The 57,671-nt window shown below is 54.5% G+C and carries 51 protein-coding genes and 1 other annotated feature (2 of these 52 running past the window's edge); of the genes, 20 read left to right on the forward strand and 31 right to left on the reverse strand.

Annotation, left to right across the window (positions count from 1 at the left end; genetic code table 11):
- Together NYE74_RS25765 and NYE74_RS25770 are read right to left on the reverse strand one after the other, a co-directional pair.
- Window positions 1–264, reverse strand: partial view of an SDR family oxidoreductase gene (locus NYE74_RS25765; protein WP_036624377.1) — the beginning only. The gene continues 603 nt to the left of window position 1, outside the view; only the first 264 of its 867 coding nucleotides appear in the window; the start codon lies at window positions 262–264; the stop codon falls past the left edge of the window.
- Between the two features lie 103 nt (window positions 265–367).
- On the reverse strand, window positions 368–1,258 hold the full coding sequence (locus NYE74_RS25770) for a glycosyltransferase family 2 protein (protein WP_036624380.1): 891 nt from the start codon (window positions 1,256–1,258) through the stop codon (window positions 368–370).
- A 164-nt stretch (window positions 1,259–1,422) separates the two neighbouring features.
- Between NYE74_RS25770 and NYE74_RS25775 the strand changes: the two genes are divergently transcribed.
- Window positions 1,423–1,776 (forward strand): helix-turn-helix domain-containing protein, encoded by a 354-nt coding sequence (locus NYE74_RS25775; protein ID WP_124331633.1) that lies wholly within the window; start codon window positions 1,423–1,425, stop codon window positions 1,774–1,776.
- Between the two features lie 60 nt (window positions 1,777–1,836).
- On the opposite strand, the gene NYE74_RS25780 is transcribed toward NYE74_RS25775, so the two are convergent.
- Complete coding sequence (locus NYE74_RS25780) at window positions 1,837–2,262, reverse strand: hypothetical protein (RefSeq protein WP_036624383.1); 426 nt, start codon at window positions 2,260–2,262, stop codon at window positions 1,837–1,839.
- Window positions 2,263–2,607: 345 nt separating this feature from the next.
- Here NYE74_RS25780 and yedE point away from each other — a divergent pair, with 345 nt between their 5' ends.
- The 3 genes from yedE (at window position 2,608) to NYE74_RS25795 (ending at window position 5,328) form a co-directional block, all read left to right on the forward strand.
- A complete protein-coding gene (gene yedE / locus NYE74_RS25785) occupies window positions 2,608–3,822 on the forward strand; it encodes a selenium metabolism membrane protein YedE/FdhT (protein ID WP_124331743.1) in 1,215 nt (404 codons plus the stop codon).
- A 68-nt stretch (window positions 3,823–3,890) separates the two neighbouring features.
- On the forward strand, window positions 3,891–4,130 hold the full coding sequence (gene yedF, locus NYE74_RS25790; RefSeq protein ID WP_036624387.1) for a sulfurtransferase-like selenium metabolism protein YedF: 240 nt from the start codon (window positions 3,891–3,893) through the stop codon (window positions 4,128–4,130).
- A 283-nt stretch (window positions 4,131–4,413) separates the two neighbouring features.
- Window positions 4,414–5,328, forward strand: a complete 915-nt coding sequence (locus NYE74_RS25795) for a transposase (protein WP_051985596.1) — start codon at window positions 4,414–4,416, stop codon at window positions 5,326–5,328.
- Window positions 5,329–5,972: 644 nt separating this feature from the next.
- Here the strand turns inward: NYE74_RS25795 and mdh are convergent.
- The 3 genes from mdh to citZ form a co-directional block, all read right to left on the reverse strand.
- Window positions 5,973–6,914, reverse strand: a complete 942-nt coding sequence (mdh, locus tag NYE74_RS25800) for a malate dehydrogenase (protein WP_036624388.1) — start codon at window positions 6,912–6,914, stop codon at window positions 5,973–5,975.
- Window positions 6,915–6,926: 12 nt separating this feature from the next.
- Window positions 6,927–8,222: an NADP-dependent isocitrate dehydrogenase gene (gene icd / locus NYE74_RS25805; RefSeq protein WP_036624390.1), complete on the reverse strand. Its 1,296-nt coding sequence runs from the start codon at window positions 8,220–8,222 to the stop codon at window positions 6,927–6,929.
- An 86-nt stretch (window positions 8,223–8,308) separates the two neighbouring features.
- A complete protein-coding gene (citZ, locus tag NYE74_RS25810; protein WP_036624392.1) occupies window positions 8,309–9,421 on the reverse strand; it encodes a citrate synthase in 1,113 nt (370 codons plus the stop codon).
- A 350-nt stretch (window positions 9,422–9,771) separates the two neighbouring features.
- Here citZ and ytvI point away from each other — a divergent pair, with 350 nt between their 5' ends.
- Window positions 9,772–10,890, forward strand: coding sequence for a sporulation integral membrane protein YtvI (ytvI, locus tag NYE74_RS25815; protein WP_036624394.1), 1,119 nt, complete (start codon window positions 9,772–9,774; stop codon window positions 10,888–10,890).
- Window positions 10,891–10,898: 8 nt separating this feature from the next.
- Here the strand turns inward: ytvI and argS are convergent, their stop codons facing one another.
- From argS to NYE74_RS25865, 10 genes are all read right to left on the reverse strand, one after another.
- Window positions 10,899–12,743: an arginine--tRNA ligase gene (gene argS / locus NYE74_RS25820; protein ID WP_036624395.1), complete on the reverse strand. Its 1,845-nt coding sequence runs from the start codon at window positions 12,741–12,743 to the stop codon at window positions 10,899–10,901.
- 56 nt (window positions 12,744–12,799) lie between these two features.
- Window positions 12,800–13,024: a binding site (T-box leader), on the reverse strand.
- Window positions 13,025–13,066: 42 nt separating this feature from the next.
- A complete protein-coding gene (locus NYE74_RS25825) occupies window positions 13,067–13,459 on the reverse strand; it encodes an FxsA family protein (RefSeq protein ID WP_036624396.1) in 393 nt (130 codons plus the stop codon).
- Window positions 13,460–13,840: 381 nt separating this feature from the next.
- Window positions 13,841–14,260 (reverse strand): acyl-CoA thioesterase, encoded by a 420-nt coding sequence (locus tag NYE74_RS25830; protein ID WP_036624397.1) that lies wholly within the window; start codon window positions 14,258–14,260, stop codon window positions 13,841–13,843.
- A gap of 115 nt (window positions 14,261–14,375) precedes the next feature.
- Window positions 14,376–15,797, reverse strand: coding sequence for a pyruvate kinase (gene pyk / locus NYE74_RS25835; protein WP_036624399.1), 1,422 nt, complete (start codon window positions 15,795–15,797; stop codon window positions 14,376–14,378).
- Between the two features lie 192 nt (window positions 15,798–15,989).
- On the reverse strand, window positions 15,990–17,192 hold the full coding sequence (locus NYE74_RS25840) for an acetyl-CoA carboxylase carboxyltransferase subunit alpha (protein WP_371861071.1): 1,203 nt from the start codon (window positions 17,190–17,192) through the stop codon (window positions 15,990–15,992).
- The gene (gene accD, locus NYE74_RS25845; RefSeq protein ID WP_036624400.1) at window positions 17,193–18,086 is read right to left on the reverse strand and encodes an acetyl-CoA carboxylase, carboxyltransferase subunit beta; all 894 of its coding nucleotides are present in this window, start codon (window positions 18,084–18,086) and stop codon (window positions 17,193–17,195) included.
- Window positions 18,087–18,180: 94 nt separating this feature from the next.
- Complete coding sequence (locus tag NYE74_RS25850; RefSeq protein ID WP_036624401.1) at window positions 18,181–18,369, reverse strand: hypothetical protein; 189 nt, start codon at window positions 18,367–18,369, stop codon at window positions 18,181–18,183.
- A 342-nt stretch (window positions 18,370–18,711) separates the two neighbouring features.
- Window positions 18,712–19,200, reverse strand: a complete 489-nt coding sequence (locus tag NYE74_RS25855) for a phosphatidylglycerophosphatase A family protein (RefSeq protein WP_155621077.1) — start codon at window positions 19,198–19,200, stop codon at window positions 18,712–18,714.
- Between the two features lie 213 nt (window positions 19,201–19,413).
- Entirely contained in the window at window positions 19,414–19,542 is a 129-nt protein-coding gene (locus NYE74_RS25860; protein ID WP_278740270.1) for a hypothetical protein, read from the reverse strand.
- A 1,089-nt stretch (window positions 19,543–20,631) separates the two neighbouring features.
- The gene (locus NYE74_RS25865; RefSeq protein ID WP_341005275.1) at window positions 20,632–24,603 is read right to left on the reverse strand and encodes a DNA polymerase III subunit alpha; all 3,972 of its coding nucleotides are present in this window, start codon (window positions 24,601–24,603) and stop codon (window positions 20,632–20,634) included.
- 113 nt (window positions 24,604–24,716) lie between these two features.
- Between NYE74_RS25865 and NYE74_RS25870 the strand changes: the two genes are divergently transcribed.
- From NYE74_RS25870 to NYE74_RS25880, 3 genes are all read left to right on the forward strand, one after another.
- Entirely contained in the window at window positions 24,717–25,046 is a 330-nt protein-coding gene (locus NYE74_RS25870) for a YtrH family sporulation protein (protein WP_036624406.1), read from the forward strand.
- Window positions 25,043–25,540 (forward strand): hypothetical protein, encoded by a 498-nt coding sequence (locus tag NYE74_RS25875; RefSeq protein WP_051985597.1) that lies wholly within the window; start codon window positions 25,043–25,045, stop codon window positions 25,538–25,540. The genes NYE74_RS25870 and NYE74_RS25875 overlap by 4 nt, the downstream gene beginning before the upstream one ends.
- Before the next feature lie 984 nt (window positions 25,541–26,524).
- Window positions 26,525–26,824, forward strand: a complete 300-nt coding sequence (locus NYE74_RS25880; protein ID WP_036628498.1) for a YtpI family protein — start codon at window positions 26,525–26,527, stop codon at window positions 26,822–26,824.
- Window positions 26,825–27,052: 228 nt separating this feature from the next.
- On the opposite strand, the gene NYE74_RS25885 is transcribed toward NYE74_RS25880, so the two are convergent.
- Complete coding sequence (locus tag NYE74_RS25885) at window positions 27,053–28,387, reverse strand: DRTGG domain-containing protein (RefSeq protein ID WP_036624407.1); 1,335 nt, start codon at window positions 28,385–28,387, stop codon at window positions 27,053–27,055.
- A gap of 52 nt (window positions 28,388–28,439) precedes the next feature.
- The gene (locus NYE74_RS25890) at window positions 28,440–29,162 is read right to left on the reverse strand and encodes a YwiC-like family protein (protein ID WP_036624410.1); all 723 of its coding nucleotides are present in this window, start codon (window positions 29,160–29,162) and stop codon (window positions 28,440–28,442) included.
- A 246-nt stretch (window positions 29,163–29,408) separates the two neighbouring features.
- On the opposite strand from NYE74_RS25890, the gene NYE74_RS25895 reads away from it, so the two are divergent.
- Window positions 29,409–29,642 carry a DUF2249 domain-containing protein gene (locus NYE74_RS25895; protein WP_036624411.1) on the forward strand — a complete coding sequence of 78 codons (234 nt, stop codon included), beginning with the start codon at window positions 29,409–29,411 and terminating at the stop codon, window positions 29,640–29,642.
- A gap of 20 nt (window positions 29,643–29,662) precedes the next feature.
- Entirely contained in the window at window positions 29,663–29,899 is a 237-nt protein-coding gene (locus tag NYE74_RS25900) for a DUF2249 domain-containing protein (RefSeq protein WP_036624413.1), read from the forward strand.
- Window positions 29,900–30,445: 546 nt separating this feature from the next.
- Here NYE74_RS25900 and NYE74_RS25905 read toward each other — a convergent pair.
- Together NYE74_RS25905 and hemG are read right to left on the reverse strand one after the other, a co-directional pair.
- A complete protein-coding gene (locus NYE74_RS25905) occupies window positions 30,446–31,534 on the reverse strand; it encodes a TIGR04053 family radical SAM/SPASM domain-containing protein (protein ID WP_036624414.1) in 1,089 nt (362 codons plus the stop codon).
- A 5-nt stretch (window positions 31,535–31,539) separates the two neighbouring features.
- Window positions 31,540–32,973: a protoporphyrinogen oxidase gene (hemG, locus tag NYE74_RS25910; protein ID WP_124331636.1), complete on the reverse strand. Its 1,434-nt coding sequence runs from the start codon at window positions 32,971–32,973 to the stop codon at window positions 31,540–31,542.
- A gap of 175 nt (window positions 32,974–33,148) precedes the next feature.
- Between hemG and ilvB the strand changes: the two genes are divergently transcribed.
- The gene (ilvB, locus tag NYE74_RS25915; protein WP_036624418.1) at window positions 33,149–34,858 is read left to right on the forward strand and encodes a biosynthetic-type acetolactate synthase large subunit; all 1,710 of its coding nucleotides are present in this window, start codon (window positions 33,149–33,151) and stop codon (window positions 34,856–34,858) included.
- A 595-nt stretch (window positions 34,859–35,453) separates the two neighbouring features.
- On the opposite strand, the gene NYE74_RS25920 is transcribed toward ilvB, so the two are convergent.
- From NYE74_RS25920 to NYE74_RS25930, 3 genes are all read right to left on the reverse strand, one after another.
- Window positions 35,454–35,747: a hypothetical protein gene (locus NYE74_RS25920; RefSeq protein WP_036624422.1), complete on the reverse strand. Its 294-nt coding sequence runs from the start codon at window positions 35,745–35,747 to the stop codon at window positions 35,454–35,456.
- A gap of 111 nt (window positions 35,748–35,858) precedes the next feature.
- The gene (locus NYE74_RS25925) at window positions 35,859–36,203 is read right to left on the reverse strand and encodes a YlbF family regulator (RefSeq protein ID WP_036624424.1); all 345 of its coding nucleotides are present in this window, start codon (window positions 36,201–36,203) and stop codon (window positions 35,859–35,861) included.
- A 603-nt stretch (window positions 36,204–36,806) separates the two neighbouring features.
- Entirely contained in the window at window positions 36,807–37,970 is a 1,164-nt protein-coding gene (locus tag NYE74_RS25930) for a DUF445 family protein (RefSeq protein ID WP_036624425.1), read from the reverse strand.
- 256 nt (window positions 37,971–38,226) lie between these two features.
- Between NYE74_RS25930 and NYE74_RS25935 the strand changes: the two genes are divergently transcribed.
- The 6 genes from NYE74_RS25935 to NYE74_RS25960 are packed head-to-tail and all read left to right on the forward strand — an operon-like array spanning window position 38,227 to window position 44,876.
- Window positions 38,227–39,597, forward strand: coding sequence for a YheC/YheD family endospore coat-associated protein (locus NYE74_RS25935; RefSeq protein ID WP_155620442.1), 1,371 nt, complete (start codon window positions 38,227–38,229; stop codon window positions 39,595–39,597).
- A 14-nt stretch (window positions 39,598–39,611) separates the two neighbouring features.
- Window positions 39,612–40,724, forward strand: a complete 1,113-nt coding sequence (locus NYE74_RS25940) for a YheC/YheD family endospore coat-associated protein (protein WP_036624429.1) — start codon at window positions 39,612–39,614, stop codon at window positions 40,722–40,724.
- A 23-nt stretch (window positions 40,725–40,747) separates the two neighbouring features.
- Window positions 40,748–42,124: a YheC/YheD family endospore coat-associated protein gene (locus NYE74_RS25945; RefSeq protein WP_036624430.1), complete on the forward strand. Its 1,377-nt coding sequence runs from the start codon at window positions 40,748–40,750 to the stop codon at window positions 42,122–42,124.
- On the forward strand, window positions 42,121–43,242 hold the full coding sequence (locus tag NYE74_RS25950) for a YheC/YheD family endospore coat-associated protein (protein ID WP_036624431.1): 1,122 nt from the start codon (window positions 42,121–42,123) through the stop codon (window positions 43,240–43,242). Before NYE74_RS25945 ends, NYE74_RS25950 begins: the two co-directional genes overlap by 4 nt.
- A gap of 18 nt (window positions 43,243–43,260) precedes the next feature.
- Window positions 43,261–43,791, forward strand: coding sequence for a GNAT family N-acetyltransferase (locus NYE74_RS25955; RefSeq protein WP_051985598.1), 531 nt, complete (start codon window positions 43,261–43,263; stop codon window positions 43,789–43,791).
- Window positions 43,773–44,876, forward strand: coding sequence for a YheC/YheD family endospore coat-associated protein (locus tag NYE74_RS25960; RefSeq protein ID WP_036624433.1), 1,104 nt, complete (start codon window positions 43,773–43,775; stop codon window positions 44,874–44,876). The genes NYE74_RS25955 and NYE74_RS25960 overlap by 19 nt, the downstream gene beginning before the upstream one ends.
- 54 nt (window positions 44,877–44,930) lie before the next feature.
- On the opposite strand, the gene NYE74_RS25965 is transcribed toward NYE74_RS25960, so the two are convergent.
- From NYE74_RS25965 to NYE74_RS25990, 6 genes are all read right to left on the reverse strand, one after another.
- Complete coding sequence (locus NYE74_RS25965) at window positions 44,931–47,726, reverse strand: endo-beta-N-acetylglucosaminidase (protein WP_230877135.1); 2,796 nt, start codon at window positions 47,724–47,726, stop codon at window positions 44,931–44,933.
- A 173-nt stretch (window positions 47,727–47,899) separates the two neighbouring features.
- Complete coding sequence (locus tag NYE74_RS25970; protein WP_036624434.1) at window positions 47,900–48,598, reverse strand: HAD family hydrolase; 699 nt, start codon at window positions 48,596–48,598, stop codon at window positions 47,900–47,902.
- Between the two features lie 149 nt (window positions 48,599–48,747).
- Window positions 48,748–49,803 carry a stalk domain-containing protein gene (locus tag NYE74_RS25975; RefSeq protein WP_036624435.1) on the reverse strand — a complete coding sequence of 352 codons (1,056 nt, stop codon included), beginning with the start codon at window positions 49,801–49,803 and terminating at the stop codon, window positions 48,748–48,750.
- Between the two features lie 483 nt (window positions 49,804–50,286).
- Window positions 50,287–50,832: a phosphodiesterase gene (gene yfcE / locus NYE74_RS25980; RefSeq protein WP_036624437.1), complete on the reverse strand. Its 546-nt coding sequence runs from the start codon at window positions 50,830–50,832 to the stop codon at window positions 50,287–50,289.
- 3 nt (window positions 50,833–50,835) lie between these two features.
- Window positions 50,836–51,651, reverse strand: a complete 816-nt coding sequence (thiD, locus tag NYE74_RS25985; protein ID WP_036624439.1) for a bifunctional hydroxymethylpyrimidine kinase/phosphomethylpyrimidine kinase — start codon at window positions 51,649–51,651, stop codon at window positions 50,836–50,838.
- Between the two features lie 531 nt (window positions 51,652–52,182).
- On the reverse strand, window positions 52,183–52,956 hold the full coding sequence (locus NYE74_RS25990; RefSeq protein WP_036624440.1) for a patatin-like phospholipase family protein: 774 nt from the start codon (window positions 52,954–52,956) through the stop codon (window positions 52,183–52,185).
- A gap of 530 nt (window positions 52,957–53,486) precedes the next feature.
- Between NYE74_RS25990 and sleB the strand changes: the two genes are divergently transcribed.
- The 3 genes from sleB to ant(6) all read left to right on the forward strand — a co-directional run bounded on the left by sleB (window position 53,487) and on the right by ant(6) (window position 55,840).
- On the forward strand, window positions 53,487–54,101 hold the full coding sequence (sleB, locus tag NYE74_RS25995) for a spore cortex-lytic enzyme (protein WP_051985896.1): 615 nt from the start codon (window positions 53,487–53,489) through the stop codon (window positions 54,099–54,101).
- A gap of 172 nt (window positions 54,102–54,273) precedes the next feature.
- Window positions 54,274–54,855: a class I SAM-dependent methyltransferase gene (locus NYE74_RS26000; protein ID WP_036624443.1), complete on the forward strand. Its 582-nt coding sequence runs from the start codon at window positions 54,274–54,276 to the stop codon at window positions 54,853–54,855.
- Between the two features lie 121 nt (window positions 54,856–54,976).
- Entirely contained in the window at window positions 54,977–55,840 is an 864-nt protein-coding gene (ant(6), locus tag NYE74_RS26005; protein ID WP_036624446.1) for an aminoglycoside 6-adenylyltransferase, read from the forward strand.
- 167 nt (window positions 55,841–56,007) lie between these two features.
- Here the strand turns inward: ant(6) and NYE74_RS26010 are convergent, their stop codons facing one another.
- Both NYE74_RS26010 and NYE74_RS26015 read right to left on the reverse strand, forming a co-directional pair.
- Window positions 56,008–57,516, reverse strand: a complete 1,509-nt coding sequence (locus NYE74_RS26010) for a hypothetical protein (RefSeq protein ID WP_341005277.1) — start codon at window positions 57,514–57,516, stop codon at window positions 56,008–56,010.
- A protein-coding gene (locus tag NYE74_RS26015; protein WP_326045387.1) for an RNA polymerase sigma factor crosses the window boundary here: on the reverse strand, window positions 57,497–57,671 show its 3' portion. 404 nt of this gene lie beyond the right edge of the window; the window shows 175 of its 579 coding nt (coding positions 405–579); its start codon lies off the right edge, out of view; its stop codon occupies window positions 57,497–57,499. The genes NYE74_RS26010 and NYE74_RS26015 overlap by 20 nt, the downstream gene beginning before the upstream one ends.

The raw sequence follows: 57,671 nt of genomic DNA on the forward strand, positions 1-57,671 counted from the left end.
GATCTCTTTTTTCGTCGCCTCCGCATCGCCGTGCTCGTTCAAATAGACGATCGCCACGCCGGCTCCCTCTTTGGCGTAAGCCACCGCAACCGCCCGTCCGATGCCGCTGTCGCCGCCGGTGATCAGCGCCACCTTGCCTTTCAGCTTGCCGGCCGCTTTGTACGTTCCTTCATATACCGGGCGGGGATACATGTCCGCTTCGACGCCGGGCTGCTGATTTTGATGCTGGGGAGGCATCGTTTGCTTGCTCTGTCCAAGGTCCATCCTGGCACTCTCCTTTGCCGTGTTGTCGACTATTCCTCATAGAGGTTGTTCGCGCACTTATAGGATAGACCCGTACCGGCGAGCTTATGCCCTTCCCCCTTTGTTAAAACACAATGCCAAAGCGTTTGAGAAACCACGTTTCGTCGTGCTGCCGGCGAAGCGCATACTTCCGCCTTCTTTCCTCCGTCAACTCCCGCAACTCCCGCAGCTCCCGCTCGTCCCCGCCTTCGCGGCCAAAAACCTCTTCTACCAACTGCCGGCAAAACGAGATTTGGGGTTCCGAGAAATGCAAACAGGCCAGCATCATCAGATCCCGTCCCCAGCGTTCCCCGCTATGATCGTAAGGAAAATTTTGCCGAAAAACCTGAACGAGGGACACCTCCGGAACATAACGGCAGGTCCCTCCCAGCAGCCACATTCTAAACGAAAATTCCGCGGTTTCCAGCTCTTTGCCGGCAAATCCGTCCTCCATCCCGCCTATCTCCTGAAACCGGTCCTTCCGGATGGCGAAACATTCCCAGGACAACCACGGCAAGTCCATCTTATCTTCCGCAACGGCCGGATAACTTCGGATGGATTTAAGCCATCCCGAAACGATTTCCGTCTTGGGCGACACGGAACGCTCATGCATAACAAAGGAAGGCGAACAGCAATCGGCTTCTCCCTTAAAGAGCGGGTCAAGCAGCGCCTCCATCCACCCGTCATCGTAATACAGATGTGCCCCGCAAAAGATCAGGTAATCTCCGGCGGCATGCGCGGCGCCGAGATTTCGAGCCGACACCCCGGCCATGCCCTTCAGGCGTTTGAACGGTTTCTCAAAGCGGTAACCCAGCAAAAAATCGCAACATCCATCCACCGAGCCTTCATCGACGATGATTACTTCATATGGAAGCGAGGTGCGCGACACCTTAAGCGACTCCATCGTCGTGTAGAGATCGACTCCGTTGTTTTTTACGGTAATAATAATCGATACGGTCTTTGATTCGCTAGACATCATATAAGCTCCTTAAAAATGGGTATTATTTATAAATTATTGTAAATCAGTAAAGACTATGATTCCATAATAACCCAATTCATACTTTCAGTAAACCCAAACAAAACACTTAGTTTATTATCTTTCCCTTTAGTTCTCACTATGGTAAATACAGGAGGGGTTTTATGGACTACGAGGCATTAGGGAAAAGGCTGCGCCAGGAACGGCATAAAATGCACTTGACCCAGGAGAAACTCGCCGAAAAAATCGAGGTTTCGGACGCATACATAGGACAGATTGAACGAGGCGAACGCAGTTTATCTTTGGAAACGCTCGTGAAGCTTGCTAACCAATTGGGAGTTACCGTCGATTATTTGCTCCATGATTCGCTGGAAATCAGCGATGACCATTTTATGGATCAAATTCAGCAAATCATGGCTGGCCGCACCTCAAAAGAGAAACAGCTCGCGCTGGATATCATGAAGCTGATGTTCACCCATCTGGATGAATTGCAGAAGGAAACGAAAGATCCTTCATAAGACCGCTATTTAGCAAACAAAGACCTGCCGGGTAGTTCCGGCAGGTCTTTGTTTGCGGATTTAGATAATGGTGCTGAACACCATAAAAAACGAAATGACGAGCACGGCTACGGCCAACACCGCGCTTAATGTGCGCAGTTTGCCTTCTTCGGCCGTAATCGGTTTGTTCTGGCGAATACCCTCAAGCGCGAGACGCAGCGGCTTGCCCATAATCCCGCTAAGCGCGCCGATGGCCAGGAACAATAAGACGATGACGATCATCCAAGGCACCGAATAGTCGCCCTGACCGATCAAATACCCGCCCGTCAAAAGCTGAAGAATCAGGCCAAATTGCGCAAATCGGTTCAACGTTCTTACGGCCGATACGGTGCCTTCCTGCCCGGCGAGCGACAATTTGCCCAGCGTACCCAGCACAAACGGCAAAACCAAATAAAAGCCGAGCGCCAAAGCCCCGATAATATGTAGGAATAACATGACCTGATACATTAACACAACCGCCTTTCAACGTCAATTACATTTATTATAAACTATTATAAAAATAAATGGAACGGCTGTTGGGAAGGGCTTAAATTTAGTAGAGAAGGGTCAAGGCAGTCGCTTCACCGTCTAGCTGATTTTGCCTTTTTCCTGCGTAACCGAGCCTTTGCCCCAGGATGACGAACCACGGATAAGCCGCCAGCCTTCTAGTCTAACGCCGACTCTTAAGGTTACCCCTTTCTGCCCCCAAATTTTCCCTTTCATCCCGCGGCGAGTATGATAAAATGATCTGTGGCCCTTGGGCATGCCCTTGGCAGGCAGCGGCTCAACTTAATTATGACAAGCAAGGGAGTAATGATTGTGAAGTTTTTGCAGGATTCGCGGCTAACCTCGTATTGGAATCCTTACGCGGCGATCGGGCTGGCCGGTCTGCTTAGCGCCGTATATTTTGGGATTACCGGGACAGTGTGGGCTGTGACGGGCGAATTCACCCGCCTTGGAGGACATGTTCTTCAGCTGTTCGGCGCGGATCTCTCGGATTGGGCTTATTTTCAGCTCGTTCCGATGAAAGGAACAACCTTCAGCCGGACGGACGGGTGGATCGTCTGGGGAATGTTTATCGGCGCGCTCATCATGATTTTGCTCAGCAACAATTTTAAAATTCGCGTCCCCAGGCAGAAGCGCCGCTATGTACAGGGCTTTATCGGCGGGATCATCGCAGGTTTCGGCGCCCGCCTGGCGTTAGGCTGCAATTTGGCCGCCTTCTTCACCGGCGTTCCGCAGTTCTCCTTTCACTCCTGGATCTTTATGATCGCTACGGCGCTTGGCACTTACGGAGGCGTGAAAATCGTCAATTGGGCCTGGTGGAAAGGCAGGCCCATGCTGACCAAAGGCAACGCCGCTTCCCCGGCCGCAGTCTCCCGCACGGTACAGCCACTGATCGGTATCGTGCTGGCGCTCGGCTACGCGGGACTCATCGTTTATTTCTTCATCACCGGCCGGACTATGCTCGGCGTGGCCGCTGCTTTCGGCGCTGCTTTCGGGATCTTGATCGAGCGGGGGCAAATCTGCTTCACCTCGGCGTTTCGCGATCTGTGGATCAGCGGCCGCGCGACGATGACCAAAGCCATTATCATCGGGATGGCGATCAGCACAGTCGCTACACTGATCATTTTGCTGGTCTGCGGAATGGACCCGATCACCAAAATTTCCGCTCCAAGCACATTCGTCGGCGGCGTGCTGTTCGGCATCGGCATCGTCTTGGCCGGCGGCTGCGAAACGGGGATGATGTACCGGCTGATGGAAGGCCAGATCGTATTTCTTCCCGTCTTCGCCGGCAACATCATCGGCGCCACGGCTCTGGCCTACGCCTGGGATCACCTTGGCGTCTACAATGCGCTGGTGAAGAACGGAGCGAAAATCAATCTGCTCGAAGCGATGGGACCGGGACCGGCGTTGCTCGCAACGCTCGCCGTGCTGGCCGCCGGATACCTGATTGCGGCTTATTGGAACAAGCATTACCGCTTCGGCAGCGGACTCAGGAACCGGCTTCGCCGTCCAAACCTTTAGGGCGACGCGCCGTTTACCTTGTCGTCTATTTTAGTCGTCTATACAACCCAATAAAGGAGGCAATAAGCATGTCGGTTGAATTAACTGTTGATTACACGCTGGATGTCAGAGGGGAATCATGCCCCTACCCGGTGATATATACGCTGGAGACGCTGCGGGAAATGACCAAGGGGCAGCTGCTGCTCGTGATCGCGGATTGCCCGGCCGCCTTCCGCAACGTGCCGGAAGAGGTCGTCAAGCATGGCTATGCTTTGGAGCAGGAACCTGTCCTGGAAGGCCGGGAAATGCGGTTTTACATTCGGGCATGAGCAAAATCGGCCGGTTGCCGTTAGGCAGCCGGCTTTTTTATCGCGTCTTGGTGCTCCTGCCTGCTGCCTGCCTTTGCACGATTATCCCTTTTGTTCATGGAGCAGGGAGCAGGGGGGGCTAGAGCAAGGGTTCCAAAAAAAGTGAGAAGAAAAGATCAAAAAAGATAGGAAAAAAATGAGGCGGTTCAGGTGAGATTTTCGGCTTGATAAGGGAACGAATGTTTGGTATAATGAAATAAATGGAACTTGTGTTCGTATATTCTTGATTCGGGGGCGAGCAAACATGGAGATCAATGCGGGAACGGAACTTCAACCATTCAGCAGCCGTTTTAACAGCGAGCAGGACTGCATGGAGGCGCTAATCGCGATGAAGTGGCCAAACGGCTTCGTCTGCCCGCGCTGCGCTCACACCCGGTGCAGCCGTCTGACTTCCCGGCATATCCCTTTGTTCGAGTGCGGAAATTGCAAGCATCAAACATCGCCTTTGGTCGGCACGATTTTTGAAGGAACGCATCTGCCCCTGGTGAAGTGGTTCCAGGCCCTGGAGTTGTTCTTGCTCCCTGACGGCATCTCGGCGCTGCGGCTCCGCCAGGTGATCCGGGTCACCTACAAGACCGCCTGGTCAATGCTGCACAAAATACGCCATGCCGTAGGGGAGTTCGATGCCCGGGAACTGCTCTCCGGAGACGTGAAGGTGAATAGCGATCAGTACGGGCGTAATCCGTCCCGGTGTCAGCTTTCGCATCCGTACGCCTCGGCGGTCGTAGCGGGCTGCACGGTCACGGAGTCGGGCGAGCTGGAACAGGTCAAAATCCGCCTGGTGCCGTATAAGCGGGGAAGCGAAGAAAGGGCAAGCCGTCACAATCTAATCGCGTTTATTGGCGGGCATGTGGATGTCCGTACATCGGCGGTGCAGTCGTTCCCTCAAGCCTTTCGGCTGTATGCTCCCTTGCGGAGAGTGGTGAGAGAGGCGTGGGAATCGCTGAAGAGTACGTATGGAGCCTTAGGACTAAAGCATCTGCAGGCGTATCTGAACGAGTACACCGGACGCCGCCGGCTGCGCCTGCAAGAAGAAAGGCCCGGAGCGGAAGAAACGATGCGGCAGAAGTTACTGCGCATGTGTGTGGCGATTCCGGCGATCCCTTACCGCCGGCTGATCGCGCGCCAACCGAACCAGCCCCTTGCGGCTGCGGCCTGATCGAGACGCTATAACGGTGGGGGTTACTTGATGCGGATCAACTTAATGGGTAGGGGTTAGCATGAACTGTGCGGGCATTGCTGCAGATGGAAGGGTTCAGGCAACAGCAAAATTACGATCTTTTCGTTTTCTTGGCGTCTTGCCTTGATCTCCTGTCTTGGTCTCTTGTCCGGTCTGTTTCACCTCCCCTAAACCTGATTCCTTCTCCTAAGCCCGTCTAAATTATCTCGAACCTATCTGCTCCTCTACCAAGTATTTTCTTCTCCCGAGTTTGTCTGTTTCTCTGCTACCTGATCAACTCTCTGCTACCTGATCAAAGGGGATAATCGTGCAAAGTCTCCGGACAGCGAGTGTTGATCTGCCGCCCACCCCACTTCCCTATCCTCAAGCTTTCAACGCCCTTCCGTGGTTCTTGCCACGATCGGTTTTCGACTTGACTGGCAAGGCAAGCAAGGATTATAAGGTTGAGCCAGACACCTCTTCTGTCCGCCCCTCTTAATTCTTTGAACACCTTCAATTCAGGGACTCAAGCTGATTTTTGCTCTGCGAGAAAGTTGAGTTATAAATCCTTAATCTTAAAAAAACCGCCCAGTTTTAAATGGGCGGGTTTTAAGGGCAGAAATAAACAGTGGATTATCCAACGATCAACCTTTCACGACCGCAATTATGCTTCTGACGGAGGCGGCGGATTGGTCGAGCGCGGCTTTTTCCTCGGCTGTCAAGGCAAGCTCGAACACCTTTTCGATGCCGCCCCCGCCAAGAACGACCGGCACGCCCATGAACAAATTGTCGTAGCCGTATTCGCCTTCAAGCAAGGCGATCACCGGCAATATCCGCTTCTTGTCCTTGAGAATCGCTTCGGTCATCCGCACCAGCGACGCCGCAGGTGCATAATAAGCGCTGCCGTTGCCAAGCAGGCTGACGATTTCGCCGCCACCGGCGCGCGTCCGCTGTACGATCGCTTCGATGCGGTCCGGCGGGAGCAGTGTGTCGATAGGAATCCCGCCGACGCTGGAATAGCGCACGAGCGGGACCATGTCGTCGCCATGGCCGCCAAGCACAAAACCGCGCACATCTTCCACGGAAACGTTCAGCTCTGCGGCGATAAACGTGCAGTACCGGGCCGTATCGAGGACACCGGACTGGCCGATGACGCGGTTTTTCGGAAAACCGAGCGTTTGGTAAGCCACGTAAGTCATCGCGTCCACCGGGTTGCTGAGGATAATGACCGTGGCATCCGGGCAGTAATTCTTCACGTTTTCGCATACAGAGCGGACGATGGTCGCGTTCGTGTTGACGAGATCGTCCCGGCTCATCCCGGGTTTACGGGCGATCCCCGCCGTAATGATAACGATGTCGGAGCCGGCCGCATCCTTGTAGGAGGAAGTGCCGACGATCCGGCTGTCGACCCCTTGAACCGGGCCGGCCTCGAGCATATCAAGCGCTTTGCCCTTCGTTGGGCTTTCCAACTGCGGAATGTCAACCAGCACAACGTCCCCAAGTTCCTTTTGCGCGAGCATAAACGCCGTGGTTGCGCCGGTAAAACCGGCGCCGACAACGGTTATCTTTTTGCGTTGGATAGCCATGCGGGGGCCTCCCTACATGTTTTTGATCACTTCATCGGCAAACTCGGAGCATTTCACCTCTTTGGCGCCATCCATCAGGCGGGCGAAGTCATAGGTTACCGTCTTATTGTTAATCGAAGTTTCCAGTCCTTTGTAAATGAGGTCAGCCGCTTCCTGCCATCCGAGATGCTCAAGCATCATGACGCCGGACAAAATGACGGAGCCCGGGTTCACGACGTCCAGATCGGCGTATTTCGGCGCCGTGCCGTGCGTCGCTTCAAAGATCGCATGCCCGGTAACGTAGTTGATGTTCGCCCCCGGCGCGATCCCGATGCCGCCCACTTGCGCAGCCAAAGCGTCGGACAAGTAATCGCCGTTCAGGTTCAGCGTGGCGATGACGTCAAAGTCGGTCGGGCGCGTCAGCACCTGCTGCAGCGCGATGTCGGCAATGGCGTCCTTCACGATGATTTTGCCGGCTTCCTGGGCGGCCTTTTGCGCTTGATTCGCCGCTTCCGTACCCGACTGCTCCTTAATCCGGTCATATTCGGCCCAGGTGAACACTTTGTCGCCGAATTCCGCTTCAGCCACTTCGTAACCCCAGTTTTTGAACGCGCCTTCGGTGAATTTCATGATATTGCCTTTATGCACCAGCGTAACGCTCTTGCGGCCATGCTTGATCGCATATTCCACGGCGGCGCGGACAAGGCGCTTCGAGCCTTCCTCGGAAACCGGCTTGATGCCGATGCCGGACGTTTCCGGGAAGCGAATTTTTTTCACGCCCATTTCGTTTTGCAGGAACGCAAGCACTTTCTTGACTTCCTCGGAGCCTTCCTTGTATTCGATTCCCGCATAAATATCTTCCGTGTTCTCCCGGAAAATCACCATATCCACCAGCTCCGGATGCTTCACCGGGGAAGGCACCCCTTCAAAATAGCGGACAGGGCGCAAGCAGACGTACAGGTCCAGCTCCTGGCGGAGCGCCACGTTCAGCGAGCGGATGCCGCCGCCGATCGGCGTCGTCAGCGGTCCCTTGATGGCCACAATATACTCGCGGATCGCGGTCAGCGTGTCAGCCGGCAGCCACTCTCCGTAGGCATTGAAGGCCTTTTCCCCGGCAAAAACCTCGTACCAGGCGATTTTCTTGTCGCCGCCGTAAGCTTTCTCCACGGCGGCGTCCAATACGCGTTTGGATGCTTTCCAGATATCGCGGCCGGTGCCGTCGCCCTCGATAAACGGAACGATCGGGTGGTTCGGCACCTGCAGCTTCCCGTCTTGAATCGTAATTTTTTCACCTTCGGTAGGGAGATCAAACTTTTCCAGCTTCAACATGTTTTCGGTTTCCTCCTCGTTGATCGTTTCAACTATTCACGGTCTCCATTTTATCATAAATCGCCATGGAGCTCCCGCACTGCTGCTTATCTTAGTTCAATCGGTACGTAAGTCTGGTTCGTGGCCCCTACATATTCCGCGCGCGGACGGATCAGCCGGTTGTCCTCAAGCTGCTCCAAAATATGCGCAGTCCAGCCGGAGAGGCGGCTGATCGCAAAAATCGGCGTAAACAAATCGCCCGGAATGCCCAGCATCGTATAGACGGAAGCGGAATAGAAGTCTACGTTGGGCTTCAACCCTTTTTGCCCCGTTACGAGCTGATCCACCTTGACGGAAATGTCGTACAGCGTCGAGTCGCCTTTGAGCGCGCTGAGCTGACGGGACATTTTCTGCAGATGTTTGGCCCGCGGGTCCCCGTTTTTGTAAACGCGGTGTCCGAAGCCCATAATCTTCTCCCGGTTCGCCAGCTTCCGCTGAATATAAGCTTCCGCCTGATCCAGCGTGCCGATTTCGTTCAGCATTTTCATCACCGCTTCGTTGGCCCCGCCGTGGAGCGGCCCCTTCAACGTTCCGATCGCGGACGTCACCCCGGAGTAGATGTCCGACAGCGTTGCGATCGTTACGCGCGCGGAGAACGTGGAAGCATTGAGCTCGTGGTCCGCATGCAGCACCAGCGCCTGGTCCAGCGCCCGGACAGCGATCGGGTCGGGCTCTTCGCCGGTCAGCATGTATAAGAAATTGTGGGCGATGGAGACGCCCTTCAGCGGAGCCAGCGCTTCCTTGCCTTGGCGGATGCGGGCAAACGCGGCAACCAATGTCGGAATTTGAGCTTGCAGCTTGATCGCTTTTTTCAAATTGCTTTCGCGTGTGTTGTCGTTGGCGTTCTCATCGTACAAAGCAAGAGCCGATACGGCAGTACGAAGCACTGCCATCGTGTTGGCATCCTGCGGGTACAACTTCATCTGCGCGAGAACCGCCTCCGGAACCGCGGCATAGTCGCTCAGCTGCCGCTGCAGCCGTTCCAGCTCGGACTTATTGGGCAGTTTGCCATTCCACAGCAAGTAAGCCGTTTCTTCAAAACTAGCGCGTTCGGCCAGATCATCGATATTAATGCCGCGATAGCAGAGCACGCCGTCATGAATGGAGCTGATCGAGGAAGTTGCCGCAACAATGCCTTCCAGGCCTTTCGTAGCTGTCATGATACATCTCTCCTTTGTTAACATTTTGTGAGCAACAAGCTGTGAAAACATTTTCAAATTAAAATTTTAAATTTTTATGAACTGACGCGAAAACGACCCTGAAAAAAGGAATCACGCTATAAATCCTTACTAATCCATCATACTGGATTTCTCGGAGCATGGGAACCCGCTACGGCGCAGCCCGTCAGATCAAAAATTTCTTTCACGATCATAAAGAATTTTTGTAAACGATTTCAGTTTTGCAATAAAAAATGTCACATTAATTGAAAAAAGTAGGCTCGTCATACTCCCTGCTGACCGATAATATCATAGAACTAGGACATGTATTCACGAAAAAGGAGAAATGCCGTTTGGATAGCGTAGTCGTCAAACGCGTATTGCGCGGAAGCTGGATTTGTGTCGTCGTTGTCGGTTCCCTCGCCGCGGTTTACTGGCTGATCCCGCTCCTGTACCCGTTTCTGATCGCCTGGCTGATCTCCTATGCGATGAATCCGTTTGTCCTCTGGCTTCAGCAAAATATGAAGCTGCCAAGGTGGCTGGCGGTTACGGTCTCGCTGCTCGTCTATTTCGGCAGCGCCGCCATCATCCTGTCCGCGGCGTTGACGCGGCTCGTCAAGGAGCTGATCCATCTGGCCGAGTCCTTCGACGTCCGCATCGAGGAGTGGAGGCGCCTGTTTATCTCCTGGACGCAAAGCGACAGTATCCAGTCGATTCTTAATGAAATCAACCGTTTTATCGCCGACAATCCCGGCTATGAAAATACGATCCACAAAAACATCGACAACACCGCGGAAAAGATAGGTTCCGCCGTTTCGCACCTCGTCAACAATTTTTTAAACATTGTGGTAGGTTTGATATCTTCGCTGCCGAACCTCGGCGTCATTCTCGCCGTCATACTGCTCGCGACTTTTTTTATCAGCAGCCATTGGGAGCGGGACATGCGCTTTCTGGCGCGCAGCATTCCCGCCCCGTTCCGGAGAACCGCCGGCGACATCTGGAAAGATCTGCAAAAGGCTTTATCCGGCTACTTGCGCGCCCAGTTTATCATGATCTCCATTACCGCCTTCATCGTGCTGATCGGGCTGCTGATTTTGGGGGTGGAATCGGCGTTCACTTACGCTCTGCTGATCGGGCTCGTCGACCTGCTGCCTTATTTGGGCGTAGGAACGATCATGATCCCCTGGCTCATCTATGCCTTTGCGACCGGCGACATGACGCTCGGCATAGGCCTGTCGGTCCTGTACGGCATCATCCTGGTCGCCAGGCAGCTCATCGAACCGAAAGTGCTGGCCAGCAGCGTCGGCCTTGACCCCTTGCCCACCTTGATCGCCATGTTTGCCGGTCTGAAGCTGTTTGGCGTGCTGGGCCTGATCGTCGGGCCCGTGACCCTGGTCGTCCTCGGCGCGGCCTTCCGCGCCGGGGTGGTGCGGGACTTGCGCAATTACATCCTGCACGGAAGGTTGAGGTGAAAAATTCCCTACATTCGCTCGGGCGCCTGCAGGCCCAGGAGACGCAGCCCGTTGTACAGCGTGATTTGCACGCATTTTACCAAAGCGGCCCGGGCTTCCCGCAGCTCGCGATCATCGACAAGCACCGCACATTCACGATAAAAACGGTTGAACGCCTGGGCCAAATCGAGCAAATAACGGCTGACGATGGAAGGCTCCATTTTGTCCGCGGCCAGCTGGATCCGTTCCGGAAACTGCGATAACCGCTTTACCACCTCGTACTCCGCCGGATGCTTCAACAGCTCGGTTTTTGCGCAGCCGCAGCCGTCTCGCCCATCGCCGCGTGTATCCTGTTGTTCCATTTTACGCAGCAGGCTGCACGCTCTGACATGCGCATATTGCAGATACGGCCCTGTTTCCCCTTCAAAGCTTAGCGCTTCTTCCCAGGAGAAATGGATGTCTTTGATCCGGCTGCCGCTTAAATCGTGAAAAATGACCGCCCCGACGCCCACCTGCCTTGCCACTTCGTCCTTTTGCTCCAGATGGGGATTTTTTAGCCCGATAATCTCCCGCGCCTTCATCACCGCCTGTTCCAGCAGTTCCTCCAGTTTAACCACATTCCCCTTGCGTGTGGACAGGCCGACTCCTCCCAAATCCACCCGTCCGAACGGAACATGCACCAAATCCGCCGCCCAGGGGTACCCCATCAGCTCCACCACCTTAAACCACTGTTTAAAATGCAAGCTTTGCGAGTAATCCGTCACATAAACCGCCTTATGAAAATCGTAGGCCTGTTTGCGGTAGAGCGCGGCCGCCACGTCGCGCGTATGATACAGCGTGCTGCCGTCCTGCTTGAGCATCAAAGCCGGGGACATAGCGAAGGCGTCCAGCTTCACCAGCCAAGCACCCCCGTCCTCTTCCAGCAGCTGCTTGTCCCGCAGCTCCCTGATCACCGAAGCGGTTTTGTCATTGTAAAAGCTTTCGCCCGTCACATAGTCAAAACGCACGTCAAGCAGCCGGTACACTTTTTCGAACTCGGTCATGCTCAAAACAACGAACTTCCGCCACAGCCGCAAAGCTTCTTCGTCGCCCTGCTCCATCTTCGCGAACCAGGCGCGCGCTTCATCCGCCAATTCCGGCCGCTGCTCCGCCTCATCATGAAACTGAACATACAGGCGAAGCAGTTCGTCGATCGCCCCCGACGCCAGCCGTTCTTCATCCCCCCATAAACGGTAGGCGACGATCAGCTTCCCGAATTGCGTCCCCCAGTCTCCCAGATGATTGACCCCGATCACGCGGTATCCAAGACAGGAGAAGATCCGGTACAGCGCGCTTCCGATCACCGTCGAACGCAAATGCCCGATATGAAAAGGCTTGGCGATGTTGGGGGAGGAATAATCGATGACGATCACGCGGCCTTGGCCGATATTTTGTTCCCCGTATTTTTCGCCGGCGGCGTCTATTTCACCGATCACTTCCCGGGCAAAAATCCCTTTGTTCCAATGGAAGTTCAAATAGCCCGAACTTGCCTCAAGGCGCGAGATCGCGGAAACGTCAGCGTGCGTGTGAAGGAGATTCGGCGCATCCGGAGCGGCCGGTTGTTTATCCGGCTGCTTCTCCAGCTGTTTTTTCGGCTGTTCCCCTGACTGTTCCCTCGACTGTTCCCCCAGCCTGCACTCCAGTTTCTGCTTCAGTTCCAGCGCGATTTCCTGCGGCGGCTTGCGAAGCTGCTTGCTCAGCTTGAAACAAGGCAAAGACAGATCCCCCATCTCCTCCTCGGGCGGATATTCCAGCATCGCCTCGATCTCTTCGGCGGCGATTCCGGCAAGGCTCTGCGCCACTAGACAGGCCGTCATTTTTCTCCATTTTTCCATAAACGAAACCCGCTCCCTTATCCAAAATTCAGCAAACAAAAAAGGCCCCCGTCTCAAAAAGAGACGAGAGACCTTTGGTTCCCGCGGTGCCACTCTAAGTGCTAACCATAATTAGCCACTCTATACGTATAACGGCCTGTTGCCGGATTTGCCTACACTTGTTCCAGGTTCGGCAAACCATTTCCCGGGTCCGCTTCATTCACGCCATTCGTACCGGCTTCCACCCTTCCGGCTCGCTGTGACTATCCGGCATGAACTACTATCCCGTTCATCAATGTTAACGATGTAATTTTAAATATATATACTGGAAAAAGCACAAAAAGTCAACGCCGGAAATAGGTGATCGTGCCATCCTTCATTTTTTTATGGATCCATTTCATCAGCGGGAAACGGTACAACGGCCGGGTTAGCGGAAACACCATCGTAAACCCGATGATATCCGTCACAAATCCGGGGATCAATAGCAGGATGCCGCCGGCAAAAACGCAAATGCCGTCCAGCACCATCCGCCCGGGAATCTGCCCGCCGGTCATTTGGGCTCTGGCATCCGCCAGCACCTTGCGCCCTTCAAACTGCATCATCAACCCGCCGATCACCGAAGTGGCCAAGGTCAAAAAGATCGTCTTCCCGACCCCCAATCTTTCGCCGACAAACAAATATCCCCAAAATTCCACAAGCGGGACGATGATGACTAAAGCAGCAATCCATTTACGCATATATATAAAACTCCTTTAAGAGGTAGTTCAAAAAGTCATCTTTTGAAGATTTAAGAATGAATAGTCACCGAAGCGTTTCTTCCTTAAATCGCAAGAAAAACTTCATCTTAGGGCGGTCTGTCTTCTTTGATTGTTCATCGATAGAGTTTTTCTTATCACGAAGCAAATCACGAAGCGGATCGGGCGTCGAATCTTGAATTCAGCCGGACCTTCCGTTGCTCACGTACCCAAAACGTACGCTCCGCTACTCATTCCCTAGCTTCATCCAACCTTCTCGGTGCTGAAAAGCCGACTTTTTGAACTCGCACTTTATCCTCGCAGCATAATAAAATATTGATCGTATATATGTATTTTACCGCTACAAAGGAGGAGAATCAAAAATCATGGTTTGCTCGCTTCCTCAAAGGCCGCAAACCACTCGGGAAATACCTTTTTAAACTGGACCGGCTTGAAATCCTCGCGCCGTACAACGTAGTGGGAGGACGAACCCTCTACGCAAAGCACGCCTTCGCCGTTAAACACATGGTACCCGTAAACGGTCTTCACGCCGCCGTTTTCGATGATCCATGTCTTAAGCAGCACCTTGTCGCCATAGCGGATGCCCTTTTTATACTCCACCTTCATTTCATGAACCGGAGAAATATATCCCGCCCGCTCCATATCGATATATTTAAAGCCTAGGTCCTCGCACAGCTTCGAACGTCCCGCCTCAAACCAACCGAGGTAGTGGGCGTGATAAATAATCCCCATCATATCGAATTCAAAATATTTTGGCTCTATCGCCAGTTCGCTGACATACACGTGATCCCCCGCTCCTTTCTCACGCTGCAAAAAAAGCAATGGTTCCCGTTTTACAGGGTTCCCCATTGCCTTTTTTTAAATCGTTCGCACGATCGCTGCTATATACTAAATGGAACTACTTGCGGATTTGGCCGATTTTGATCAAGTTGGTAGAACCGGAGCGTCCAAGCGGAACCCCTGCGGTAATGACAACAAGATCTCCTTCCTTCACCACTCCGGAATCCAGGCCGCCCTTCATCGCCTTGTCGAACATTTCGTCCGTGGACGAAGCAACCTGGCCCTTCACCGGCGTAACGCCCCAGTTCAAAGCCAAGCGGCGCAGCGTCTGGTCTTCGGTCGTCACCGCGATGATCGGCGCTTTCGGACGATATTTGGACACCATCCGCGCCGTATAACCCGTTTCCGTGGAAGTGATAATCGCTTTGGCGTTCAGTTCCAGCGCGGAGTTGGCCACCGCCTGGCTGATCGCTTCCGTAACGGTCGTTTGTTGGGCGTTGCTTTGTTTGATGAAAATTTCACGGTATTCGAGGCCGGATTCGGCTTTTTCCGCAATGCGGGCCATCGTCAGCACCGATTCCACCGGATATTTCCCGGCAGCCGTTTCCCCGGACAACATGATTGCGTCCGTACCGTCGAAAATCGCGTTCGCCACGTCGCTCGCTTCGGCGCGGGTCGGTCTCGGATTACGCTGCATCGAGTCGAGCATTTGCGTGGCGGTAATAACCGGTTTGCCGACGCGGTTGCATTTCTCGATCATCTTTTTTTGCACCAGCGGCACGTCTTCGGCAGGGATTTCCACGCCAAGGTCGCCGCGGGCTACCATCAAACCGTCGGACACTTCCAGGATTTCGTCCAGGTTGTCGACGCCCTGCTGGTTTTCGATTTTGGAGATGATTTGAATATGGGTTGCGTTATGTTTCTCAAGCAATTGACGGATTTCAAGCACGTCGCTCGCTTTACGAACGAAGGAAGCGGCAATAAAATCGATGCCTTGCTCGATCCCAAACTTGATATCGTTAGCGTCTTTCTCGGTGATGCCTGGCAGGGAAATGTTAACGCCGGGAACATTAACGCCTTTCTTGCTCTTGATGGTGCCGCCGTTGACGATACGGCATTTGATTTCCGTACCTTGGATGTCAACTACCGTCAGTCCGATCAAACCGTCGTCGATCAAAATGGTCGAACCTACTTCCACGTCACCCGGAAGCTCTTTGTACGTAATCGAGATGCGATTTTTGTCCCCGAGAATTTCTTCCGTAGTAAGGGTGATGAATTCGTCTTGCACGAGTTCGATCGGTTCTTCCTTCAATTTGCCGGTGCGGATTTCCGGACCTTTGGTGTCCAACAGTATGGCGATTGATTTCCCCAGCTCCGCGCTCGCTTGGCGGATCGTCTTGATCCGGCCTCCATGCTCATCAAAATCTCCATGGGAGAAGTTCAGGCGAGCGACGTTCATTCCGGCCATGATCAACTTTTTGATGTTCTCTAACGATTCACTGGAAGGACCGATGGTACATACGATTTTTGTTTTGCGCATTTGGGTTTCCTCCGTTTTAATAGTTCTCTCTATATAGTCTTTTCCAACAACTAAATTTACTACAATTTTGTCGATTTGTATAGGAAGTTTATCATATTGTCACGAACATTCTATTGTTTTACACTGCGAAAACAATCTATAATAGCCGAAAAATCCGAGGCCAAAGCCCCGATTTTTCGGCTACCGATCGTTTTACTCCTGCTTGTGGACCAATTCCGAGGACGCGTTTTCTTCAGTACCGCCCTCGTTGCTGGTTTCTTTCCCTGCCGCTTCCACTTCGGCAGCCGCTTTCCCGGCGGCGGCTTCCCTTTCGCGGGCCTCTCCGCCGGCACGCCCGGCAGCGCCCGAATCAGCCGGAGACGTCTTTTCCTGGCTAGAGCCCTCCGCCGGCACGGCGGAACCCGCCGGAGATCCCGTGTATACACGCGCTTTCGCCTTTCCGGCCACCGTAAACTTGCCGATTTTCCGGAATTTCCGGTACCGGTCCTCAAGCAGCTCGTCCGCATGCATGATCGACAATTCCTCCAAATGGCGGACGACCGCTTCTTTAATGGCGCTTGCGGTAGCTTCGTAATCGCGATGGGCCCCGCCCCGCGGCTCCGGAATGATCTCTTCGATCACTTCCATTTCCAGCAGGTCCTGGGCGGTAATCTTCATCGCTTCCGCCGCCTGGTCCGCCTTGGAAGCGTCCTTCCACAGGATCGAAGCCGCCCCGTTCGGCGAAATGACGGAGTAAATGGCGTTCTCCAGCATCAGCACGCGGTTGCCGACGCCCAGCGCCAGCGCTCCGCCGCTGCCGCCTTCGCCAAGGACCACGCAAATAACGGGCACCCGAAGCATCGCCATTTCCCGCAGGTTGCGGGCGATCGCCTCGGATTGTCCCCGTTCCTCCGCCGTAATGCCCGGATAGGCCCCTTTCGTATCGATAAACGTAACGATCGGCCGCCGGAACTTGTCCGCCTGCTGCATCAGCCGGAGCGCTTTGCGGAAGCCCTCCGGATGCGCGCTTCCGAAGAAGCGGGCGATGTTGTCCTTCGTATCTTTCCCGCGCTGCTGGCCAAGCACCGTCACGGGAACCCCGTTCAGCTTGGCCAATCCGCCGACGACAGCCAAATCGTCCCCAAACACCCGGTCCCCGTGCAGCTCAATGAAGTCTTCAAAGATCAGGCCGATCATATCCAGGGAAGTCGGACGCTGGTGATGCCGGGCCAGATGCATTTTTTGCGACGGCGTAATCTGGCTGTAAATCTCTTCTTCCAATTGCCGGTACCGTTCTTCCAAACGAGCAATCTCCTCGGCAAAATCGATGCCTTTTTCTTTACCGAACTGCTCCAATTCCTGAATTTTCTCGCGCAGCTTCACAAGCGGCGTTTCGAAAGGCAATTCGCCCGCCATTTATGCTCCTCCCTTCACACCGTGCAAATCCAGCAATTTGGACAGCGTGGCTTTCATTTCCTTGCGGTGAACCACCAAATCGAGCTGCCCGTGCTGCAGGTTGAATTCGGCCGTCTGAAAATCGTCCGGCAGCTTTTGCCGGATCGTCTGCTCGATCACGATTCTGCCGGCAAAGCCAAACACCGCACCCGGCTCGGCCAGAATAATGTCTCCAAGCATGGCAAAGCTGGCCGATACGCCTCCGGTCGTCGGATCCGTAATGACCGATATGTAGAGGCCGCCCTGCTCGCTCAATCGGGCCAAAGCGGCGCTCGTTTTCGCCATTTGCATCAAACTCAGAATGCTTTCCTGCATGCGCGCTCCGCCCGACGTCGAAAAAATAATCATCGGCAGCCGTTTCTCCGTCGCCGCTTCGATGGCGCGCGTAATTTTTTCCCCGACTACGGAACCCATGCTGCCGGTGAAAAAATCAAAGCTCATGACCGCCACAACGGCCGGAAAACCGCCGATAGTGCCTTGTCCGGTCACGACGGCTTCCCGCAAACCCGACTTCAGCGCTTGCTGCTCCAGTTTGCCGGCATACCCCGGAAATTCGAGCGGATCGACGGAGATCAGGTCGGCGTCGAATTCCGTAAAACTTCCTTCGTCCAGCGTGTAGCGGACGCGCTCCAGCGCGTTAAGCCGCATATGATAGCCGCAGGAAGGGCAAACTTTAAAGTTCTTCTCCAGTTCCTTGCTGTACTGAATACTGCCGCAACGGGCACATTTATTCATCAGGCCTTCGGGAATCTCCCGTTTAGGCCGGTCCATCGACTGCGATCCCTCTTCGCTCCCTCGACGTTCTGAAGGAATGGTCGCGTATTTTCTTTTTTTCTGAAACAAGTCTTTAAACACAACTACACCTCTTCAGCCGTTTATATTCATGGCCAGTAATACAGTCATGGATCTATCGCACCGTAGCCTTGCGCCCTTTTGTGGACAATTCCGCCTAAGGATGCAAAATCGAATTCAAAACCTCTTGCACTTCCTCAAGCTCCCCGGAAGGAACCAGAATTTCGAACTGCTGCTTGGATAAATTGACAGGACGTGTTTGGACGAGGAAGCCTTCTTCGGTGAGTTTCGTTTTGATCATATCCGCAACCTTGGCGGTTGGCGCAATATACATTACAGTCCACATGTCCTTTTCAAAGCCCCCTACTTTAATCTTTGAGCCCGTATAATAGAGTTATGATAACATAATTTTCAAATCCCCCGCAACAAAGGGAAAGGTCGCAAAATGGAAGCGGAGCGCGCGAAATCCGTCGGATTTTTAGGCTGTCATCCCGCGCCGTAAAACGCCCCGTTCCCGCCGGAGAGGGGACCCGCGGGCTCCGCTTTGCCGCGAAGCTTGTCATAAGCTGTCCAGCTAAAAAAAGCACTGCCTCTGCTTGAAATTTTATCTTTAATAGCAGCTCCCTTATTTTCAATAGCATTTCCTCTTCTTCAGCGCAACTCCTTTAATTCGGAGGCGGGAGCGCTGTTATTTTTGGGAATAAGTGGCGGCATTTTTGTGGTTATGGGCGATTCTGGCCGAAGCGGCCGCGGCTAGTCCGGCCACCAGATCATCCATGAATACGTGGATATCGGAGCCTTTGTTGTTCAGCTTGCCGATGATTTCGGGCTTAACCTTGTCCAAAAACCCAAAACTCGTCAGCCCGATCATTCCGAAAACGCTCGTAATGCCTAATGCCAAAGTTTCATCAACGCCGTACAGCGGCTCATCCGCTTCCATGATCGATTGCAGCGGCTCGGGAAGGAGCTTTTGCTCCGCCAGCTCATCCAAAGCGATCCCCGTAAACAAAGTGTATTGCACCTCTCTTTTTTGCAGCACCGCCTTTACGCTGTCCAAGCACTGCTCCAGCGTCAAATCGTCATGATAGGCAATTTGCAAGGAATACACGATTTGCGCAATTTCCTCCAGCCTAACGCCTCTGCGCAGCAACTGGGCTTCCGCAATTTCATAGGTCATCCGATTTCCTCCTTCATTCCGAAAAAATGCGGTCCGGCTCGGGGCGTGCTCCGAGGCCTGCTCCGGGGCGTGCCCCGAGGTGCGCTCCGGGTCAAGGCCATACCCGCACCGCTGCCTTGTCCCGGCGGGGGAAGCACGGCAACGAATGCCGGCTTCTATGGCATGGCCAACCGTGGTGCGTCACTGTGCGGCCGATTGTGCGTTTACCGCAAACTATACGGGCGCCTCGGTCGACTGGCCGCCGCCAAGCGGCGCAGCACCGCGCGGAGCGGGTGCAGGTGCAGGTGCAGGTGCGGGCGCCAGAGCAGGTGCCGGATGCAGCGCGTTTTTCCGAAATATCATCTCACTCGGGCCCCGGGGGGTCCTTGTTCATGGCGTATTGTGTTCCTAAGTGTATGCTTGAAGCGTAAAAAATGTTCGTTAAAACGGAGCCAAGCCTGAAAATCCGCTGGTATAGGGGGTTCTTATAGAGCTAGAATAGCCAGTATAGCCGGGCGATAGACTTCCGCAGCCTAACACATCGTTCAGATTGGAATTATCCAATAGAATTGGAAATCGAATGGCCGGTCTTCAGCGTAATTGGTAATTTCCAATAGATTAGGAGCGGCACAGTGAAATGGGACGGTTCGCTGCGAATTCTATTGGATATTTCCAAGGAGAGTTCAAAATTCCGTTCGAACTTCGTCCATCTATTGGATTTTTCCAATGTGAGGTAAATGGGGACGAGTGGGCTGCTTTGTATTTTTTGGGCCAGGCTGGGGTTGCCTGCAAAATTAGAAGACCCTGCTGACCGCCCGTGTTACTGGTATCCAATAATCCCAATGCGGCAGAGTCTAACGCCTTTTTGGATCTGTACCGCCTCCACTGTACATCTGGGCTTACCAATAACGAAACCCTCCTTCAATGGTTGCTTGTCGCTTCCATTTTGCAAGGAGGGCTGCTTTTACATCCTTTTCAAGTTAGCTTGCTCGGGAGAAAACATAAGGAAAAAAATGGCGCTATTTCGGCAATCTCCCCACTTTGAGTGAAATAGCGGACATTTATGGCGTTATTTTTTCGTATCGCATGAAAATAGCCATTTTGTGCACCATTCGTTGGGAATTAAGGCCATAAAATTCCGCTAATGGTGTTGAACATGCACATTTCATGAAAATAAGGCCTTAAAGTTCCGCTATTTTTTGGTGATCCACCAGTCTGACTTTTGCACCATGCTCGCTAAGCACTTGCCATACTATCGCCAGGAATGGATGGCAAACACTATTTATGGTACTTACTTAGAGACAAGCTATGTTACTTCCGGATCGATTTGCTAGTCTTTCGCGAAGCGCACCTTTCTCAGCACTTCACCATCAAGTTTTGCCAGGAGCCAAGCAATAGACCGGGCAACGGACATGATGCGAACTTGACCAATGGCAAGAACGCCAAGTCCGGTTATCTCACCTTGACGGTATCCGGACCGAGCATCTGTTCCATTTCGCGGAAAAGCGCGGGGGACGGTTTGATGTTGTAACGTTCGGACAAGGCTAGCAGCTTGCCGGTGCTCTCGTAGAACAGCACCGTCCCGACCGGTCCGGGATGCTGCTCCAGCAGCGTCTTCAGCTGTTCCAGCAGGCGCGCGTTCTCCGCCGCGGCCGTGATTTTGATGAAGACGCGCTGCTGCGCCGGCGGCTTCTGTCCGCGGCGGCCGCCCGCGGCGGGCGGTGCGGCGTTGGCCGCGGCATCGCGGGCGCCGGGACGCCCGGCAGCGGCGCCATGGCCGGGCGCCTGCCCGGCGGCGCCTTGCGGCGCCCCTGCCGGCGCCGGGGCGGCGGGCTCGCGCCGGGGCCGGGCCGCGGCCGCAGGCGCGCCCTGCGCCGCCGCTGCGCGCGCGGGCGGCTGCTCGGCGCCGCCGCTTCGGCTGGCGCTCGCGCCCTTGCCGGCGCTGCCGTTGCCGCCTGCGCGCGAGCCCGCGCCCGCGTCCGCTCCGCCGCCGCTGCCCGCTGCGGCGCTTCTCCCGGCGCCGCCATACGCCCCGCGCCCGCGGGTGAGCCCGCGGCGCAGCTGCGCCAGCGCTGGCGCGCCGAGCGGGGCCACCTCGTCGGCCAGCAGCTTGAAGCCTTCGTCCTGCAGCTGGACGGTGGCGCGCAGCGCAAGCAAGGCCCCCTTGCTGACGTGTGCCGAGCAGCGCCGCCACACTTCGGGAAACAACACGACCTCGCAGCGCTCGATCTGGTCCTCCAGCTCCATGAAGGCCATCGCCTTGCCCTGCTTCGTCGTGATCGCTTTGACCGACACGACCATCCCGGCCACCACCGTCCGGCTTTCATCCGCCGCTTCGGCCAAATCCATCAGCCGGTCGGCGCCTTCCTGCTCAAGCAGCTCATCGTAATCGTCCAGCGGATGGCCGGACAGGTACAGTCCGAGCAGCTCCCGCTCCAATTCCAGCTGCTGCGCGGCGGTAAACGGCCGAACATCCGGGTACTCGATGTCCCAGTTTGGCGTTTCCACAAAATCGAACAGCTGGATTTGCAAATCCTCACGCTCCTTGCGCCATTTAAGCGCGGCTTCCACCGTCTCGTCCAGCATCGCCAGCAGTTGGGCGCGGTGCCCCGGGAGGGAGTCAAACGCGCCGCCCTGAATCAGCGATTCGATAACGCGCTTGTTGCACGTGCGCAGATCGACGCGGCGGCAAAAATCGAGCAGGCTGTCGAACGGCCGCTCCTTCCGCTCGCGCATAATGCTTTCGATCGCCTGGGTGCCGACGTTTTTGATCGCTGCCAGCCCGAAGCGGATCACCCCCAAGGCCGCGGCGGGGCTAACGGGCTCCGCGGCATCTTCTCCGCCGGAAGCGCCGGCCTGCCCCCGCGCCGCCAAGACGGTTTCCGCTGCGGTGACGTCTCCCCCGGCTTCCGGGCCTCCCGCCGTTCCTCCCGCGAAGCTCCCGTCCGCAGCTCCGGCGCCAACCCGAGCCTGCGGCGTAAACAACACGCCGCTTTCGTTCACGTCCGGCGGCAGCACGGTGATGCCCATCCGCCGGCATTCGACGATATACTCCGCCACCTTGTGGTGGCTGCCCATAACGGCTGTCAGCATCGCGGCCATGAACTGGACGGGATAATGCGCCTTCAGATACGCCGTCTGGAACGCCAGCACGCCATAGGCGGCCGCATGCGCCCGCGGGAAGCCGTAATCGGCAAAGCGGACGATCATATCGTATACAGCGTTCGCTTCCTCGGCGGTATAACCCTGGTCCAGGCTGCCGCTGACGAAATGGCCGCGCTGCTCGTCCAGCACCTCCCGCTTTTTCTTCGAGACGGCGCGCCGCAGCAAATCGGCTTCACCCAAGGAAAATCCCGCCATTTTGGAGGCGATTTGCATGATTTGCTCCTGATAAACGATGATCCCATACGTGTCGTTCAGTATTGATTCAAGATCCGGATGCGGAAACTCGACGGTAACCTGCCCGTGCTTGCTGGCGATGTATTTCGGAATGAACTCCATCGGGCCGGGACGGTAAAGCGCGTTCACCGAAATGATATCTTCGAACAACGTCGGCTTCAATTCGCGCAAAACCCGGCGCATCCCCGCCGACTCCAATTGGAACACCCCGGTCGTTTCGCCTCGTCCGAGCATGTCATAGGTAGCCGGATCATTATCGGGAACATGCCGGAAATCGGGGACACTTCCCGTCTGCTCTTCGATCCAGCGCAGGCAGCGCTCGATGATGGACAACGTGCGCAGGCCCAAAAAGTCCATTTTGAGCAGGCCGATCGCTTCCAGGTTTTCCATGGAATATTGGGTTAAAGCGGCATCCTCGCTCCCCGATTGCAGCGGCACCGCATCCGTCAGCGGATCGCGCGAGATGACGACCCCGGCGGCGTGCGTGGAGGCGTGCCGCGGCATGCCTTCCACCTTCATCGCCATGTCCAGCAGCCCTTTGATCCGCGGCGCCGATTCGTACATCGCTTTTAAATCCGGGCTTTCCTTAAGGGCCCGTTCAATCGTGATGCCCAGATGCGCCGGAATCAGCTTCGCCGCCTTGTCGACTTCGCCAAACGGCACATTCAGCGCCCGGCCCACATCGCGAACGGCGGCGCGGGCCGCCATCGTCCCGAACGTAATGATCTGGGCCACGTGCTCGGCCCCGTATTTGCTTGCCACATAGGCGATCACCTCGTCGCGGCGCTCGTCGCTGAAATCGATATCGATATCCGGCATCGTCACCCGCTCGGGATTCAAAAACCGTTCAAACAGCAGGTTATACTTGATCGGGTCGACATCGGTGATGCGCAGCACGTAAGCAACCAGGCTGCCTGCCGACGATCCCCGGCCCGGGCCGGTAACGATCCCGCTGTGGTGAGCGAAGGCAATGAAATCCCAAACGATGAGAAAATAATCGGAAAATCCCATCTTGCCGATCACTTCCAGCTCATAACGCAGCCGCTGCTCAAGCCGTTCCCGATCCGCTTTGTCCTGCCACACGTCCAGATGGCCGTAGCGCTCCTCCAGCCCTTTTTCGCACAGCTCAGCCAAATAGCTCTCCGCGGTCAGCCCTTCCGGAATCGGGCGGTAAGCCGGCAAAATATGGCGGCCGAATTCCAGCTCAAGCTCGCAGCGCTCGGCTATTTTAACCGTGTTGGCCAGCGCCTCGGGCACATGCGGGAACAACGCGGCCATCTCATCCCCGGTTTTCAGGTAGAGCTGGTCCGTGTTCATTTTGAGCCGGTTTTCGTCGTCGACCGTTTTGCCGGTGCCGATGCAAATGAGCACATCCTGAACCTCGGCGTCCTCCCTGTTCAAGTAATGCACATCGTTGGTGGCCGCCAGTTCGATCCCCGTCTCCTGCGCCAGCTGAATAAGCTGGAGGTTTACCTTTTTTTGCTCCGGCAGACCGTGATCCTGCAGCTCCAGATAAAAATCTCCGCCAAACGCCGACTTATAGCGCAGCGCCGCTTTTTTCGCTTCCTCGTAAGATCCGCGCAGCAAATGATGCGGCACCTCTCCGCCCAGACAGGCGCTCAAGCAGATCAGCCCTTCCCGATGCCGCTCCAGCGCCTCCCAATCGATCCGCGGTTTGTAGTGGAAGCCTTCCAGATGGCCGATCGAGACGAGTTTCATCAAATTCCGGTACCCGGTTTCATTTTTAGCCAGCAAAATCAGATGGTGGATCGGCTGATCCTGACGGCTCCCCCGCTCCTTGCGCGAGCCTGCCGTAAAATAAACTTCACAGCCGATGATCGGCTTGATCCCGTGAGCTTTGCACAATTTATAAAAAGGAACCGCGCCGTACATGACACCGTGATCCGTCAGCGCGAGCGCCTTCATGCCGGAAGCCGCCGCTTTGGCGACGAGCTCTTCCAGTCTGGCCGCGCCGTCGAGCAAGCTGTATTCGCTATGTACGTGCAGATGAACGAAGCTGTCCATGCGATCCCCTCCTTTTCGCTTTCAAACTCTATAAATATTTTATCATACATAGCCCAAGCGCGCCCATAGAATGGTAGAGGATAGGACAGACCTCGGAAAGGGGAGCTTGTATCGTGAGTTCGTTTTTGAGCAAAGCGGTTATGGACTTTTTTATCGCATTCGGAATCGTCGTGGGCGGAGCTATGGTTGGCGGGATCGGGGCCGTCGTTTCCCTGCAGCCGCCGACCCAAACGATGCTGGACATCGCCGACCGCATTAAAATTTGGGCGCTTGCCGCCGCGATCGGGGGCACAATCGATCCGATGCGGGTCATCGAAAGCAATTTTTTTGACGGAAACCTGTCCCCGGCCATCAAGCAGATTTTGTATTTGCTGTTTGCATTCTTTGGCGCCCACATGGGTTCCGAGCTGGTGAGATGGATGTGCGGGGGAAGCCGGGGATGAATGAAGCAAAGCGGCCGGAAATCAAGGGATTCCGTCGGTTTTTGCAGCTTGCCGCCGTGTTTATTCTGGGGATGGTGGCGGGAAGCATCGTATACAACGTAATCTATCAGACAAGCTACAACGTGCTGTGGATTCAAAACAAGGATCTGCAAATCCAGCTGCATCAAGCCGAGGAGGACCTCCGGACGCTGAAAAAATACAATAACCGCTCGACCGTGATCAAAGAGATCAAGGTGCGCGTGGAGGAACGGGATCCTCCGCTCGATTCGCTGGCGGTCAAGGAAGTCACCAAGCAGCTCCATGACGAGCTTGAGGTGCTTCGCGGCAGGAACATTTTCGACATCGACTCCGATGCCAAAATGGCCCGGACGCTGCTGAACCGGAAAATCTATATCGTACGCGACAAGGAGTACAGCATCCAGGTTAAAACGATGCTCGTGAGCGAAGGGGTGCTGCAGGTGTGGGTGGATATGCGGCCGTATATCCGGCTCTAACTTTTCATGCTACAATAAGGTTATTAAAAAAACGGAGTTTGATCACGCAGTTGTGTGCTCGAAGCGGATTCGGCATCGAATCTTGAATTCAGCCGGGTCTTCCGGTGCTCACGTACCTTAAACGTACGCTCCGCTCCTCAGCCCCTGGCTTCATCCAACCTTCTCGGTGCTGAAACTCCGTTTTTTTAACTTTTATCGAACCCGGTTATTAAAAAAACGGAGTTTGATCACGAGCACACCCGCAAAAAACAGGCTGACTGCAAGGATGATTGAGACCGGGAAACTGCGGCGGAAAAATAAACACTAGCGTTGCATTAAATCTGACAAGATACATTTTCTAGCCCATACCCATATTTTAACGGTTGCCACAAGCGCTATTTGTTCCAAAAACGTTGATTTTAAATCGTAACGGTTGCCATGGTGCTAATTTCACTGAAATCCGGCTATTTGGGCTTAGATTCAGGCAAATAACAACGCTTACAACCGTTAGAATTTAGAAAAGGCCTTTTTTCGTAAAATAGCAACTGCTACAACCGTTAGATCCCGGGTAGCTTTTTGGGAAATCTTTAATGCAACGCTAGTGAAAAATAAGAGCAAAAAAAGTTGTTATTCCGGCGATATCCGTTCATTTGAGAGAAATAGAGGCAATTTATGCCGTTATTTTCCCCCGATCGCTAGGAAATGCCGTCGCTTTGACCATTCATCGGGAAATAAGGACAAAAAATGGCGCTAAAGGGGATGAACATGCCTGGCTCCGGATAATAAGGACATAAAGTGCCGCTATTTTGAAGGCCACGGTCGGCCGTTCCAGCAATCAGCGGTTCATTGTTCCAGTAATCAGCGGTTCGTTGATGCAGTAGCCGGCTAGCCGGGGTTAAGAGCGCCTATTCCCAAGCCAAGCCGATGATCATCCCCGCGATGATCATCACCCGCATTTTTCAAAGCCATCAAGCCAATTGTAAAAAAGGAGCTGTAGATCTTCCCATGATCCAAACGATTCAATACATTCTGTACGCCGTACTCATTATCGCCTGCGTTTGTTCCGTCTTTTTCAGCTTTAAGTCGCGCCGTTCGCTCGACCCTAAGGTTCGCGGACTGTCCGCCGCCAAAACCAACATCAGCATGGGGGTCACGCTCATTATTTTGGCGCTGATCCAAATGTTCATGTTCAGCGGCTCTTCGCTCCGCGTCGTGATCGGCGCGTTGTTTATGGTGCTGGGCGCGTTTAACATTTTTGCCGGCATCCGCAATCACGGCATCTTTTCCCGCCAAAAGGCGGAGTAGTTAAGCTCATCTATGAGAAATTTATGCCAAGAAATTACCTCCGGAAAGTAGTTGCCTGCTGGAATTTATATGCAGGAAATTCCCCAAAATCCCGGCTCGCCCGAGTCAACTGGCTTGCTCATCCGGTTCGGCTGACTCCGCTGAATTCCGATCTTTCGGCCTTATCCGCATGGTCCGCCCGTGCTGCCTATGAGCGGTTCTTCCAACCGGCCGGTTTCATCCGGCCCGCTATGCGTGATCGATCGATTGCAGCGCCATGACCGCCTTGGAAACGAGATAGTCCTGATAAGTTAACATAATCTCCAGCTTGCAGGCCCGGCGGCTCATTTCCAGCACGACCGGAAGGATGACGACCGGGTTTTCGATCTGCACCGGACGTACGAAATACGTCGTAATGTTGTCGACGACGAAGTCCATGCCGCTTGCGTCCTTGGCGGTGCGCAGGCCGGCCTGGGTCATCAGCGAGGTGAGCACGCCGTGCGAAATCGTGCCGAGGTCGGTAGCCATCTGCGGCGTTATCATCCCGCGGAAAAACAGTTTCCCCTCCGCGTCGCGCTCTTCGGCAAAACCGTTCCACATCAGGTGCTCGAACGTTTCCCCGAGCTGCGGCTGGTTGCGCACGTCGCGCATCGCCTGCAGCACCTCCCGGCGCGTGACGGAAGAAACCAGCTTCCGGTTGCGGTCCACCACCGGCAAAAAATCGATCCCTTCCCAAACCATGATTTGCGCGGCCGAAGCCAGCGACGTCTGCAGTCCCACCGTAATCGGATGGCGCGTCATGCACTTTTCAATGGGCTGATCCCCGCTGAGCTCCTCCACGTTTTTGCGGCTGACGATCCCGATGACCCGGTTCCACTCGTCCACGACCGGAAAATGCTGATGCCCCGTCTCCAGCGACAACTCGTCAAAATCGGAGATATTGCTCGCGGCTTTCAGCATGTTCACCCGCGGCTTACGGGCGACGATATCCTCCACCAGCATGATTTTTTTCTTGATCAACCGGTCGAAAATGGCCCTGTTGATCATGGATGCAACGGTAAACGTATCGTGGCGCGAGGAAATGATCGGCAGCGCCAGCTTGTCCGCCAGCGCTTTGACCTCGCGGCTTGTGCCGAAGCCCCCGGTCACCAGCACCCCCGCTCCCTGCTCCAAAGCGAGCGAATGGGCGTTGTCGCGGTTCCCGATGATCAGCAGGCTTCCGGCGTCGATATACCGCGCCATGGCATCGATTTTCATCGCGCCGATGACGTATTTGTGCAGCGTTTTGTCCAGCCCTTCGCCGCCGCCAAGCACATGTCCCTCCACAATGTCGACCACATCGCCGAACGTAAGCTGATCGGAGATGTTCCGCGGCTTCTTCTCCACGCGAACGGTGCCGATCCGCTCCTTGGTGATGACGATGCCGAGGTTTTCCGCCTCTTTGACCGCGCGGTAAGCCGTTCCCTCGCTCACGCCCATCGCTTTGGCCAGCTTGCGCACGGAAATTTTCGTACCGATCTTAAGTTGTTCGATATGTTGAAGCAGCTGCTCGTGTTTTGTGACGCTTTCTTCCTGCCCCTCCAACTGTTATACCCCCTTGCCCGAATCTGTACTACTCTGTTTCCATTATACACGTTCAGGCATAAGTCATCCATACGGCCGCAAGCACGATCACGGAATAGACAATTTCCATGATTCCGGTTTGCTTTGCCGTGATCCGTATGCGCGGACACCATGCGGCCCTGGCCAGCAGCAGCAAAGCCGGCAGCAATAGCGAAAGGGGGAACAGCCAAGCGGCGAGCAGCGACAATATCAGGTGATAGCTCACGGAATAGAAATAGAACCGGGGGTTGTTCCGCTCGCGGATGATCGTTTTGACGTAAAAAGCCGTGCCCGCGAAATAGCCGATGCTGATCAAAAACAGCTCCACGGCTGCCCCGTAGTCCGTACCTCCGCCCAACCTGAAAGAAACAAACACCATGATGCTGAACTGCACGATGGCGGCGATGTCGTTAACCAGGGCGCGTTCGCGTTTTTGCCTGGCGTAGTAGACGTTGACGGCAAACAGAGGCAGGAACAGCAGGGCCATCAAGATGATGTCGGGGCGAAGCAAGGCGAGCGCCGTTCCGGCAGGGACGAGAAGCGTTCCATACAGCAAGGCCGGTTTGCGGTAGCGATCGCCTTTGCCCGTGCGGACCCACTGCAGCAAAGGAAACATCAGCAAGTAGATCAGCAGCCAGCAAGCAAACAGCAGGGCATGGATCCACCCGGGGGTCGAGGCGGCCATGCCGAACAGGAACGGAAGGACCAACATCGCCCAGGCTCCATGCTGATTGGGGATATAATGCTTCAAGCGCATGACGGCGTCCTCTCCTTATTTTTCAAATGGATGGGGCAAATTACGGATCATTATATCCGCCGGAGGAAATCGCTCCAGTGACGCCGGTCACTGTAATCATGACAGCTTCCCAACAGAAAAAAGAGCGAATATCGTGCCGTTTTTTATCTTGTGACTGATATCACAATCCATTCCGAAGCCGTTGATATAATGAGGGCGAACGATAAGATTTTAAATTTTAACTAATCAATTAGGGAGGACTTCAAAATGAATCCGATTAAAGCAACCGTAAACGCCACCGAGTATCCGCCGCAGCTTAAGCATAAAACTATTTTTGACGCTTACGAAGCCCTGCATCCGGGAGAAGCCATGCTGCTGATCAACGATCATGACCCGGTGCCGCTGCGTTATCAATTTGAGGCGATGCATCCCGGACGGTTCACTTGGGAGTATCTTGAAGAAGGGCCGGACACATTCCGGGTGAAAATCGGCAAAAATTAAAGTTTGGAGGTGGACGAATCATGGAGAACCGGGTTGTCGAGCTTGATGTACGCCCGCAGCTGCGCCAGGGAGCGGAGCCGTTAGGAATCATTATGAGCACCGTTAAGCAGTTGAAGGGAGGCGAGATTTTCGTCCTGCACGCCACGCTCAAGCCCGTTCCGCTGCTGAAGCTGATGGAACTTAGAGGGTACCGCAATCAATGCGAGCAGGTGGCGGAGGAGCACTGGAAAGTAACCTTCGAACGAAAAAGCAAGTGAACCCCCGGAAATCAAAGGCTAGAGGCAAGCGGCAAGCGGGTTTCTTGACCCGGGAATGTACGGCCGTTAAAGCGAAGGAGGATACGGGAACCGGTGATGCCGGCCCCTGTATCCTCTCTTTTTGCATAGCTGCCGCAACGGTTCGGCCGAGCAGCCGCAATATTCCAGACTGTTGAGAAAGTCTTTAGACTTTTCCATAATTTAAAATTTTGTGTGGTGACTCTCGCCTTCGCAAAGAAAAATCGATTTAAAACGATCTGCCGGCAACAGACCGTGGCCTGGAGCGAGACTAGCTATCCGGAGGCTTTGCACGATTATCCCGTTTGAGCAGGTGACCTGACTTCCTGAACCATAGGGATAATCGTGCAAAATGGTCTGGAGAGCCCCCACATCTACGTCATCATTTATTTTATCAAGCACTGATTTTGGACTTGAGCCCGAATTTTGTGTTCAAATTTTAAAAATGGACTTTCTCAACAGTCTGAATATTCGCGAAAAATCCGTTTCCTTGAGTTCCTCGAGCTCCTCAAGCTCCACGACCGGAAGCTACTTCCGCTCATACCCCCGCGGTACATAAGCACAGTACGGATCGCTTTCCAGATAATCGCCGGTCACGGCGTACGCCCTGGCCCGGGAACCGCCGCAAAGCTGCTTGTACTCGCAGGCGCCGCATTTGCCTTTCAGCAATGTCTTGTCGCGGAGCTGCCGCATGACGGGCGAGTTCCGGTATATGTCGGATAGCGAAGAATCCCTGACGTTGCCGCAGCTTACCGGCAAAAATCCGCTCGGGTACACCTCGCCGGTATGGCTGATAAACACGAAGCCGTCCCCGTCGTTAACGCCCTTGGGCGAACGGCCGAGCACATCTTTGCGCTTCACCGCCCCGGCCTCTTCGCCGGCACCGCCTCCGCGCTTTTGCTGCTGTAAAAACACACGGCGATAGTGCGGCGCCTCCGTCGCTTTGATGCCGTAAGGCATCGCCCGCTGCATCTTGGCCAGCCATTCCATCACCCGTTCATGCTCCTCGGGCGTAATCATGTCCCTCACCATCCCCCGGCCCGTCGGCACGAGGAAAAACACGCTCCAAAGCACGGCCCCCATCTCCTTTACCGCTTCGGCGATCCGCGGCAGGTCGTCCAGGTTGTAGCGGGAGACCGTCGTGTTGATCTGGATCGGAATATCGAGCTGTTGCAAAAAACCGATCCCTTTCATCGTCATTTCATAGGAACCCGGTGTTCCGCGAAAATGATCATGGATTGCGGCCGTCGAACCGTCAAGGCTAAATGCCCAGCGGGACAAGCCGACCTCCTTGGCCTTACGCACGGCGGAAAATGTGACCCGCGGCGTGGCGCTTGGCGTCATCGAGACCGGCAGCCCTTTGTCCTGAATCGCGTACCGGGCCAGCTCGAACAAATCGGGGCGCATCAGCGGATCGCCGCCGGTAAACACGAACAGCGGTTTATCCATTTCCGCGATATCGCCGATCAGCTTCTTCCCTTCCTCGAGGCTAAGCTGGCGCGGATCGGGATGATACTGGGCTTCCGCCCGGCAGTGCAGGCATTTTAACGCGCAAGCCCGCGTCACCTCCCAGATGACGATAAACGGATTTACGTTGTAGTCCCTGTCTTGAATCATTTGCCTCACCGTCCATCCCTCAAATAAGCCGCCATGCTTTCAGCGGCTTCCTTGCCCTGCCGGATGCAGTCGGGAATGCCTACGCCGGCATATCCCGCGCCGCACAGCAGCAGCCCCGGCTTCGCCCGGCACAATGCCCCGCGCAGCGCCTCAAGCCGCTCGACATGCCCGACCGGATATTGGGGCATCGACTCCGGCAAAGCGGCGAGCTCGCAAAACAGCGGGCTGGCGGCGATGCCCAGCAAATCGCGCAGCTCGGCGGCCACCCGGCGCTCGATGTCGGCCCTGCACATCGCGGTCCATGCCTCGTCGCCCAGGCGGCCGATATAGGCTCGCAGCAGCGCTTTATCGCCGGGAGCCGAATGCAGCCATTTCGAAGAAACCCAGGTAATGGCCGTAATCATTCGCCCCTCCCCGCGCGGGATAAGCACGCCGGAGCCGTTCAAATCGTGCGGAACGTCTTCCCGCCGGTAGGCGAAGGCTAAATTGGCCACGGACACATAACGGATCCGCTCCAGGTAAGCGGCTTCGGGAACGCCATCCAATAGCCGGGCCGCAGCAAAAGCAGGAACTGCCAAAATGACTCCGTCCGCGTTCAAACGCTCGCCCCCGCTTAAGTTAAGCTCATAACCCGCCTCTTGCTGCGACAGTCCGGTTACCGCCTGGCCGGTAATTATTTTCTCTTCGCTTAGCGATTCCTCCAGCGCTTCCGTCAGTCCCTCCAAACCGCCCGTCAACGTCAGAAACATGCTGGTTTGCGCGGCCTTCGGCAGCGGGACCTGGCTTCCCCCCGGCCGCGGCGGCTGCTTTTTGCCGGCCAGCAGCCCAAGGATCAGGCTGCGGTGCTTGCGCTCCATCTCCATAAACTGCGGAAACGTCGCTTTCAAGCTAAGCTGTTCGGTGTCCCCGGCATATATGCCGGCTAGAAGCGGCTCCGTCATCTGCTCCAGCACTTCTCTGCCGAGCCGGCGGCGGATGAAGCCGCCGAGCGATTCGTCGCCGCCGCCGCGCCGCGCGGGAAGCAGCAGATCCATCGCGGCCCGCAGCTTGCCGGCCGGAGAGAGCAGCCCCGTCTTGACCATCGGCCACATTTGCGTCGGTATGCCGAGCATCAGCCCCGGCGGCATGGGATGGAATTTGCCGCGATGCAATATATAACTTCGCTTCGCCTGCGGATTCGTTCCCGCCAGCTTATCCTCCAGCCCGAGTTCCCGGATCAATTCCAGCGCGGCGGGCTTGCGCGCGATCATTGAATCCGGGCCCTGTTCTATCGTAAAGCCGTCACGTCGTAGGGAACGGATTTTGCCGCCCAGCCGATCGGACTGTTCCACGAGGGTAACCCCAGCGTTTACCCCCTGTTCACGCAGCAATTTACGCACGTAATAAGCCGCGCTTAACCCGGTTATGCCTCCGCCGATGACGGCGATTTTTTTGCTCACGTTTAAGTTTCGACCTCCTTAATGCCGCAAGCCAAACGCCTCATGCTTAAGCGGCCTATGAACTCCTAATGCTATCGTAACCTCCGGACCCCCGCGCATTTTATGACTGGAGTCACTCCGAGATCAACATTTCTCGGTTAAAATTGTCAAAAATCAAACGGAAAGGAAGCTAACGATGAGTATAAACCAGACATTGCGGCTTAAAACGGGAGCAGAGCTGTTGATCGAATGCTTGCTGGAGGAAAAAGCCGATACGATTTTCGGGTATCCCGGCGGAGCGGTGATCCCGATTTATGACGCGCTCTATGAATGCTCCGGCATCCGGCATATTCTGACCCGGCACGAACAGGCCGCCGTACATGCGGCGGACGGTTATGCGCGGGTTACGGGACGGGCCGGCGTGGCCCTGGTCACCTCGGGACCGGGAGCTACGAACGCGGTGACGGGGATTGCCAACGCCTTTATGGACTCGGTGCCGCTGGTGGTGTTGACGGGGCAGGTATCCACCGATCTGATCGGGCGCGACAGCTTTCAGGAAGTGAACATTTTCGGCATGACGATGGATGTGACGAAACATAATTATGCCGTTACGGATATCGCCCAATTGCCGCGGATCGTGAAGGAAGCCTTTTATATCGCCACGACGGGAAGACCCGGACCAGTGCTGATCGATCTGCCCAAAAATATAATGGCGGCCAAAACGGGGCTGGTTCCGGCCCTGCAAGCTTCGATCCGCGGCTATCAACCCGCCCCGCCGATTCCTGACGAGTCCGCAGGCCTCATCCGGGTCAAACTTCGGGCATCCCGCCGCCCGGTTCTCGTAGCCGGAGGCGGGGTAGTCTCGTCCGGCGCCGCCGAGGAGCTCGTCCGGTTCGCCGAGAACGCCGGGATTCCCGTCGCGACTACGCTGATGGGGATCGGGGCTTTTCCCTCCCGGCATCCGCTGTACCTCGGCATGCTCGGCATGCACGGCACCTATGCCGCCAACCGGGCCGTCCATCAGGCCGACCTGCTTATCTGCCTCGGCACGAGGCTAAACGACCGTTTGTCCGGCAAAGCCAAATCGTTTTCCCCGCAGTCCTGGAAGATCCAGGTCGATGTCGACGATGCCGAGCTGGACAAAAATATCCCCATGGATCTGAGCATCCAGGGGGGTATTCGGGAACTGCTGGCCCAGCTGAACGCTCAACCCTGCGATAGCCTGGGAAGCGAATGGGCGGAAGACGCCGCCGGCTGGGAACGAAAGGTCCCGCAATTTACCGCCTCTGACGGCAAAAGCACGTTGAACCCGCAGGAAGTCATTAAGCTGCTCGACAAACTGACGGAGGGCAATGCGGTCGTGGCTACGGATGTCGGACAGCATCAAATCTGGACCGCTCACCACTACAGATTTTCCCGCCCCCGTTCATTCCTGACTTCAGGCGGACTCGGCACGATGGGCTTCGGCTTCCCCGCCGCCATCGGCGCGGCGATCGCCCTGGAGGGCGATGACCGGCCGATCCTGTGCGTGACCGGAGACGGGAGCTTTCAAATGAACCTGCAGGAATTAATGACGGCCGTCGACTACCGGCTGCCGGTTAAAATCGCCATCCTGAACAACGGTTATTTGGGCATGGTCCGGCAGTGGCAGCAGCTGTTTTATGAACGGCGTTATTCCTCCGTGCAAATTTCCTCGCCGGACTTTGCGGCCTTCGCGAACGCCTACGGGGTCCCCGGATTTCGCGCGCAGACGGTGCAGGAGGCCGAACTTGCGATTCGCCAGGCGCTGGAAATTCCGGGCCCCGCGTTAATGGAGTTCAACGTCCGGGAAGAGCAGAACGTCTATCCGATGGTGCCGCCCGGAGAAAGCAACGACAAGATGCTGACGGGCGAAGGCGAGCTGTAGCTCCCGGTGGAAGCATGGCCCAGGCAGGCAAAACCAAAGTCCCCGGTGCTGCTGCACATCAAAGAAGGGAACGGATTCTCGTAGTAGAACAGAAGAGGAAATGGGTATGGGGTGGAAGGTTTACGGCCCGCCTTTAGAGTCAGGTTCTAACCTTAAAGCAAGTTTGATAAGAACCTGAAACTTACAGCGGGTGGACCCCCATATCCATCCCTCCCCTTGCGCTGAGCGTATGGGTTTGCGCGGGCAAAGGACCTCGCCGGCGGCGAGGTTTTTCCTGGGCCGGGGCTCTTGCTGATTTATGGACGCTGCGCCAACGCACTCCAGAGACTTTGTCCGCCCGTTTCCCGGATATTTCCCAACCTAGCTAACGGACCCATATAACTATTTTGCGCTAAACGAGCTCACCTTGGCCAATTCGAGGTAAATAAAACTCCTTCCCTCCTCTACCTGCGCGTCGTCCTCTACCCTGCCGAGTTTTTTTAAAATAATGCAAATAAGGGCCCCCGAGAAGAACCGTCTTCGTCGGGAAAGCCCTTTTTGTCTTAGCCCAAGCTCGGCATGGTTCCAACGAACCCGCCTTGCCGGGCAACCGGCGTTATACACTCTGGCCGCGGCCGCCTTCCTCCTGCCACTTTAGCTCCCATTCCCGAAGTTTGGCCCGCCGGATTTTGTCGAGCTCGCGTTGCTTCTCTTCGCTAACGCCCAGCAAAAAATGCAGATGAGCCCCGATCACGAGAAAGGCAAAACCCGCCCAGACCGCGCCGAACAGCGATACCCAGCCGGCCCCTGGATCAAAGGAAATGAGCGGCAGCGCGTACACGAGCATCGCCAGCGCCAGAATCAAATAAACGACATGCTTCCATTTGTTCGGTTTCTTTACCGTTTTCATCTTTCGCAGCTCCTTCATTTCATAGATTAAGAGATTCGCACTCTCGCCTGTCCTCTTGTTCTCTTCTAATCTATGAAGGGAAACGAAAGAATATGAGAACCTTTTTAAGTTTTACATTCCCGCCCCGTACAAATGCTGCAAGCTGTCCGTAATGATCTTGTTGATGTCCTGGATAATGATGCTAAGCCGGCGTTCCGCGTCAAACAGACGGCGAATGTTCAGGTTCAGGCTCAGCGCCTCGAACTGCTTCTCCATCTGTTCCATTTCTTCGGGAGACGGCATTTCCCCCGCCATCATCCGCTGCTGCGCCGCGTTTTGGCGGACGCGGAAATCGTCCAGCATCCGTTTACCCTCCGGGTCGGCTTCTATAAGCTTCAACGCATCCGTAATTTCCGCCACTTCCGGGCTGTCCTTCAAGGCTGCCGCCAAATCATGCGCTTTGTCATAAATATTCATCCGTTTTCCTCCTAAAATTGGCCTTATTCAAAAATTTATGCTTTCTTCGGAAAAATAATTTTGGAACGCTAGCTAACATAAGAACAAAAAATGCCGCTAATGGAGATGGACAGGCTCATATCAAGATAATAAGCACATAAATTTCCGCTATTTTTGCCGCCGTCACCGAAGGAGGCACCGGCGCGAAATTCTGAACGCTGCATCCCATTAATGCTGCAACGCCGCTAACCCTGCGTCACACTCCGCTATCCCTGCATCACTCCACTATCCCTGCGTCAAATGAGCAGAAGCAATTCGCCGGCCGCCATTACTTTCGCACCACGCGCAGCTCCCGGCGCGCGGTGCGAAACCATCTCCGGCACTCGGAACGTCAAAGTTATGCGGCAAAAGCCTGCACCACGGCGCCCGAGATGCGGTGAACCCTTCTTACCACACTACCTAACACTATCTAACATTACCTGACTTTATCCAGTATTACCAAGCATTGACTAAAGTTGCCTAATTTTACCTTATTTTACCCATAATTACCTAACTTTACCCAGCATTGCCCCAACGTTACCTATAATCACCCAAAATCATCAATTCCACCCAGTATTACCCGCTTTACCTTGCCACCAGCATCAACAAAGACTGGAACAAGCCGATGCCCCCGCCGAGCAGCACGCCCAGCCAGGTGATCGCGCGGAATTCCTTGCCGGACACGCTGAGGATGATCTCCTCGAGGCGTTCCACCGGGAATTTCCGCACCTGCTCCTCAACCAGCTGCGGCAGTTGAACGGCCTGCATGGCCGCGGGGATCCCCTGAGCCGTGAGGCGCAGCGCCCGTTCGGCCACCGCGGGAATCGCCGCGGCCGCCCGCTCCTTCCAGGGGGCCAGCAAGGAGCGGAGCGGCATTCCTTCCGCCTGTTCGATCCATGCTTCCACCGGCAGAAGCTCCAGCTTCCCCATAAGCCAGTCCAAAGCCTCCTCCCCGGTCAGGGCGGCAAGCAGCTCCGCGGCCGGTTTGTCTCCGTACTGCTCAAGCCGCGTTTCGATCGCCTTCGCCGTTTTGCTTACCGCCTCCTCCCCTCGCAGCGCCCGGACAAGGGCCGGCGTCAGCTTTTGCACCAGCTTATCTTCATCCACAAAGATCGCCGCCATCGTTCCGAGGAATCCGCCGGCCTTGTCCATCAGGCCCGAAGCCATCTTGGACAGCATCCGCTGCCCTGCGGCCGACAGCAGCTCTTCTTCCACCGCCTGCAGAATCGCTTCCGCCGCGGCGGTGCTCCATTTCTTGCGGCTTGCCTCCGACCAGCCGGGAATGAGCTTTTTTAGAGGAATGCTATCCCACTCGTAACGCCGCCACAGGCTTTCAAATCCTGCCGCCGACGCACGCCGCGCCTCGGCGGCCAGCCGCGGTTTCAGCGCTTCCCATCCCGCTTCGCCCCATATCCGCACGGCCGCATCGCCAAGCGTCAACGTGCTTGCCTCCCAGCGCTCGATCAAACCTTGCAAATACCCCTCCGCTTTTTGCCGGAAGGCCGGCCGCTGCACGGTCTCCTGCAGCCCTTCGGCCGTAACCAGGTATTCCGCCACCACCCGGCCCAGCGACTCGGCGATATCGTCCCGCCGCTTCGGAATAAGCCCCGGCGTAAACGGAACCTTGAACTTGCCGATATGTACCGGATTTCTGGGGTGAAACAGCATCTTAATCGCAAAATGATTGGTTATTCCGCCCACGAAGGCAGCCACCACCACGTTAATGACAACATAAAGCCAATCGGCCACCCAGGTTTCCTCCTTTATCTTAGGCAATTACCTAATATCTTAGGCTACTACCTAACTCTTCGCTCGCAGTTTCCGCTTTCAGCCCGCGCCCGGACCGGGAAACATTGCTTCATCACCCGCCCGATAGCCCGCGAAAACGGGCATAGGTCAATCACCAAGGATTCTATGTCCTCATATGATGCATTACATGCATTTGACGCAGACGATCTTTGCTTGCATCCAAGACTCAAGCTTAGCTTGGAAGGAGATCCGCTACATGCCCTCCAAAAAAATGACGGTACAGATCATGAGTCCGGGCCTGCTTGAAGACGATACTCTCGCGCTCGGAGACATGCTGATCAAACAGTGGAAAATACCGACCGATCTTCCACTCTTCCTGGCCTTCGGATCATTCCGGCACAGTGTAAAAGTCATCCCTTTAACCAGATCCGACGGAGTTCGAATGAGTGCTGGACTTGCAAGGAAAATGGGAATTCAGCCGCGATCGCCGCTGCGGCTCACATATCGCCCTCATTCATCTACCATTCAATTCGGCCCCTTGCTCGGCGTTTTGCTTAGCCAGGACTATGCGGAAAATCCGGAAAGACCTTTCGGTAAAATGACGTTATTTTGCAGGGAACTCGCAAACGCCTGCTCCAGGCAAGGGGTGTATGTCTACTTTTTTACGCCGGAGCATATCGGCAAAAATTCCGAACAAGTGTCCGGCTGGGTCTTCTACAAAGACGAATGGAAAAAGACCCAATTGCCGGCCGCAGACGTATTTTACAATCGGCTGACCTCCCGCAAACTGGAGAACAAACCTAGCGTACAGCATTTTATGAAAGAAGTAAAATCCCGTTACGGGAGCCATTTTTTCAACGAGAAATATCTCGATAAAACCGAGGTGTTCGACGCGCTGGCCAAAGACGGCTCGCTGCTCCGTTATTTGCCGGAATCCCATCTGTTCCGGGGCTACTCCATGCTCAAAGCCATGTGCGCCAAATACCCGATCGTTTTTTTGAAGCCGGTCAAAGGCAGTTTGGGAAAAGGGATCATTCGCATTTCAAGGCTCGAAAACGGCGTCTATCAGGCGCTAACCACCCAGGTCGGCGGTACGCGGCGCCATACCTATCCCAGCCTAACCAAGCTTTTCTCCGCCTTGTCCGGCCGCATGAAGGCGACCCGGTACCAGATTCAGCAAGGGCTGCACCTGATCGAGATCGATCATCGGCCGGTCGATTTCCGCGCTCTTGTCCAGAAAAATCTGGCCGGCAAGTGGAGCACGACCTCGATCGTCGCCCGGATTGCCGGAAACCAGCACTTCGTGTCCAACCTGGCCCGCGGAGGCACGCTAAGCACGGTTAAGGAGGCGATCTCGCGCAGTTCGTTGCAGCCGGGAATGAAGAGCAGGGTCGGCGCCAGATTGAGAAAGGCGGCGCTGGACATCGCCCAGGGCGTTGACGCCAATTTGCCGGCCCATTTCGGGGAATTCGGCATCGATCTGGCGGTCGACATCAGCGGCCGGGTTTGGCTGATTGAGGTCAACTCCAAACCTTCCAAAAACGACAACACCCCGATGGGCGCCGGAAAGATCCGCCCGTCGGTCAAGCGAGTTATAGAATACACCCGCTATTTGTCCGGCTTCTAAGGAGGAATCATCCGATGGATCATGCTCTCAAAGGCAGCGTCGGCGTTCTTGTCGCCGAAAGCGAAGGCCCGCTTCCTTTCGCTGAAGCTTCTTTTTGCCGCAAGCTTTGCCGGATCGGCGAAAGGAAGGGCGTGTGCGTTTACGTATTTTGTTTGCCTTCGATTTCGGAGGGCAACGCAAGCGGGATTCCGGGTTACATGTTTGAGCGGGGAGGCTGGGTCCGCAAACGGCTCCCCCTGCCGGATATCATTTATGACCGCTGCCTGACCTATGACCGCAAAGGGCAGCTGCGCAAACAGCGCCTGCTGTCTAAGCTGGCCGCCAAACATCCGTATATCTACCTGGCGCGGGGGCTTGCGGGAAAATGGGCGGTATACCAGGCGTTAAGCAAATACCGGGATCTCGCTCCTTATTTGCCGGAAACCGCGCTGTACGAAGGTCCGCTGCAGCTCGCCGAATGGCTTGAAGCCCATGACGGAGAGGCTTTTCTGAAACCCCGAAACGGTACGCACGGCAAAAGGACGCTTTACGTCAAGCTGACGGACTCCGGCAAGGGAATGGGAATGGTCGGCCGGAGCGGCAGCAACGCGTTGTTTAAACGGCGTTTCTCTTCCCGTAAAGCCGGGCTGGAATGGATCGATAAGTTTATCGGAGCCCGCCCCTTTCTGATCCAGCCTTATCTGCAGTTAAACAACGCGCAAGGCGAGCCGTTCGATATTCGAGTTCTCATGCAAAAAAACGAAAAAGGGGAATGGAGCTTAACGGGAATGGCGGTGCGGGTCGGTCCGAAGCATTCGCTGACCTCCAATCTTCACGGCGGCGGCACGGCGCATCAAGCGCTGCCTTATCTGATTCGGGAGCTTGGGGAAGACGGCGGTAAATCCGTCGTTCAAACCATCCGCCATCTGTCCTTGCGGGTACCGGAATACCTGGAGTCCCGCTTCGGCCGCCTGGCTGAACTTGGCCTCGATTTCGGCGTGGACCGCGAGGGCCGCGTTTGGATCCTGGAGGTGAATTCCAAACCGGGACGGACTTCGTTTTTCCGGATCGGCGACCCGATAAGCGCCCGAAAATCGATTGAAAATCCGATTTCCTACGCCCGTTATTTGCTTCTGAGCAAACCCTGAAAACGTTTAGGAGGATAAAATTCATGAGTTTGACTTATTGCAACGTCCATTTCACGCAGGAACCCGAGCGGGTCGTCTACTTGTCCGGGGCATTAATGAAAAACCTGAAGCTGTCGGGGAAAAAATCGGTTCACCTAAGACTCGGCGGGGAACGGGTGCCCGCTGTCGTCAAGCCGATCAAAAAAACGGGAAAACACCTGTACTTGGCTTACGGGGTGCGCAAAGGCATCAAAATTCCGAAGCCCGGCAGCGTTTTTCTCCGCAGTCTTCAGGAGGGCGAGGTGCAGCTCGGGCCGCTGATCGGCGTGCTGTCCGACGGGCCAACCTCATCCCATACGAATCCGTTTGGTTCCCGCACCGACTTTATCAAGCAGCTGCTGCGCCAGGGCAGCAAGATGTCGTACATTTTTGCCTTTACCCCGCGCGACATCAACTGGGAAAACGATACCGTCAACGGGTATTTCCTGAACGAAGCCGGACGTTTCGTAAGGAAACGCGTGCCGCTGCCCGATGTCGTATACAACCGGCTGCCCAGCCGCCGGGCGGAGACCACGCCCTTGATCAATCAGCTGCGGGACCGGTTTGTCCGCCGGAGGATTCCATTTTTCAACTGGAGCTTCTTCAACAAATCCGACATCTACCGCCTCCTGGAAAGGGATCCTGCGGTCAGCCGCTATGTGCCCGAATCGATCATGAGCCCGACCCCGGAGCAGATCAAGGATATGCTCGACCGCCATTCGCTCGTTTATTACAAGCCGAACAGCGGAAGTCTGGGCAACGGGATTTACCGTCTCTCCTATATCCCTAGAAGCGGCTATTACGCCCGTTACCGCAAAAACGGCCGCAACGCCCTGCTCAGGTTCAACTCCTTCAGCAGCCTTATGCGGACGATGCAGGCCAGACACGGCCGTTCGCTGCGGGGCTACGTCGCCCAGCAGGGCATCCGCCTGATCGAGATCGACGGCTGCCCGATCGATTTTCGTTTTCATATGCACAAAAACGGCAGAAACCAATGGGTTGTCGTCGGCATCGGGGCCAAGAAAGCCGGGAAAGGCAGCGTAACGACCCATTTGAAAAACGGCGGCAGCCTGCTGACGCCGGAGCAGGCTCTGACCCGGGCCTTCGGCCCGCGCGCCGACGAAGTGCTGAGGCACGCGAAGAACGTCGCCATTACGCTGGCCGAGGCGATCGAGTCGCATCACCAGCATCTGCTCGGGGAAATCGGCTTCGACATCGGGATCGACCGGGACGAACGAATCTGGATGTTCGAAGCCAACGCCAAACCCGGGCGTTCCATCTTTAAACACCCCTCGCTCCGCGCCGAAGGGAAAGCCTCGATCGATCATATCCTCGAACATTGCCTGTATTTAAGCAAATTCCGGAGGAGGGACGGCTCATGAGCAGTACGCTTTTGAGCGAGAAGAAACCGGTCGTCGCCGTGCTGACGGTCGATGACGAAAACAAACTATTCCGGGGCAACCGCGCCAATTTCCGGGATATCGTAAAAACGGGCCAGGAGCTGGATATCCCGGTTTACGTGATCACCGCCCGGGACCTCAAGCTCGGCGCCAAAAAGGTGCAGGGGTACGTGTTCCATCCGGAGGACAAAACGTGGAAAAAGCACTGGGTGCCCCTGCCCGACGTGGTCTACAACCGGGTCCCGCTGCGGGAGGATGAACGGAAGCCTGAGGTGCGGCGGAAAATCGACGAGTGCCTCCGGCATGAGTCGATCCACTTGTACAATCCTTTTTTCTTCAATAAGTGGCGCCTGTTCGATTGGCTGAAAAAGGGCCGGACGACCCGCTCGCTCGTGCCGGATACGAAAAAAATGATCGGCCCCAATACGCTGGACGCGATGCTGCAAAAATACGGCAGCCTTTACTTAAAACCGGTGAGCGGCAAGGCGGGCAAGGGGATCATGCTGGTGAAGCTTAACGAGGCCGAGGAGAAACAGTACCGGCTGACGCTTCAGGGCAAAAGAAGCCGGAATGTCGTGTACAAAACGGCCTATCTTCCGGCCCTTTGGAAGCGGATCAGGTCCGAGGCGGGCAAGACGCCGTACATTATGCAGGAAAGCATCTCCCTCGCCTCGTACCGCGGCCGCCACTTCGATATGCGCGTGCTCGTGCAAAAGACGGGCAAGGGCGTCTGGACGGTGACCGGCGTAGGCGCCCGCCTTGCCGGGCCGAAGCGAATCACGACCCACGTGCCGCAAGGAGGGAGCATTGAGGATCCGGAGAAGCTGCTCACCCCGGCTTTCGGCGCGGACATGACGGATTATTTGATAGGCCGCGTAAAATCGAACGCCCTCCTCATCGCCAAGCAAATCGAAAAGGAATGCGGCCACATCCTGGGCGAGATGTCCATGGACTTGGGGATCGATACGGAAGGGCAAATCTGGTTTTTTGAAGCCAATGCCAAGCCGATGAAATTCGATGAGCCGCATATCCGCAAAAAGTCGCTGGAGCGCATTTTTCAATACAGCCAATATTTATCCCGGCAGCCGAAGCGTAAGTAGCGAGGGAGGCGAGGAGCGATGGAAATTCGAAAACTTAATCCCGGAGACGGAGCGGGTTGGGAAAAGCAGCATGGCGACATGCTGGCTTTCATCCGGAAGTATGGGGCGGGGCGCATTCCGCCTTCCGCCTTCCGGGCGCTGATGAAGCTGTCGCCGAGCGAGTTCGGCCTCCCGGGGAGCTCGCTGCTGGCGGCCCGGATTCAAGCCGAAGACGGGCCGCGGATAGCCGGCGTCTCCTGTGTCACGGATTACGGCCGCGGCCTTTGCCTCGTCGTGGTCCATCCGTTGTACCGGGGACGCGGACTCGGCTCCAGGCTGCTCGCCGAGCAGCTTGCCATTTTGCGGCAGTTGTCATGCCGGGTGGCCTGCGATCAGATCTCCAGCCTGCAGATGTGTTTCCGCGCCGGACTTTATGCCCGCCGGCTGGTCAAGGTTCGCGGCGGGAAACCGCAGCTGCTCCTCGAAAACAGCCTTTCGCGTTCAAACGGCGAAGGCGCCGCCGCCCATTTCAACAAAGAAGGTGATTCTCTTTGTCTCAACCCGTTTTAGGGATCTTGACCTTGTACCTCAATGACAAGAAGCAGCTGGAGGAACGGCATATTTACCAAAAAATGATCGCCGAGGGGCAAAGGCTCGGGCTGGACGTTTTTGTGTTTACCCCTGCGGATGTGCATGAGAAAAAAAAGCTGATTTATGCGCTCGTTTACGATCCGAAACAAAAAAAATGGTCCCGCAAATGGCGCCGTTTTCCGAACGTGATTTTCGACCGCTGCCGGATCCAGCGCAGCAAAAGGTTCGAACAGCTGGGGCGTTTCCGGGCGCGTTACGGCAGCCTGACCTTCCTTAACCGCCCGCTGCGCAACAAATGGACGATTTACCAAACGTTGTCCCGCGTGGCGAGATTCCGCGAGCATCTCCCCGAAACCGTGCTGTTTCAGCATAGCGGGGACGCGCTCGGACTGCTGAAAAAATATCCGGCCGTGTACGTCAAGCCGATCAACGGTACCGGAGGCCGGGGTATCCTGCGGATCGAACGCCTTGGTGCGGATGAGTTCTTGATTCAGGGCCGGAAACAAAACCGCAGCATCGTGTCTCCCCGGAAGATCCATAAAGCCCGGCTGAGCGCTTATCTGCTCGGCTGGAAAGGCGGCGCCCAATTTCTCGCCCAGCAGGGGATTCAAATCAAGCTGCCGAACGGCCGGGTTCACGATTACCGGATGCTGGTGCAGAAAAACGGGCAGGGCCGCTGGGAAGCGACAGGCTGCGCCGGGCGGGTCGGCCCGCCCCGCAGCGTAACCTCCAATCTGCACGGCGGCGGACATGCGGTGGCGATGAACACGCTTTTGAAGCAGTGGATTCCCGGGGAGGAGCGGCGCGCCGAAGTCCGCAGAACCGCCGAGCGTCTGAGCTTGGACATCGCCGAATATCTGGAACAGACCTTCGGCCCCCTGTGCGAGTTGGCCCTCGATTTGGCCATCAACAAGCAAGGGCATATCTATGTCCTGGAGGTGAATCCCAAGCCGGCGCGCGAGGTGTTCATGAAATCCGGAGACCCCGACGCCTACCGGAAAGCGATCGTACGGCCGCTTGAATACGCGATGTGGGTCTACAAGCAGAAAGCCGCCCCCTCCTAACGGAAGGAGCGGCTTCGCTTTTATTGGGTCCGCTTATTTGCTCCGAAAACGGCTTTATGATTGCTCGCCTCTAAGGTATACCGGAGCCGATTGGTTCCCGGCATAATCCTCCATCACGACGTACACTTGCTTCGCCGCAGAGGTGAAGCTGAGACAAGCCTTGGTCGTCCTGCCGCGAATGATGCGGTCCTTGTCCCTCACCCCGTAGGTTGTCGGGAATTTCCTTAGAACCCCGTCCTCATACACGTACATGTAACGCCAATCTCTGGTGTTTGGCATCGGCAAATTCAGTTTATCGCCGTCCCATGACCAAGCTTCAGCGTACGGCTCGGATTTTTTATCGATAAACCGGCCGCTGATCGAAACCGGCGTGGCGTCTTGCGAAGAAATCGTCACCAGATAATCGTCTCCGTTTATTGGCATACCGCTAAACAGCGCGGATGTGGAGCCTTCCGTAACCGTCGCTTTGGCGGAGACGGGCTCCGGAGTGGTGATCCAGTTTAGAGATTGCACGCTGACCGTAATATCGCCCGCAGGCTTGTTCGGATTGGTCCAGGTTACCCGAAGATCGCCGTTTTCCTGGGAATCAACGGCGATATCCGAGACCGAATGGGCCAGATTGAAGTTGATTTTCGCGGCCTGCCCTTCCCGTCCATCCGCGCCAACGGCGGCGACTTTGACCGTGCCCGACTTCGCCGGCAAATTTTTGATGTAATAGATGCCGTCGTATTTGCCGCCGACATAGACATCGTTTACGTATACATTGTATTGTTTAACCTTGGAGTAATCCGGGTCCAGCTCCCATTTTACGGTCATCTCGCCGGTATTCGGATAGGCTGCGGAAATCGCTAGCCCCTCCGGCGCGGAAGGCCTTACCGCCGAACCGTCATCAATGCGGATTTGCCCGATGTTGACCTGGTAGTCAGCCACCGCTTTTTTCCCCGGATCAAACACAAGGCCGAAAGCGGCGATCGCTTTACCGCTGTAAGCGCCAAGGTCAAACTCCGCCGTGACCCAGTCTTTCGTGCGTTTCCCGCTGTCCGGAACGGCGATTTTCACCACGTGCTCCGGATCGTCGGCCAGGATCAGGCCGGCGTACATCGTCGAACCGTCATTGGCCGAGCTTTTGTTGTAAGTCAGCGAAAGCTTCGAGCTTTTATTTACGTCAAGATCCGTTTTGTACAGCCGCAGGAAGTTTTCCCCATTCAAATCGCCGCTCACAACCAGCGAGCTGCCGCCTTGGTAGGCGCCGATTTGCTTATAGTCGTAACGATCCGTATCCGCGAAGTTATATTCCGGGCCATAGTCGAAATCGACGGTAAGCTTGTTGCCGGCCGTATCCTGCCACCACTGCCAGGTCACCGGAACGTCCTGCAGACTCATGTTGGACCACTCGTCCGCGCTCGACACCTTGCCGTCCGCATAATAGGACAACCCGTGTCCCGTGTTGAAATTCGTATAGAAGTTCGGGCCTTCGATGACGGAACGCTCGGCGATCACGGACGCCATGCCCGGCCAATACCGGTTGTCCGCGTAAACGTCGCCGGCCGTGTTGGTATCGGAGACCTGCGTGTTTTTCGGATCGATGTTCGGCCCCGACCACCACAATTGCTCGCGGACTTTCGTCATCCATTGGTATTCGTTTTCCTGCCGGTGCCGGACCGGCCACGCTTGATTCATATCCTCGTCGAGCCCGGCATGCACGAAATCGGCGCCCAGCGTGGCGATGCTAAGCAGCGGCAGGCCGTTGTTCAGTTTATTTTTCAGCGCCGTTCCCTGAACGCTTTTAAACCGGTCGCGCCCGGCCTCAAGCCCGGCGAATCCAACATCGTAAATATCGAAGTCCGTCCCTTGGGAATCGTTCAGCTTGTTCAAATAGTTTTTGGCCGCAGTGATTTGGCCGGCGCCCACGCCGTAATCAAAGAAAAAGGACTGCGCCACCTGTTTGCTATCGCTTTTGTCGTACAGGAACGAAATATTGTTGTCGTTGAACGTTCTGGCAAAGGTGTTCGCACCGGTGCGGGTATCGAGCGAGTCATACCACTGAACGTACAACCCGCCTTTTTGCAGCGCTTTCATAAAGGCGATATAGTCGGGAATATCCTTGGTGTCAACATTGGGGCCGATTTCCTCCTGGTTGATGAAATACCCGTCATACCCGAAGTATTCGGCCATTTCAATCAGTTTGCCGGCCACCGGAAAATCCCCTTGCTCGTCTTTAACGATCATCTGCTTATACGTCTGCTGCCCGCGGTCGTTGTTGGAGAAGAAAATCCCCGCCAGCGACAGCACGCCGTTTTTGTGAGCCGCGTCGGTATACGTCGGATTCGGAATGTTCAGCATGCCGAATTCAAACCATTTTTGCTGCCAGTCCTTTTGCGCCAGTTCGTCGTAATATTCCGGCGGGGTATAGGCCGTCGCCGTTCCGTGCCAATAAGAGTAATAATCGATGTACTGCCAAAAGTTAAAATGATATTGGGCAAATTTGTTCGTGTACGGCGCATTTTCAATAAAAGCGTTTCCATAATCCCCCGCCACGTTCATCATTTTAACGTTTGGGCTCAGCTCCGGATTGGCTTGGGTAGCCGGGAACGGGGCGATTCTTTTTTGCAGCGGCACATGGGATCTGAGCAGTTCGGCGCCAGGGTCCGTTTCCGGGCTCCAATTCATAATATGGCCGCTGGTATACCCGTGTACGCTGGGCTGGTTTTGCCCGTGCGCGCTTGACCCTTGAAAAGGCCAAGTGTCCCCCGCCTGCGCCTCAAGCGGAAAACCCGTGCCAACCACGGCTAAAACCACGGCGATCGAAGTGATTTTGGCAATTGCTTTTCTTCCGCTATGCACCATCATTATTTTCCCTCCGTTTTCATATCATGATGTTGTCCCAATCCGGATTGGTCGTTTACGCTTTTCACTCTATATGATGAAAACCCTTCCAACAATGGACAAATTAAAGATTCCATGGTCGATTTAAAGAAAAAGCAGACCTTTTCCCTTAAGGGAGCAAGATCTGCTTTGCCTAATTATTGGTGATTCGCCGCTTCGTCATATAATTCGAGCAGCTCCTTGAAGGCGCCGATCAACGCGTCGGCCCCCGCCAATTCCCGGTCGTTCCCGAAGCCAGCGTAAGCGCAGCCGATGACGGTTTGCCCGTTTTTCTTGCCCGCTTCCACGTCGGAGGAACGATCGCCGACCATCCAGGCGGTGCGGATCGCGTGGTTGTCCAGCAGCAGCTTGACCAAATCCACTTTAGACGCCGTCTGATATTCGCCGGCGCTGTATAATCCTTCAAACAACGGAAGGATGCCGTGCGTGTCGGCCACGCCCTTTACGTAATGCTCCAGTCCGTTGCTGGCCACAAACAGTCTGACCCCCCGCTCTTTCAGCCGCGTCAAAGTTTCGCGCACCTGCGGGTACAGTTCGGACGGGAGCTCCTTCAGTCCGGCCAGCTCCAATTCGAGCAGCAGCTCGTCGGCCCGCCGGCGCACCTCCTCGCTTTGGTCCGGCAGCACTCTTTTCCAAATCTCCGGGAGCAGCATGCCGAGACAGCTTAAAATCAGCTCCTCCGGGGGCGTTTCTCCTTCATACAGCCGCTCCTCGCGCAGCCGGTCAAACACTTGGTGAAATACGGGAACAAGCAGCGTTTCTGTCTTGAACAACGTTCCGTCCATGTCAAAAATCATCGCTTCGGGTTTTGTCAGCTTAGGTTTTGCGTTCTCCATCCCCACAATCCTTCCCTCTATTGTATAGCCTCATAATATGTTAAAACCGTGCCCGTTGTAAACCTTGCCTGAACTGCGTTGTTTTGTTGAAACAAAAAATACGCCGCTCTTTCCTGAGGGAAGGAGCGGCCCAAACTAAAGCGCACGATTTATCTTGTTTGTCTGTCCAATCTTGACTTCGTATTATCATCGTAAACATAACCCTCGATATCATAATCGGGATATTCACGCTCCAGATCGTTCAGCATGCTGGACAGAATCTTTGTCTGATAAGATGAAGAGAGGTCATCCCAGTCTTTCTTAACGATGTAAACTTCCACCCTAACTTCTTCGCGATCCTTATCAACATCCAGTTGGATCGATAACGGAATACCGCGATAGGTCGAGTAATCTCTCCTCAATTGACTAAGCATTGTAGATTGGCTTGGCACGCTGCTGCTGCTGCTTCCTATAGAAAGCGTTCCCGAGCGGCTGACGGAGAATGTCGTCAGTTTGGAAGATTTTTTGTTTTTCACGGTTCCGTCGATCTTCGCATCCCTGAATTCACGTCTAATATCGTCAGAGATGTCCTGCAGGAACGTTTTCTGTCTTGAAGAAGACAGATTATTCCATGTGCTTTCATCCACCTTGATCGTTATGCTAATGTCATCTTTATCCCCCGACAAAGAAATCGAGGCATCCAAACTGTAATCATCCTCGTGATCATCGTTGAGGTCGTCTTCCAATCTGCTCAGGCTGCCGTTATTGCCATCCTTCTTCAGCGAATTGATTTCGGACTGCAAGGAAGTAATCGTGGAATCCTTCGACGCAATCGTCGAATTCGCCGTGGTTAATTCATTTTTCACACTGTTTAACTGGTTGTTTAAATCCGTAATTTGATTGCGAAGCATCTCGATAACCTGTGCATCCGAAGAAGACGTATCTGAAATGTTAACGATCTTATTCGTGCCGTCCCAGACTAACGATTTCCCGAGCGCTTCACCCGCCATCCGGATCGGTACATAGGTGGTTCCGTTAACCATAAAAGGTTCCTGACCGGAGCTGGACGAAATTGTTTGACCATTATATACAAGTTTAATATTGCTATAGACCGCCTTCAATGTTTTCGTGGCATTCGCCGCAAAAGCGTCATTGGTAAGCAGCGTCCCGGAAATCAGTACGGATGATAGAGCTACGATGCCGATCATTTTCTTGTTTAACTTCATTGTTTCTAACATTCTCCTTTTCCCTTTTATTACCCTGCCGCTTAAAGACTGGAATTGGTGACAAGCTTTCTATTAAAATTTAATAGCAGGTAATTTAAGCTTACCATATTTTTCACCCGCAGGCCAATTTCATTTTGGTATCAATTTGGTATTTCTTTCGATTTAAAATTTTCAGTTGGAAAACTTAAGGGCAAAAAAGGGCGTTATTCCTGCGATATCAGCCGCTTTGAGAGAAATAGAGGCAATTTATGTCGTTATTCTCCCAGGTCGCTAGAAAATGCCTGCGTTCTGGACTATCCATGAGAAAATAAGTACAAAAAATGCCGCTAATGGGGATGAACATGCTCATATCCGGATAATAAGGCCATAGAATGCCGTTATTACTGAAGAGGCCCTATATAAAGGCCCTAATAAAGCAGAGGCTTTAATAAGCAGGGGCTCTAATAAGCAAAGGACGCCTTCCGGCGCCCTCGGCTTAAACTGCTACTTCAGACGGATTCCCTTCACCGTGCCGCCGTCAAAATCCTTCACAAGGAATTCATCGCCCGCAAGAATCCCGTAGGAATGAGGATAGTTATCCTTCGGCAAGGCGATCGATCCCGGATTCAGCACAAACACCCCGCCTTTGCGGTCGGCGACAGGGATATGGGTATGGCCTTGAATGAACACGTCGTTTTCGGCCAGCGGCGGCAGTTGCTCGATATTAAAGCCGTGACCGTGCGTCGCATAAATGCGGCGGCCCTCATGCAAAATCATGGCGTAGTCCGCCATCATCGGAAACTCCAGCAGCATCTGGTCGACTTCCGCGTCGCAATTGCCGCGAACGGCGGCGATTTTGTGCTTGTGCCGGTTCAGCGTCTCCGCGACCCGCTGCGGATCGTAGCCGTCCGGGAGCGCGTTCCGCGGGCCATGATAGAGGAAATCCCCCAGCATGACAAGCTGGTCCGGCCGCTCCTCCTCGGCCTTCTCCAGCGCCCGGTCCAGCCAATGGGCGGACCCGTGGACGTCCGAAATGAACATCAATTTCATGGCTTACTCTCCGTTCAGCCGGTACCCCGCATGGAACACCGGTCCGACATATTCATTAAACCGATATCCGGAAGCGATGGCGGCGGTGACGAATTTTTTCGCTTTAGCCACAGCTTCCTGGACCGTTAAGCCGTTCGCCAGGCCGCCGGTAATGGCTGCCGCAAACGTACAGCCCGCCCCGTGGTTATAGGCCGGTTCGATTTTCGGCGACTCCAAAACCGTGTACTCCTTGCCGTCATAGAACAGGTCGATCGCCATTTCCCCGTCCAGCGCTTTGCCGCCTTTAATGACGACGTTTTTAGCGCCGCGCTCGTAAATCGCTTGAGCCGCCGTCTTCATCTCCTCCAGCGTGGTAAGGCGTCCCAGCCCGGACAATACCCCGGCTTCAAACAAATTCGGCGTCGTCACCGCCGCCAACGGCAGCAGCAAATCGCGGATTGCGTCCGCGCTTTCCGGATTCAGCACTTCATCCTCGCCTTTGCAGACCATCACCGGGTCGATGACGACATTTTTTTGATCGTACTTGCGGATGCAGGACTCCACGACTTCGATAATCGGTACGCTGCCGAGCATTCCGGTTTTCATCGCGTCGACGGGACCTCCGGCATACACGGTTTTGAGCTGCTCGGCCACCAATGAGGCTTCCACCGGATAGACGTTATGGTGCCAGCCTTGGTCCGGATCCATCGTGACGATTGTCGTCAAGGCGCTGAAACCGTAAGTGCCGTACTCTTCGAATGTTTTCAAATCGGCCTGAATTCCAGCGCCCCCGCTGGAATCACTGCCGGCAATCGTTAAAGTTTTGAAGATCTTTGACATGTTGGGTTGCTCCTTTTCGCTGAACTTCCTAGCTCCTGAATCTTGGCGGAAACTGATAACATCTATTTTAGCACTATTTTTAGAAAGTTCAGACTATGGATTGCAAAAAAAACTAAAACCCATGAGCGCCCAGTCGTTTTGCCCCGCTGCATATGGCTCAACCTAGAAATTGGCGCCGGAAAGCCGGCTGCCGGAAAGACCAGCCGCCAAGACTAACCGCCGGCCTGCTAAATAGCAGAACTTTATGCACTTATTATCGGGAGCCAGGCATGGTCACCTCCATTAGCGACATTTTTTGCCCTTATTGTCCTTTGAATAGTCCAGAATGCAGGCATTTTCTTGCAATCCGAGAAAATAGCGGCATAAATCGCCTCTATTTCTCGCAAATGATTGGATATCGCCGGAATAAGCACATTTTTTGTCATTTTTTGCTCTTATGATCTTCACTGAAGATCGCTGGAGTTTCTTAAGCAGCCTGGAATGAAGATGCACGCCTGATTGTTTTGTCAAACGCCGTTGATGGTTCCGAGCTTAAATATGCACCCTCAATTCGTCGATGATCCGCTCGGCCGCGGCTTCCCCCGCCCGAATACACTCCTGCGATTTGGAAAAATCGAAGGCGGCGATATGCCCTACCTCGGGCCGGATCACCCAGTTCGCCAAGCGGAGGCTGGTTCGCTTGCGCTCCGCCGTCATCAGGCTGTAGGAACGGTATACGACCTCCACCATATTCCGGGGCAGTTTCGGCTCATGCTCCCTGGTCACATCGACGGCAATAATCAGGTCCAAGCCCTCGGACTTCAACTCTTCCACCGGCAAATTGTTGAGGACCCCGCCGTCCACCAGCATCTTCTCCTCTGCCATCACGGGCGCAAAAACCCCGGGAAAAGCCGTCGTGGCCCGAAGCGCCAGCCCAATGTCCCCACGCTCGATGATCACCTGCTTTCCCGTGATTAAATCGACGGAGACCGCTTTAAAGCGAATCGGGAAATCTTCGATTTGCAGCGCTTCTTTGCCATGCCGTTTCATCAGTCCTTGAACCGTGTTGTAAATGCTGTCGCCTCCGATCAGTCCCCGCCGCCTGATTCCCAAATCGATCAAACGGTACTTCGGTGTCGTCCGGATCAGCTCCTCGATGTCCCCGGGAGAAATGCCGGCCGCATACAAGCCCCCGATGGCTCCGCCCATGCTCGTCCCGGCGATGCAGTCGATCGGAATACAGTGCTTGTCGAACACCTTCAACACGCCCAGGTGAGCCAGTCCGCGCACCGCGCCGCCGCCCAACACCAAACCGATTTTTCCCATCTTTAACCCCTCATTATGATCGATTCTCATTTGTCTTCATTTTATACCTGCGCTTTTTGTCCCGGCAATCGTTCTTCACCTTTGCCCTCGATCGGATTCGTGCCCGACCGGATGTTTAACCCGCTTGCCGGTCCGGGTCTCCTGCCCGCCGATATCGCTCCCTTCGCCATAGCAGAGCGGCATTCCGAGTCTCGTGAAATGCAAAAGAGCATGCGATTTTCGTCGAAATTACTCGAAGATAACTTGTTAAATGCAAAAGTGCAGTTCATATCCGGTTATATAGATACTTTTTATTAAATCGCCCCGGATGAGATGCATTTTTGCATTTCAATCGCGCTAAAATGGCAGATCGTAAAAAATCAAATGCACTTTTGCATTTGATTCAGTCAAGCCGCGAAAATTCGAGAGCGCCCGGTAAAGTGTTCCATGCCAAATGTTGAGGGTTGTTCACCTTTCTCCCCCCACCATACAATGGATACTATGGAAGGAGGTGATCCGCCGTGAAGTTATTCCGGGGACTGATATTCGTTATGGTCATAACCTTCGGATTTGGATTCTACGGCGAAACCACGCAGGCTGCGGCCAGCACGCTGCAAGCGGGCAGTACCGGCGGCGATGTATGGGATCTCCAATACCGGCTGAAGGCGCTTGGTTTGTTTAACCAGCAGTTGACCGGCTTTTATGGGACTCACACGAAGGCTGCGGTACAAAGCTTCCAGCGAAATTACGGGCTCCAGATTGATGGGAAGGCCGGTCCGCAAACCTGGCGGGCGCTCAAAAAATACTCGCTGAATCAAAGCGAGATGGATATTCTGGCTAGGGTGATCTACAGTGAAGCCAGGGGAGAACCGTACGTGGGTCAGGTAGCTGTCGGCGCTGTTGTGATGAATCGGATCCAATCCGATCGGTTTCCCGACAATATACGGGATGTCGTGTTCCAGCGCGGTGCGTTTACGGCCGTAGATGACGGACAGTTCTGGCTTAAGCCGGACAAAACGGCTTATCTGGCTGCGCAGGATGCCGTCCGCGGATGGGACCCGACCTACAATTCGCTGTTTTATTTTAATCCGAAAACAGCGACAAGCGCCTGGATTTGGACACGTCCGCAAAACGTTACCATAGGCAATCATATATTTACCGACTAATCCGGCAAAACCGGGACAGGAACTGCAGTTGTGCTGCCGCCTGTCCTTTTTTACATAGTTTCGTTCTGTTTGCATCGGGCCTAAGAAATTTTTGACATTCATAATTAGGCTTAGGCTCGGAAACAATTTTTCTTAGTCCGTCAAATTTAAAAAGATAGGTGTGTACAGCTTTATGTATTTGACCCCGCGATTGTATCACTTCATCGTACGCCCCAGATGGTTTACCGAAAAATATATTCACAACCATATTCGAGACCGTTTCTCCTTGGAAAATAAAATGGTTCTTGATTTTGGCTGCGGAACCGGGGCGAACTGTTGCATAAGTCAGGCTGAGCATTATTGCGGAATCGATCTTGATAGGCGGAGAATCGGCTTTGCCAAACGGTTGTTTCCAAACCACACTTTTGTCGTATTTGACGGAAAGCAAATCCCGCTGCCTGATCAAACGGTGGATCTCATATTGATTATCGCGGTTCTTCACCATATTCCGAACGAGCTCATTACCTACTATTTATATGAGTTCCGCAGAGTTTTGAAGCCGAGCGGCAACATGGCCGTTATTGAACCTTATTTATGTCAAAAAAATAAATTCAATAATTGGTTTATGAAGCGATATGACGACGGGAACTACATTCGCAATGAAAATGACTATCTCCAGCTATTTAAAAACGCGCGGTATGATTGTAAAGTGTTAGAAAAATTCAGAAAGTGTTTCCTGTACAATGAAATTTTTTTTAGCGCCACCCCTAAATAAAGCTTTAACCTTCAATCCCCATATGTTGACAGAACAACATGAAATATAGCAATATCGAATAAACGGATAGGCTTCAAATTTTTTAGAATAAAAGATCTAAGCCTGAACGGAGGGCTATGCATTGAGAAGCGAGCAGGAAATGATGAACCTGTTTTTGGATTTCGCCGCGAAAGAGGATAGAATCCGCTTGGTAACTATGGAAGGGTCGCGCACCAACGTGAACATTCCTCCCGATTCATTCCAGGATTTCGACATTTCTTATTTTGTTACGGATATGGATTTTTTCAAGGAAAGCGATGAATGGCTCGGCGTTTTCGGCAAGCGCATCATGATGCAAAAACCCGAGGATATGGAGCTGTTCCCCCCTGAACTGGGCAACTGGTTCTCCTATATCATTCTTTTCGAGGATGGCAACAAACTGGATCTGACCCTGATTCCCGTGAACGAGTCGGAGCTTTATTTCGCCGAAAGCGACGGTTTGGTGAAGGTATTGCTTGATAAAGACCGTCTCGTCAAAAATGAAGCGACCGCAACCGACCGCGGATATTGGCTTAAAAAGCCGACCGCCAGGGAGTTTGATGATTGCTGCAACGAGTTCTGGATGGTTTCGACCTATGTCGTCAAAGGGCTGGCGAGACAAGAAATCCTGTTTGCCATCGATCATTTGAACGAAATCGCACGGCCCAATTTGCTGCGGATGATGGCCTGGCACATCGGCTCGGTGCACGGGTATACGTTTAGCGTAGGGAAAAACTATAAATTTATCGACCGCTATCTGCCGCGCGAAGATTGGGAAACATTGCTGTCAACCTATAACGGAACCGGTTATCCGGAAATGTGGCGGTCTTTGTTTACTTGTTACGAACTGTTTAGAAAATACTCCAAAGCGGTGGCGGAAAGCCTTGGGATTACATACCCGGATTATGATGAAGCTATTACGAAATATACCGGGGCGATTTATGATTCGTTGCCGGAAACGAGGTAAACTCTTTGCACATTGCCCCTTCGGCAAGCGAAAACCGCCGGAGAACTTGCTCCGGCGGTGTTTCGGATGCGCGGATTTAGTCGCAGCCTCTCCCCCCCCCCGCTGAACACGTGCTCTATGAATATGGCGGTGAATTATGGCGTTTTTTTCTCGGCCTGCCCTTTACGTCATGGCTCTAAATCAATCTCAAGCGTCTTATCCACCGGAACGGGATCCGTCTCCCGCATCATGCGAATTTCGTAGGTATCCTGTTTTGGGACCAAAAAGGACAATTCGTACTCCTCTTTCCCCTCGGACGGAATAATCAGTTCCTTTCTTAAGTCCGCTTTTTCCCCGTAATACTCTTTCCAAAGCTCCGGAGACTTCTCTTTATCCGGGCGCAACGAAGGAATTTCAAAACGGATGCTCATGCGATTCTCCGCTTTTTGCAGTACTTTAAGCTTTAACCAACCGTCTTCATACCGCGCCTGCGTAATCGTCATTTCCTTGCCTTTAAAACGGATCGGTTTCGGCAGGTCTTCGTTCAAGCTTAGCGTAAACGTATCGCTTCCCGTCCAGTCCGATATTTCCACAGCGTCGACATGAAGCGTCAAACTGTTCACCGTCTCGTCAAAAAACGGGGAGGAGTTAAATGTCAACTCGATTACGCCCGGCTGAAACTTATCGTTCACGGGCTGATATTTGGTCCGATAGGTGTCCAGGGGATACACCTTGCCGTTATTATCCGTTAATCGTATGACATCGTGCCCTCCGTCTCCGGCCAAATCAAGATCGAGCCTATAGTCTTTGCTGTTATCCAGCCGCAGTTCGGCGTAGGTATTCAGAGGAGTAATCTTGATATTGTCCAGCACCAATCCCCCGATATCCGGGTCGCCAGCAACCTTAATCTGCTGTTTTGCCTGAATGATCCGGTCTTCCACTAATTCGGACGGGGCAAACGGTACATTCATATCATACTCCCGGTCCTCGCGGCCTGAAGAGTCATCGCCCACAAAGAGTTTAAAACTTAAAGTGTCGGGATTTCCCTTGAGAAACGCCTGAACTTCTTCCGGGTCCAGTTCCATGATTTCCGAAATAACCAAAATCGGCTCTCCCGTTTCCTGATCGGTGATAATGTCCTCGCTGCCGCTCCCTTCAATCATCTCGAAGTCCAAGTTTTGTACAGCATAATGGTCGGCCGTTCTGTCGAGCGTCAAGCTGCCATCGGGATTTTGGGCGAGATGGTCTTTGATTCCATCCGTTTGAATAAACGCCTTGTACATCAGTTTATCGCTGGTCAGATAGACGTCCGCCAGGCTTACCTTCATATCCCCGAACTGCTGAATCACCGGTTCAAAGGGAGTGTACTTATGAGCGGCGGCGTTTTCTACCCCGTCCTGGCTGCGGATTGCGTCCAGCCAGTCGGCGGCGACCGAAATGCCGGGGATTTGCTTGAGCATGCTGGCAAACGCCGGAGATATCTCCGCCGAAACGAACAAGATCGAAACGGCGGCCGCCCCTGCGGCTAACCCAATAAATAAAGGCTTTCTTTTTTTCGGAAGGGAGGGCACCTTGTTGTTCTCACTATGTAACGCGATATTCCGGGCAAAATCCCTCAGCGATTCTGGGGCCGTTAACTGGTTCAGCGACCACGTCATCTCACTTTTCAAATTCATTTCAATCTTTGTATCCAGCATTGATCATCACCTTCCTGTTTCCGTTAGATTGATAAAGCTTGAGCAGTTTGTGCCGGGCGCGATGGAGCCGGGATTTTACCGTTCCTTCCTTCATGCCGAGCGTGGCCGCAATCTCCTCGATGGACATTTCCTGATAGTAAAAGAGCAGGACCACC

Source organism: Paenibacillus sp. FSL P4-0127 (assembly GCF_038007325.1).
Lineage (GTDB): Bacteria > Bacillota > Bacilli > Paenibacillales > Paenibacillaceae > Fontibacillus > Fontibacillus macerans.

Coding starts and splice junctions, on each gene's coding strand:
- ilvB (WP_036624418.1), top strand. CDS start 33,149: ATGAGTATAAACCAGACATTGCGGCTTAAAACGGGAGCAGAGCTGTTG.
- NYE74_RS25965 (WP_230877135.1), bottom strand. CDS start 47,726: ATGATGGTGCATAGCGGAAGAAAAGCAATTGCCAAAATCACTTCGATC.
- yedF (WP_036624387.1), top strand. CDS start 3,891: ATGTCGGTTGAATTAACTGTTGATTACACGCTGGATGTCAGAGGGGAA.
- NYE74_RS25795 (WP_051985596.1), top strand. CDS start 4,414: ATGGAGATCAATGCGGGAACGGAACTTCAACCATTCAGCAGCCGTTTT.
- NYE74_RS25940 (WP_036624429.1), top strand. CDS start 39,612: ATGGATCATGCTCTCAAAGGCAGCGTCGGCGTTCTTGTCGCCGAAAGC.
- NYE74_RS25860 (WP_278740270.1), bottom strand. CDS start 19,542: ATGATATTTCGGAAAAACGCGCTGCATCCGGCACCTGCTCTGGCGCCC.
- NYE74_RS25945 (WP_036624430.1), top strand. CDS start 40,748: ATGAGTTTGACTTATTGCAACGTCCATTTCACGCAGGAACCCGAGCGG.
- NYE74_RS25890 (WP_036624410.1), bottom strand. CDS start 29,162: ATGCGCTTGAAGCATTATATCCCCAATCAGCATGGAGCCTGGGCGATG.
- NYE74_RS25905 (WP_036624414.1), bottom strand. CDS start 31,534: ATGATTCAAGACAGGGACTACAACGTAAATCCGTTTATCGTCATCTGG.
- pyk (WP_036624399.1), bottom strand. CDS start 15,797: ATGCGCAAAACAAAAATCGTATGTACCATCGGTCCTTCCAGTGAATCG.
- icd (WP_036624390.1), bottom strand. CDS start 8,222: ATGTTGAAGCTGGAAAAGTTTGATCTCCCTACCGAAGGTGAAAAAATT.
- NYE74_RS25840 (WP_371861071.1), bottom strand. CDS start 17,192: ATGGCGGGCGAATTGCCTTTCGAAACGCCGCTTGTGAAGCTGCGCGAG.
- NYE74_RS25775 (WP_124331633.1), top strand. CDS start 1,423: ATGGACTACGAGGCATTAGGGAAAAGGCTGCGCCAGGAACGGCATAAA.
- NYE74_RS26010 (WP_341005277.1), bottom strand. CDS start 57,516: ATGCTGGATACAAAGATTGAAATGAATTTGAAAAGTGAGATGACGTGG.
- NYE74_RS25850 (WP_036624401.1), bottom strand. CDS start 18,369: ATGTGGACTGTAATGTATATTGCGCCAACCGCCAAGGTTGCGGATATG.
- thiD (WP_036624439.1), bottom strand. CDS start 51,651: ATGTCAAAGATCTTCAAAACTTTAACGATTGCCGGCAGTGATTCCAGC.
- NYE74_RS25900 (WP_036624413.1), top strand. CDS start 29,663: ATGGAGAACCGGGTTGTCGAGCTTGATGTACGCCCGCAGCTGCGCCAG.
- NYE74_RS25990 (WP_036624440.1), bottom strand. CDS start 52,956: ATGGGAAAAATCGGTTTGGTGTTGGGCGGCGGCGCGGTGCGCGGACTG.
- NYE74_RS25780 (WP_036624383.1), bottom strand. CDS start 2,262: ATGTATCAGGTCATGTTATTCCTACATATTATCGGGGCTTTGGCGCTC.
- yedE (WP_124331743.1), top strand. CDS start 2,608: ATGATTGTGAAGTTTTTGCAGGATTCGCGGCTAACCTCGTATTGGAAT.
- citZ (WP_036624392.1), bottom strand. CDS start 9,421: ATGACAGCTACGAAAGGCCTGGAAGGCATTGTTGCGGCAACTTCCTCG.
- NYE74_RS25895 (WP_036624411.1), top strand. CDS start 29,409: ATGAATCCGATTAAAGCAACCGTAAACGCCACCGAGTATCCGCCGCAG.
- mdh (WP_036624388.1), bottom strand. CDS start 6,914: ATGGCTATCCAACGCAAAAAGATAACCGTTGTCGGCGCCGGTTTTACC.
- NYE74_RS25975 (WP_036624435.1), bottom strand. CDS start 49,803: ATGAAGTTAAACAAGAAAATGATCGGCATCGTAGCTCTATCATCCGTA.
- yfcE (WP_036624437.1), bottom strand. CDS start 50,832: ATGAAATTGATGTTCATTTCGGACGTCCACGGGTCCGCCCATTGGCTG.
- NYE74_RS26000 (WP_036624443.1), top strand. CDS start 54,274: ATGTATTTGACCCCGCGATTGTATCACTTCATCGTACGCCCCAGATGG.
- NYE74_RS25865 (WP_341005275.1), bottom strand. CDS start 24,603: ATGGACAGCTTCGTTCATCTGCACGTACATAGCGAATACAGCTTGCTC.
- argS (WP_036624395.1), bottom strand. CDS start 12,743: ATGGAAAAATGGAGAAAAATGACGGCCTGTCTAGTGGCGCAGAGCCTT.
- NYE74_RS25920 (WP_036624422.1), bottom strand. CDS start 35,747: ATGAAAACGGTAAAGAAACCGAACAAATGGAAGCATGTCGTTTATTTG.
- NYE74_RS25770 (WP_036624380.1), bottom strand. CDS start 1,258: ATGTCTAGCGAATCAAAGACCGTATCGATTATTATTACCGTAAAAAAC.
- NYE74_RS25925 (WP_036624424.1), bottom strand. CDS start 36,203: ATGAATATTTATGACAAAGCGCATGATTTGGCGGCAGCCTTGAAGGAC.
- sleB (WP_051985896.1), top strand. CDS start 53,487: ATGGTCATAACCTTCGGATTTGGATTCTACGGCGAAACCACGCAGGCT.
- NYE74_RS25825 (WP_036624396.1), bottom strand. CDS start 13,459: ATGCGTAAATGGATTGCTGCTTTAGTCATCATCGTCCCGCTTGTGGAA.
- NYE74_RS25935 (WP_155620442.1), top strand. CDS start 38,227: ATGCCCTCCAAAAAAATGACGGTACAGATCATGAGTCCGGGCCTGCTT.
- NYE74_RS25855 (WP_155621077.1), bottom strand. CDS start 19,200: ATGACCTATGAAATTGCGGAAGCCCAGTTGCTGCGCAGAGGCGTTAGG.
- NYE74_RS25955 (WP_051985598.1), top strand. CDS start 43,261: ATGGAAATTCGAAAACTTAATCCCGGAGACGGAGCGGGTTGGGAAAAG.
- NYE74_RS25875 (WP_051985597.1), top strand. CDS start 25,043: ATGAATGAAGCAAAGCGGCCGGAAATCAAGGGATTCCGTCGGTTTTTG.
- NYE74_RS25880 (WP_036628498.1), top strand. CDS start 26,525: ATGATCCAAACGATTCAATACATTCTGTACGCCGTACTCATTATCGCC.
- NYE74_RS25970 (WP_036624434.1), bottom strand. CDS start 48,598: ATGGAGAACGCAAAACCTAAGCTGACAAAACCCGAAGCGATGATTTTT.
- NYE74_RS25950 (WP_036624431.1), top strand. CDS start 42,121: ATGAGCAGTACGCTTTTGAGCGAGAAGAAACCGGTCGTCGCCGTGCTG.